We start from the raw sequence: 57,463 nt of genomic DNA, 5'->3' as shown, positions 1-57,463 counted from the left end.
TAGAATGAATTCTCGTCAGCAAGGCGAAGCAGCATTAGAGTTTGCTTTTGCATTAAGAACTGAGCGCTTAAAGCTTTGTGATTCGGACATAGAAAGACTAAAGGAAGAGGTCAAAAGCTTGAGTAATGAAAGTGAAGAAGAATATGTAGTTCTTTTAAAAAATCTCATAGATATGAGCTCTTCTGAAGTATCTGAAAAGAGTATTTAGATTTTGTACTGCATATCATTCATTGCATCTACATAATAAATTTGAGTAAGTTATTCTGTTTTGAGGATGGTGCTTTTGATGGATGCAATCAGCTACACAGCAGCACTCGCTAACTTAGGCAAAACAATGGAACGGGTTTGCAACGATCATGCACCTGTGATTATTACCCGGAAAAAGGGAGCGTCGGTTGTTCTGATCTCACTCGAAGATTATCAAGCGCTGGAAGAAACCTTGTATTTGCTCAGCTCGCCTGCAAACGCTCGGCGACTATTGGATTCCATTGCCGAATTGGAAGCTGGAAAAGGCGCTGCGCAATAACGGATCGAGAAAATTGAACGACATCCAACAACTCACCGAAATCTTGCGGCAATTCCGCGATGAGCGCGATTGGGCGCAATTTCATAATGCGAAAGACTTGGCAATGGCGTTGAATATCGAGGCGGCTGAGTTGCTCGAGGTTTTTTTGTGGAAAGCGCCGGAGCAGGCAGATATCGATAGTGTCAAAGAAGAGCTGGCTGATGTGATCGCGTTTGCTTTGCTGCTGGCCGACAAATACGATCTGGACGTGAAGCAGATCGTGCTGGAGAAAATCGAGAAAAACGCGCTCAAATATCCGGTGGAGAAATCCAAAGGCAGTGCGAAAAAGTACACCGAGTTGTAGCAATTCCCCGGCTATTTTACGGCCAGCCGCCATAATGACGTCAATTCCGCCGCCCGGGCGGCGTGCAGCGGATCACTGGTGTCTGAAACACGTGGATGGTGCGGTTTAATATCGGTGCGTCCCAGCACTTTCAAATTCGCAGCGTCGATCATTTGCAGCAATTCTTCCCGCGTGCGCAATCCCAAATGCTCAGCAAAATCCGACAAGATCAGCCAGCCTTCGCCATCTGCGAGCAGGTGATCGCGCAAACCGTGCAGAAATCCGCGCAGCATGCGGCTTTCCGGGTCGAAAATGGCATGTTCCAGCGGCGAGCTGGGACGTGCCGGGATCCACGGCGGGTTGCAAACGATCAGGGCGGCTTGTCCTGCGGGAAAGAGATCGGCTTGCACCAGCTCTACCTGGTTGATCAAGTTCAACCGCGTTAAGTTGTCGTGCGCACAGGCTAGCGCGCGCGCATCCTGGTCGGTTGCGACGATGTGCTGGATGCCGCGCGATGCCAATGCCGCAGCCAATACGCCGGTGCCGGTGCCGATGTCGAATGCAATGGATTGTGTTGCCAGCAGTTGGGGCAGCGGCGCCTGTGCGATCAGCTTTACATACTCGCTGCGGATCGGTGCAAACACGCCGTAATGCGGGTGTATCGTCATACCCAGCGCGGCAATTTCAATCCCTTTCTTGCGCCATTCGTAAGCGCCGATCAATCCCAGCAACTCGCGCAGCGAGGCAATATACGCTCCGGTGCAAGCCCCATAGGCTTCCAGGCACGCGGCGTGCACATCCGGTGCGCGGCGCAGCGGGATTGTGTGATCGGGATTGAATGGAATCAGCAGCTTCTCCAGCGTGCGAGCACGCTGCGATTGCGCCAGACGGTGACGGTGAAATGCCTCAGCGGGCGTGAAAACCGGCTGCTGGCGGGGGTTTTTCTCCGGTTTCTTTTTATCCACCCGTCGCGCCATTGCTTGCAACAGTTGGCGTGCATTTTGGAAATCACCGCGCCACAATAATGCTGTCCCTTCACAAGCCAGACGATAAGCGGTATCGGCTGGCATGCGGTCGTCAATGACTTGCACCCGTTTGGGTGGTGGCAATCCTTTTTCACAACGCCAGCGGGCGGATTTTTCTTCGTTATCCTCGCTCCAGCAAATGACGGGATCATTCATCACGATGCTGGCAGACGGATCGGCGCCGCAGATTTGCATTCTTTTTTCCTTTCATTTTCAATCTTCATATTTCATCGCTAGTACGGATAACTGACTGATCTTTAGTGATATTTAGACTCAATTTATCAAAAAATAAGATGAGTGATGGATAATCCGCTCATGCGCGTGACAAAACTCACAGAACTTTTTCTCTCTACCGCCAATAATGCGCCCCCAAGCAAACTATCAAAGAGTAGAGGAAATAGGCATGTTAACAATCATCAAAATCAGGCAAATTGCTGTGCCTGGGTTATTGGCTTTTATTCTTGCATTCATTATCGCTGTATTACCGCAACCCGTCAGCTCAGCCGAGCTTGACGATGATGACGATGACCCTCCTCAAGATCTTATTCTGCGCGGCGACGGTAAGTGCACGGCGTGCCATGACGAAAACAGTGACAATCCCATTCTCGCTATCGGGAAAACCAAGCATGGTACCACTGCCGATCATAGAACCCCAACATGCACCAGCTGCCACGGTGAGGGCGGAAGTCATGAAGACTCACCGGACAAAGCGCTCATGCCGCAACGGACATTCGGGAAAAAATCCGTCAATTCCATTGAGGACAGGAATAACGCCTGCTTAGCATGCCATCAAGGCGGCAAGCGCATGCATTGGCCTGGCAGCACCCACGCGAATCGCGATGTCGCATGCACGTCCTGCCACACCATTCATACCGAACAGGACAAAGTGCGCAACCGCAACACGCAGCCTGAGGTTTGCTTTAACTGCCATAAGGAGATGCGCCAGCTGATTAACCGTCCGTACCGCCACCCCATCCGTGAAGGCAAGGTTATTTGTTCGGATTGCCACAATCCGCATGGTTCAGCCGGTCCAAGCAAAATGGTGCGGGATAGCGTCAACGATACTTGCTATACCTGCCACATGGAAAAGCGCGGCCCCTTTGTCTACAACCATCCGCCGGTACAGGAAAATTGCGCGATTTGCCACAATCCACATGGCACCACAGCGCCTAATTTATTGCGCACCCGTTCCCCATTCCTATGCCAGCAATGCCACGAGCCGAACACGCACCAAGGCAGCTCCGGCACGCTCACGGGCGCTTATGCCAGAAACACGCTTGCGCGTGGATGCGCCAATTGCCACACCCAGGTTCACGGCAGCAACATGCCTGAAAACATTCGCAATGAAAGCGTATTTCAGCGCTAAGAATGGAGACAAATATCATGTTCATTAACACGCTTAACCGCAAAAAATTTTCACCTGCAATGGTGTTTTTCACATGCGTCGTGACGGCAGTTCCGGCCTATTCATCCGGAGCGGATGCCGATCCTTTAAAAGAACTTTCCAAGCCGAGAAGCGTGGTGAATATCGGTGCCGGTCAATTGTTCAATGATAACGCGCGATTCGGCCAGTATACCGGTTTGCGCAATGAAGGACCTTATGGAATCTTTAATGTCGATATTGCCAAACGCTACGACGATACCGGAACATGGTTCAAATTGCTGGGACGAAATTTAGGATTCCAAAACCGGGATGTGCGTTTTGAGCACAGCAAACAAGGCAAGTGGGGCTATGTTATCGATTACAGCCAAACACCGCGCTACGAGCCGTTTACGGTCAATACTGCGGTTACCGGCATCGGCACTACCGATCCTCACGTACCGGATACGCGAACACCGGGTAATCCTGCTCAATTAAGTACCGAGCGCCAATCGATCGGATTCAGTTTTAACCAATTCCTGCCTGGCAATCTCGAGTTTAACCTTCATTTCCGTAATGAAGAAAAAGATGGGGATCGTATTTTTGGGCGCGGAAACCGGCTGGGCGAGCCTCGGCTCAGTGGTTTCGATGGCAGACCCAGCCCGAGAGCAGTCGGCGGTTATGAATTTATTCCGGAACCGATCAACTCAACCATCCGGATTTTTGGCGCTTCACTGGATTATGTGGGAAAAGATCTGCAATTATCGGGCGGCTATTACGGTACGATGTATAACAACAAAAATGCATTATTGACACCTACCGGCGGCAGCACCGTCGGGGGTATTTTTTCACCCAGCCAATATGCACCGATCGCACTTGCGCCGGATAACGAATCGCATCAGGGTTTTCTATCCGGTGGATATAGCTTTACCCCAGCAACCCGCGGCACGTTCAAAGTTGCTTATACGCGAGCGACCCAAACCGATTCATTTTCCCCGGGACTGCTAACCGCACCCGGTATTGGCGCCAATTTGGGCGGGCGTATCGATACCGTACTGGCGCAAACCGGATTGACAGCGCGTCCGCTGCAAAAGTTATCGATCAATACCAACTTCCGTTTCGAGGATCGCGACGACAAAACACCGGTACGATTCTATAACCCTATGGCCACTTTGCACGATTTGAACGGCAATACATGGAATGGTCTGAATAATCCGCGTTCATTCCGCACGATAACCAGTAAATTTGAAGCAAACTATTCGCTGCCGCACAATTTTCGTTTGATCGGCGGTATTGATTATGAACACCGGGATCGCACCGGAACGGCGACCAATACCGGTCACCGCTTTAGAACCGATGAGCTTTTCTATCGCGCGGAATTGCGCCGCTCGTTATCCGACACGATTACCGGTACGATTTCATATATACACAGCGATCGTTTCGGTTCAAGTTTTCTCACCAATACGACCGATTCGGGTGCTCCGTTCTTCAATCTCATCGCACCGTCCAATCTTGCCGATCGCAGCCGGGATAAAGTCCGCTTTCTAGCTAATTGGGATCCGATCGATTCATTGTCCATACAAGTTGCAATCGATGAGTCGATTGATGATTACGGCCAGCGGCCAGGGTCCGGTTTAGGCTTGCGCAAAGGCTCCGCAAGAAATTATTCACTCGATGCCACGTATATATTTTCCGAGCGGCTGCAAGCAACCGCATGGTTCTCACGTAACGAAACCCATATCGATCAGGCTTCTAGAAACGCGATTACCGATAACGGAATTCGTGAAATTTGGGGAAGCAATCTGCATAACATAGGAACTTCCGTGGGTATGGAAGTCACCGCCAAACCAACCGATAAGCTTGAAACCGGCGCCAATTTCATGTTCTCGGATTACACCGATAAATTCAATCAGAAAGTCACGCTTGAGCCGCAAGTCAATATCGTTCCGAATATTTCAACGCAATACTCCAGCCTGCGGCTATTTGCTCGATACGATATTCGTAAGAACCTGGGTGTGCGCCTGGATTACATTCTGGATCACTTTAAAACCAACGAATGGACGTGGACGGGATGGCGCTATACCGATGGCACTACATTGACGCAAAACAACAATCAAATGGTCAACTTCGCCTTTCTTTCGGTGCTTTATAGCTGGCAATAAAGGAAGTCATGGTTTCGTTCACCGCACGATTGACTCGCGGTGAACGAAACTACTGCGCATGTTGAAATCGCAAGAGCTTTTATCAGCACTTGGACTGATTGATTTACTTACCCTGGCCGGTGTCTTCAGGATTTTCAGGATGATTAACCGCATTTTCCTGCGAACTCACTGCAATGGCCTGCGGTGTTTTCCGGCGTTTCATTTTTCCGATCACGACAAAGAACAACGGTACGAAGAAAATCGCCAGGAAGGTGGCCGCCAGCATGCCGCCGAATACCCCGGTGCCGATCGAATGACGGCTCGCTGCACCCGCGCCGGAGGCGATCACCAATGGAAACACGCCGAGTATGAAGGCTAACGACGTCATGATGATCGGCCGGAAGCGCAGTCGGGCGGCATCCAGCGCCGCATCGGTGAGGGTTTCCCCGGCGGCGTGGCGCTGATTGGCGAACTCGACAATCAAAATGGCGTTTTTCGCCGCCAAGCCGATCAAAGTCACCAGGCCGATCTGGAAATAAATATCATTGCTCAAGTCGCGCATCCATATCGCTAGCAGCGCGCCGAGTATGCCGAAAGGAATCGCCAGAATCACCGCCATCGGAATCGACCAGCTTTCGTACAGAGCGGCCAGTACCAGAAACACCATCAGTAGCGCAAATGCAAACACCATGACCGATTGTCCGCCCGCTTTGCGTTCTTGCAGCGAAATGCCGCTCCAATCGAGGGTGTAGCCGCGTGGCAGCAGAATTTCATCGGCGGCTTGCTCCAGTGCGGCCAGCGCCTGCCCTGAGCTGTAGCCCGGCGCGGCGCCGCCCAGCACCAGCGCGGAATTGGCGCCGTTGAAGTGCGTTACCGGATCGGGGCCGCTGTTGAATGTGGTATTGACGACCGAATCCAGCGGAATCATGGTCGATGTTGCACCGCTCTGCGCGCGCACATAAATTTTGCTGATATCGTCGGGATTGGAGCGGTATTCCGGTAATGCTTCGGTTTGCACCCGGTAAATGCGGCCGAATTTGACGAAATCGTTGATATAAAAATTGCCGAAATAGGCCTGCATGGTATCGAAAATTTCCGAAATCGGCACCCCCAGCGCCTTGGCGCGCTCACGATCCACCGTTGCATACAGTCTTGGCGCGCTGACGCGGAAGTTGGTGCTGGCCACGGCAATCGCCGGATTTTCCATGGCCTTGGCGGTGAACTCCTGCGCTACTGCGGCAAACTCGGCGAAATCGCCGCCGCTGGGATCTTGTATCTGCACCGAGAATCCACCGGTCGATCCCAAGCCGCTGATCGAAGGCGCGTTGAAAGCCAGAATCAGCGCCTCGGGAATCTTGGCAAATTCCTGAAAAGCCGCGCCGATCAAGCCATGCACTTTTTGTTCGGGGTTCTGGCGTGTATCCCAGTGATTCAGTGGAACGAACATGGTGGCCTGATTGGCGCCGCGCGTGCTGAACACAAAGTTCTGGCCCGCCAGCACGTCGGTGGAATGTACTGCCGGATTGGCCTGAAAATAGTTTTCGATTTTGCTCAGCACTTCCCGCGTGCGGGTCATCGAAGCGCCGTCCGGCAGTTGCACCACGGTGATGAAGTAGCCTTGATCTTCTTCCGGCAAAAAGCTGCCCGGCAGAATTTTGAACAAACCGATGATACCGGCAATCATTACCGCAAAAAGCGTCAGCGCAATCACCGAACGCCGCATGATCGTTGCCACGGCGCCGGTATAGCGGGTCTGCATCCAATCGAATGAGCGGTTAAACAGCTGCCAGAACCCTTGTGGCGCTTGATGCGCAGGTTTGAGCACCAGCGCGCATAAAGCGGGACTCAAGGTCAGCGCGACGAAACCGGATATGGCGACTGACAACGCAATGGTGATGGCAAATTGCTTATACAATTCGCCGGTAATACCACCAAGGAAAGCTACCGGCAAAAACACCGCAGCCAGCACCAGCACGATCGCGATTACCGGCCCAGACACTTCCTCCATGGCGCGCTTCGCCGCATCCCTGGGGGACAAACCGCCTTGGTTCATGTGCCGCTCGACGTTCTCCACCACCACAATGGCATCGTCGACGACGATACCGATCGCCAGCACCATGCCGAACAGTGTCAGTGTATTGATGGAAAATCCCAGCGCTTCCATGCCGGCCAGCGTGCCGATCAAGGAAACCGGAACGGCCACGGCGGGAATCAAGGTGGCGCGCCAGCTTTGCAAAAAGACAAAAACTACCAGAATCACCAGCAGTGTCGCTTCCGCCAGCGTTATCAACACTTCTTTGATGGAAACATCGATGAACGTGGTCGTGTCGTAGGGAATGTCGTACGACACCCCAGCCGGGAAGCTTTTGCCTAAGCGCTGCATTTCCGCGCGGATACCCCGCACGGTTTCAAGTGCATTGGCGCCGGGTGCCAGAAAAGTCAGCAAGAAAGTATTTGGCTGGCCGTTCCAGCGTCCCTCCAAGTCGTACGATTGCGCTCCCAGTTCGATACGTGCCACATCGCGCAGCCGTACCATCGAACCATCGGGATAGGCACGCACGATCATATCCTCGAATTCCTTCACTTCGCTCATGCGCCCGTGGGTAATCACCGGAATGGTCATTTCCGTGCCTTCCGGCGTGGGCTCACGTCCGATTCGTCCCGCCGGAAAATCGCGGTTTTGTTCCCGTACCACGGCGGCGATTTCGCTGGGCGTTACATTGAGTTGCGCCATGCGCACAGGATCGAGAATGAGCCGCATGGAATAATTCTGGCCGCCGAAAATAATGGCGTCGCCTACGCCGGGAAGGCGTTTGACATTATCGAGTATGCGCAGCAACGCGTAATTCGACAGGAAAACGTTATCATGTTTGGGATCGGTGGAGCTCAGAATGACCACGGCGAGCAAATCCGGCGATGTTTTTTTCACAGTCACGCCCTGGCGCACCACTTCATCCGGCAGCTGCGGCTCAGCCAAGCGTTGCCGGTTCTGCGTCTGTACCTGCGCGATATCGACATCGGTGCCGATCTCAAAGGTCAAGCGCAGCATCATGTGGCCGTCGTTGGTACTGACCGATTCGTAATACAGCAGATTATCGATACCGGGTAACTGCACTTCGATCGGGCGCGCCACCGCTTCGGCAACGACTTCCGCGCTGGCGCCGGGATAATCCGCGTCGATCTGCACCATCGGTGGTGTGATTTGCGGAAATTGCGCCACCGGCAATTTCTGCAACGCCACTAAACCCAGCACGACGATGATGATCGACAATACCGATGCGAAAATAGGCCGGTCGATGAAAAAATGTGACTTCATGGCGCGACCTGCTGAGCCGGTTGATCGGATGTCTGAACGGCGGCACTTTCCTGCGGTTGTTGCTGCTGTTCAATCGCGTGCACTTTTACCCCTGGCAGGATGCGGAAAAATCCCTCCACCACCACGCGCTCCCCCGGCTGCAAACCGCTCTCGATCAACCAATCCTTGCCGCGCCAAGCGCTGGCTTGCACCGGACGCAGTTGCGCGATTTCCTCAGCGTCGATCACATACACGAATGAGCCGTTGGGACCTTGCTGTACCGCGCGCTGCGGAATCAGCATGGCGTTATTGCGGATATAACCCTTGATACGGACTCTGACGAACTGACCGGGATAAAAATAGGAATCTCCCGGCGCCATGCCGCCTTCCGGATTGGGAAATTTGAAACGTCCCTGCAACGATCCGCTTTGCGGCCGTATCGAGACATCGGCGAAATCTAGTATGCCTTCGTGCGGGTACACGCTGCCATCGGAAAACGTCATGACGCCGCGTAGCTGGAAAATGTCGGGCCGTTCCACCTTATGCGCAGCCAATTCGCGGCGGCGGCGCAGCAGATAGCTTTCCGGCACACTGACATTGACATACATCGGATCGAGCTGATCGATCGTGGCGAGTAGCGATTCCTGCGCGGAAACCAACCGCCCTTCGTAAAACTGGCTGCGGCCGATACGGCCGTTGACCGGCGCGGTGATCAGCGTGTTATCGAGATCGAATTTCGCCTTGATCAGATCGTTTTGCGCGGCTTCCAGCGTCGCGCGGGCTGCCAGCATTCCGGCCTCGGCGTCATCGACGTCTTTCTTGCTAACGGCTTGCTTTTCCAGCAGCGGTTTGACACGCGCCAGATCTTGCTTGGCTTGGGTCAGGCGTGCTTGGGATTGTGCAACTTTTGCTTTGTTGCTGAGGTAAATGGCCTTAAAGGGCACCGGATCGATCAGGTATAGCTTGTCGCCTTGTTTGACGTTCCGCCCTTCGGTGAAATGAATTTTTTTGATAATACCGCTGACTTGCGGACGGATCTCAACCGGCCGGAAAGCCTCGGTCTGCCCAATGAACTCCGGCTGATCGTCAACCGTTTGCGGCGCTATGGTAATGACCTCGACCTGCGGCGGTGGTGGCGCCGGATTTTCCGGCGGCTGGCCCGAACAAGCTGTTAACAGCACGAGCAACAAAACCGTCAAACGATAAGCTGAGGTGAAACTGCTTCGAGTTTCACGGGCATTGATCCATTGAAATATTTTCTGCATAGCGTCGACTCTGGGTTATTTTGATTATTTAATGGAAAAGCCGGTCAGGAAAAATGTACTTAAATCGCTGCCAGACTTCTAAAATTTTATGTGTCAACCGGCGTGCGCGATAAGTTCCAGCCGTTTACGGGCTCGCCCGCTTCAAACCGGTGCTTACAGCAACATCCAGCCGCCGCCCAGCGCTTTGTAAAGTTGCACGATCGATACCAAATGCAGGCGGTGAGTTGCCATCAGGGCAAATTCGGCATCGAACAGATTGCGCTTAGCCAGCAGCACGTCGACATAACTGGTGATCCCGCCTTGGTAGCGTAGATCGGCTATCTGTAATGCGGAGCGCAGCGCTTCGACCTGCGACTGCTGCGCTTTGCGCTGATCATTGGCGGTGCGTACCGCGATCAACGCATCGTCAACTTCCCTGAACGCCACCAGAATGGTTTGCTCGTATTGCGCCAAGGCTTGCCGCGCTTGCGCCTCCGCTGCGCGCTGTTCGAATCCCAGGCTCTGCGCGTTCAGCAGAGGAACCGCCAAACCAAGCCCGCCCGTGCCGAATTCACTGCCGGACATCAGTAAGTTAGATAGCGCCGGACTGGCCACACCGAGAAAACCGGTAATTGAGATCTTGGGAAACCGCGAGGCCTTGGCGACGCCGATTTTGGCGGTTGCCGCTGCCAGCAATTGTTCCGAGCGCAGAATGTCGGGACGCCGTTGCAGCAATTCCGACGGCAAACCGGCGGGTACTTCCGGCGGCATCGATTGCTCCGTCAGCGTATGGCCGCGTGCAATCGGCGCCGGGTTTTTCCCCAGCAGCACGCTGAGCTCGTTTTCCTTTTGCCGCATTTGCCGTTCCAGCTCGGCAACCCGGGATGCGGCATTGGCACGCTCAGCTTCGAACTGATCGAAATCGAGACGGGAAATGACACCGCCCTGCAACTGCGCCTGCGAAATGGCTACCGATTCTTCCCATGAAGCCAGTGCGCGCTGCGCGATATCGCGCTGCATGTCCAATTGCAGCAGATCGAAGTAAGACTGCGCCACCGCGCTGACCAGCGTCAGAATGATGGCATGGCGGTTTTCCTCCTGCGCCAGCAAATCGGCGCGCGCCGCTTCATTGGAACGGCGGATCTTGCCCCAGATATCCAGCTCCCAATTCAGCGTGGTCTGGCCGTAGTAATTGAACGGCGTGGCAAAGCCCGGACGCAAGAAGCCACCAAGCGTGCCGAAAGCCGGTGCGTTGGCATCGGCATTAAAGTTCGGAATAAACCCCATGCGCGTGGTATATAAACGCGCCTGAAACTCTTCAACCGTCGCCACCGCTTGCTTGAGATTTTTGTTTTCCTGCAAAGCCTGCCGGATCAGCTGCTGTAATGTCTCATCGTGTAACAACTCCCACCAGCGCAAATTGGCGACCGATTCACCCTCCATCGGCTCCATACGGAATTTCTCCGCGATATCGACCTGCGGGCGGATATAGTCCGGCCCCATCGCGCATGCGGTCAGCAGCAGGATGGGCAGGATGGATAAGGTACGAAGCCAGTTTTGCGTTTGTTTCATTTCGGGACTGGAGATTACAGCCTTTTATGTATTGCTGAGATTGATCATTGTTTGATTATAGACTATAGACAACATCTGGACATATTGATTGCATGGACTACCCGTTAAGCATGAAATGCAGCTATTATTAATAGTGGTAACATCGCGGAAATCAATAAGAAGGCAGTCATCGCCATGGACAAAAAAGAAGGGGCTGTAGTAGATCAGGTTAAATATGAGTCCAAGATTTCAAAATTTTTAACTGTTGTTTAGGAGTTCCATAATTGAATCTGAATTCACATTCCTTGAGAAACAATGGAAATGATCCTTTAGGAATACCATTGTATTTTCTTAAGACGCGTTTGGCCTGATTCCAAAAGTTTTCAATGCCGTTGATGTGATTCTTACCTTGTGCAAATAGTGTGGAATGGTTGATACGCTTATGGTAAAAATGATTCACGTCGAGCGCATTATAACTACGATAGCAGTCTGTATAAACTATGCTGTCAGGCGCTATCTTTCTAGTAATTAGCGGCATCAACGTTTCTGTCTTAGTATCTCCAACAACCCTCGTATAAACCTTGCCACCGCGCTTCAATATGCCAAAAACAGCAACCTTACCCGCAGCGCCGCGACCACGCTTGCCCTTACGAATACCACCAAAGTAGCTTTCATCTAATTCCACTACACCATGAAAAATTTCGTGAGATTCTTGCTCTAGATGATAAACAATCACTTCCCGTATTTTGCGATAAAACAGTGCTGCACTATTAGGTTGAATTCCCAATATATCGGCTGCTGATCGCGCTGTAACTTCCAACACAAAATATTCCAACAACCTTGATTGCGTTTTCTTTAATAATCTACAATGACTTATCTTCATTAAATTAGCTTATCAGTTAAGCTAATCTACTACAGCCCCAAAAAGAATTAATAGCAGAAGCAGTGAAATTAACCCCAGCCGAGCGTTTTTCAGTGATCGATGAACTTCTGCATAGTCTTGATCGGCTGGATCCTGAGTTGGATCGCATTTGGATCGAAGAAGCTGAGCGTCGTCTGCAAGCTTATCGCGAAGGTAAAGTTAAAGGTATTCCGGCCAGTGATGTCATTGGTGAATTCTGATGCATGTCGAGTTCTCACTCGAAGCCAAGGCGGAATTTGAAGACGGTGAACGTTACTACGAATGCCAGGTGCAGGGATTGGGCGCTCAATTCCGCACGGATGTCAGGAATGCGTTGATTCGTATACGCAACCCCAAATCTGCATAACATTTGGACCGGTCGCCGTACCTGCTAGCTTATACCTTCATCGAACGTGTTATATTGAAAATTAGTCGACGTATTGCGTCAATTCGTACGTCTAACTCTAGTTAGTCCTTTCAACAGGAGAACAGATGACAATCGAAGACACAATCAAGAAACGGATCGAGGAATTGCTAAGTGAAACCGCTTGGCTTACACAAAGTGACGATGAAGGTGCCACTATCAGTGATCAACAGCGCCATGAGTGTTCCGCTTGGCTGGTGTCAGCCCAACACATCATTTATCTTATTTGCGCTGAGATAAAAACGCCATACCTTGCTCGTGCGAATAACATCGCCGAGAAGGATCATGGGTGGCTTATCAATCTGGGTGTCGGCGAGATGGCGGCGCTCCTAAGAACGCTACTAGCGGATGCAAACGCCGGATTGCTTTCTTCAATTGCGGATCGCGCACGTGCCGAAACTTTTGATGACTTTCTCGACCATGCTGACAAGTACCTTGCAGACCAAAGGAAAAACGAATCTGGCGTAATCGCTGGTGTTGTATTTGAAGACACACTCCGTCGCATTTGCCGTAGATTGAATATCATCGAGAAGGGAGTCAAGCTTGATGCATTAATCTCTGAACTATCTAGCCACGGTGAGCTTTCAGCCATTAAAGCGAAACGTGCCCGTGTGGCGGCTCACGTCAGAACAAAGGCGAGTCATGCGCAATGGGAAGAATTTGAATCCTCAGATGTTCAAGCAACAATCGAATTCACCCGGGAGTTAGTCAGCTCGAAACTAGATGGCTAGAACTAACACATCATTTAACACGGACTGGTGTGATAATGCCTCGTCAGTTAGTTAATTCAGACTTTGGCAATATGATCATCTTCGATATGGAATAAAAGAAATGATACGCTCATTAAGATCTACTATTGTTACCTTGGTATTTTCAGCGGTTATGTCACATAGTTTTAACGTATATGCTGGGGGGAAAGCTACTGAAAACGATAAGCAATTGGATGCAAGATTATCTTTTTTTCTGCCACCGGCTGGAGGCCACATATCTGATCTAGTTGAAGACAAGACGAAGCTTAAAGCATGCAAGTGCAGCTACGAAAAGAGATTTACTTTTCTTAATACTGACCGCTCTGAATTAGATAAATTATCAAATGAAATATATCCATACGCGATTATGTCTTCAAATGCATATGAAAATAAGCCTCAGATAAGTATACCGGGTTGGGAAAGAATAAATAGAGTTGAGAAAAAACAACATGGTTTTAGTGCTGATATATATCTTTCGGACGACAAAAAATCTGTAGTAATTGCTTTCAGAGGTACCGATGATAAAAAAGACTGGCGCAATGCTAACTTAGATACAAATATTGAAGGTCAGTACTCAGACGCTGACAGTTTATTCAGTATGGTATTGAAAGAGTATGGCGACAAGAAAATAACGACCACTGGTCATTCCCTAGGAGGGGGTCTTGCGCTTCACATTTCTTTAGTAAATCAGGGTGTTGATGCATTTGTGTTTGATACTACACCAAGAATATTTGCCGGTAATAATTATGGGAAATATGAGAATCGTAGAGTGTTAGTTTATGATTCGGGTGAAGTATTAGAGTTACTTAGAGATTTTTTTTCAACACTGAAAAAATTTAATTTGGAAAAATATAGATATAATTTTCTAGGCGGAAATCTTGTTCACGAGCACAGCATCGAAGATTTTTCGCGATGTATGTATGCATCCATAAAAATTCAAGATAGTAAATATGCTGATAATTGTAAAGACAATACTTTCTGGGATTGAATAACTATGTATGGCAGATTAGCATTATCTAGAATTGTTGGTTATTTTTGCAACTGAATAATCCAATAAGCGCCGGAATAGGTTGCAAATCCTAGATAGGCAATGTATTTCCGGCACTGCGTTTCTTGTTGTTTAATGTTGCGTTTTCATTGTATTGTAGTCGTACTACGATCACAGCCTAACGATCAGTATTAGCTTGCTCTTGAACTTTTGAACCACTTGTAATTACCCGCGAAAATTTCACCTTTTTAGCTTACAATGCACAACATGGTTTCACGTGAAACCAATCGATTAAATCTTCTTGTACCACCTGAGTTACCAATCATCATAACACTATGAGCAATCACACGGATTTTGACATTATTGTTGTCGGCGGCGGACATGCCGGAACGGAAGCTGCACTGGCGGCGGCGCGCATGGGGTGCAAGACGTTGTTGCTGACGCACAATATCGAAACCATCGGGCAGATGTCGTGCAACCCGTCGATTGGCGGTATCGGCAAGAGCCATTTGGTGAAGGAAATCGATGCGCTCGGCGGTGCGATGGGGTTGGCGGCGGATGAGGCGGGGATTCAGTTCCGGGTGTTGAATTCGAGCAAAGGTCCGGCGGTCAGGGCGACGCGTGCACAGGCCGACCGGGTATTGTATAAGCAAGCGATTCGCAGCCGGGTTGAGAACCAGCCGAATTTGCGGGTAATGCAGCAGGCGGTGGACGATTTGATCATCGAGCAGGATCGCGTGGTTGGCGTGGTGACGCAGTTGCAGATTAGATTCCGCGCGCGCGCGGTGATTTTGACGGTCGGCACGTTTCTGGCCGGGTTGGCGCATATCGGCAAAACCCATTTTAAAGCAGGCCGCGCAGGCGATCCGCCAGCGCTGACATTGGCGCAGCGGTTACGGGAAATGGAATTTCCCGCAGGGCGATTGAAAACCGGCACGCCGCCGCGCATCGATGGCCGCAGCATGGATTATTCCAAACTGCTGGAGCAACCGGGTGATCAACCGGTGCCGTTTTTTTCCCTGATCGATACCGGCATCGAACATCCGCGCCAGATTTCGTGCTGGATTACGCATACTAATAGCGATACGCACGATATTATTCGCGACGGCTTGGTCGATTCGCCACTGTTTACCGGAAAAATCGAAGGCGTCGGGCCGCGCTATTGTCCGTCGATCGAAGACAAAGTGGTGCGTTTTTCCGCGCGCGAATCGCATCAGATTTTTCTCGAACCGGAAGGTCTGGGTACGCATGAAATCTACCCGAACGGTATTTCCACCAGCTTATCGTTCGAGGTGCAAACGCAATTGATTCATTCCATCGCCGGATTGGAAAACGCACACATCACGCGCCCCGGTTATGCTATCGAATACGATTATTTCGATCCGCGCAATTTGAAGCATACGCTCGAAACCAAAACCATCGCGAGTCTGTTTTTTGCCGGACAAATCAACGGCACCACCGGCTATGAAGAAGCCGCCGCGCAAGGGCTGCTGGCCGGGATCAATGCCGCACTGCAAGTGCAGGGACGGGATGCCTGGTCGCCGCAACGCCATGAAGCGTACTTGGGCGTGCTGGTTGACGATCTGATCACTTCCGGTGTCACCGAGCCTTACCGGATGTTCACCAGCCGCGCCGAATACCGCTTGCAATTGCGCGAAGACAATGCCGATTTGCGCTTGACCGAAACTGGCAGGAAATTGGGTTTGATTGACGATCAGCGCTGGGAAGCGTTTTCCAATAAACAGGAAGCGATCATCAAGGAGCAGCAGCGGCTCGATTCGATTCGCGTATTGCCCGGTACATTGCCGGAACAGGATGCTCTTCGTGTGCTCGGTAAAGGCATTGAGCGCGAATACACGTTGACCGAATTGCTAAAGCGCCCCGATGTGACGTATGAGACATTGATGACCCTGCCGGGCGCGGGTGAGCCGGTAGCGAGCGCGCAAGTCGCCGAACAAGTTGAAATCCAAGCCAAATATCACGGTTATATCCAGCGCCAGCAGGAAGAAGTGTCGCGCCAGGCGCAGTATGAAAACACCTTGCTGCCGAAGGAAATCGATTATTGCGTAGTGAAAGGATTGTCGAACGAAGTGCAGCAAAAACTCAATCAGCACAAACCGGAAACCATCGGCCAGGCATCGCGTATTTCCGGCGTGACACCGGCGGCGATATCGTTGTTGCTGGTGCATTTGAAACGCGGCTTTGCGGTCAATGACAAAAAACAAAGCGCATGAGCTTGCTGCCGCAGATTACGCGCAGCTTGCAAGCGCTGGATATAGACGTTATTGCCGCGCCGGAGCAGCTGGCTAAAAGCATCGAGCATTATCTATTACTGATCGAAAAATGGAACAAAGTCCATAACTTGACCGCGATCCGCAATCCGCATGACATGCTGGTGCAGCATGTGCTGGATAGCTTGGCGGTGTTGCCGCATATTCATGGACCGAACATTGTCGATGTTGGCACCGGCGCAGGCTTGCCGGGCATTCCGGTCGCACTGGCAAGGCCGGATTGGCAAGTGACTTTGGTGGAAAGCAATCAGAAGAAAAGCGCTTTTTTACAGCAGGCAAAAATTGAAATGGGGTTGCAGAATGTTGAGATCATGACGCAGCGTATCGAGGATGTCCTTCCCGATGAAAAGGTGAATACCGTCATTTCGCGCGCATTTTCCGAGCTCGGCGAATTCATCGCGTTAACGCAACATTTGGCCGGAGAAAATGCTGCCAGCTGCCGCTGGGTTGCGATGAAAGCCAATTGCACGGAACAAGAACGCCAGCAAATACGTGCGCCATTTGCGATTGAAAAGACGATCACGCTGCATGTGCCTGGATTGGATGCCGCCCGGCAACTGATTATCATCCAACAGAACAGCTTTGATTCCGCGTCATGAATACAGGAGCTAAGCCCGTGACCAAAATTCTAGCCATTACCAATCAAAAAGGCGGTGTCGGCAAAACCACCACCAGCGTGAATCTGGCTGCAAGCTTGGCGGCCGCTGATAAATGCGTGCTGCTGATCGATCTCGATCCGCAAGGGAACGCCACGATGGGCAGCGGCACCAACAAGCAAATGCTGAAAACCACGATCTATCATGTGTTGCTCGGTCATACAGGAATACAGCAAGCGTTGGTGAGCAGTGCGCAAGGAAAATACGATTTGATTCCCGCTAACCGAGATCTGGCGGGCGCGGAAGTCGAAATGGTCGACTTTCCGCAGCGCGAAGCGCGGTTAAAGACCGCACTGGAAGAGATTCAGGACGAATACGATTATATTTTGATCGATTGCCCGCCCGCGTTGAACTTGTTGACTCTAAACGGTTTATGCGCGGCGCACGCGGTGATGATTCCGATGCAGTGCGAATATTATGCGTTGGAAGGCTTGAGCGATCTGGTCAATACCATCAAACGGGTGCGCAGCAGCTTCAATCCCGTGTTGCGCATCGAAGGGTTGCTGCGCACCATGTTCGATCCGCGCAATATATTGGCGCAGCAGGTTTCCGATCAGTTGCAGAAGCATTTCGGCGATAAGGTTTACCGCACCGTGATCCCGCGCAATGTGCGTTTGGCCGAAGCGCCCGGTTTTGGCTTGCCGGTGTTGTATCACGATGGGCAATCCAAAGGTGCGCAGGCCTACCTCGATTTAGCCAAGGAAATTCTGGCGGGTAATCCTGCTTGAAGGAAATGAGGAAACATGAAATGACAAAACAAAAAGGATTAGGGCGCGGATTGGATGCTTTGTTGTCGGGCGATGGCAATGCGGCGCTGGCGGAAGATTCGTTGCAGAATATCGAGATCGCCAAATTGCAACCTGGCAAATATCAGCCCAGAACCAATATGGATCAGGTGGCTTTGGCCGAGCTGGCGGAATCGATCAAAGCGCAGGGCGTGATGCAGCCGATTCTGGTGCGGCCCATCAGTGATGACCGCTTCGAAATCATCGCCGGGGAGCGCCGCTGGCGCGCCGCGCAATTGGCCGGACTGACCGAGGTGCCTGCGCTGATCCGCAAAGTCGCCGATGAATCGGCGCTGGCCATGTCGCTGATCGAAAATATTCAACGGGAAAACCTGAATCCGCTGGAGGAAGCCATGGGGATTCAGCGTCTTATCAATGAATTCGGCATGACGCATCAAACGGCGGGCGAAGCGCTGGGCAATTCGCGCAGCACGATTTCCAACTTGCTGCGCCTGCTTAATTTGTCCGCGCCGGTACAGGAATTGATGATGCAGGGTAAAATCGATATGGGGCATGGACGCGCCCTGTTACCGCTGGCACCGGTACAGCAGATTAAAATCGCCAATGTGATCGTGCAAAAACAGCTATCGGTGCGCGAAACGGAAAGAATCGTCAATCAGATCGAGCACCCAGTGCCGAAAAAAGTGCAGAAGCCCGACCGCGACCTATTACGGTTGCAAGAGAATGTCTCCGAGCGCCTCGGCGCGCAGGTGGCGATCAAGCCGAAAAAGAACGGCCAGGGCAATATCGTGATCCACTATACCAGCTTGGATCAATTGGATGATATTCTCAGCAAATTCTAGAAAGAACGAATAAGGAAAATTATGGACGCAAGGTTATTGGATATTTTGGTGTGCCCGTTGTGCAAAGGGCCGCTGCTCTACAAAAAAGACGATAAGGAATTGATCTGCAAGCCGGATCGGCTGGCATTCCAGATCAAGGACGGCATCCCGGTGATGCTGGAGGACGAAGCGCGCCGGATACCGGACGAAGTTGAAATAAAATAATAACGATGAATTCGAGTATCAAGCTTGAGCCGCGTGTGGCGGCTATTCTGGGGGCCTTGGTTGCTGATGCCGCGTCGTTGGGGTTGCATTGGCTCTATGATCCCGCGCGCATCGCGCAGATCGAAAAAAGCAAAGGGCTGGTTTTTCTGCAACCGGATGCCAGCGATTACGCCGGTGTCAGCGGCTACTTCGCGCATGGCAGGAAGCAAGCGGGCGATTCATCGGCTTATGGTGAATTGTGTTTGCTGATGCTGCGGCATATCGCACGGCACGGCGGTTTTTACCGCACGGATTATCAAGCCGAGTACCGCAGCTATTTCGGACCCGGGGGCGGGTATCACGGCTATATCGATTCTCCCACGCGGTTAACTCTGCAAACGTTGTTGCCGCTCAAGCCGGAAGATTTTCCGCTGCAATCTGGCGCGGACGACGATCAGTTTGCCGCATTGGCGGCATTACCGGCAATCGTGGCGGCCCATAATGAATCGCAAGATGCGCTCAAAGCTACAATCGAACAGGTGGTGCGGCTGACCAATAACAATGACACCGCCGTTGCGGCGGCGCAGTACGCAGGCTGTGCGCTGCTGGCCATTTTGCAAGGTCAATCCGCCGGTCAAGCGCTGAGCGGCGCTTTGCCGCACGCAGGTGAAAAACTCGCGCCGCTGGTGGAAGAAGCATTACAAACGGGAATGCTCGACAGTGCCGCAGCAGCCAAACGTTTCGGTTCGGCCTGCCATGTGCTGGAGGGTCTGCCGGTGATTGCGCATATCGCACGTTATGCACCCGATTACCGCACAGCGATTGAAGAAAATATCCGCATCGGCGGCGATAGCTGCGGCCGTTCCATCATGCTCGGTGCGATCATGGCGGCTTATACCGCACAGCAAAACGGTCAGGTAGCGTCGATTCCGCTTGAATGGGCTGCGCGCTATCATAAGCTGTCTATTGCGGCGGATGCTTGCGTTCAACTCCGGCATCAGTAGATAAATTCCCGCGGAATGGATATAATTTGCTGAATAATTAGTCTTTACAACAAAAAGCAGAAAACACTCTATCCATTCATCTCTTCACGATTGCCTGCGTTGTTAAATCACGAACCACAGTCTGTCTTAAATCCATTGCTGCCATTGCGCGCAGTTCAGATGAAATGACACTAAGAAACCCAATAATGCATTCGGCCTATTCGTCTTATTAGCCTTATCGATTACTTACAAATTTATTAAATTCTGGAGGAAAAATGAGTCACACGCTTTATGAAACCACCGTTCAGCGGGTACAACGCTGTGAATTGGCCGTTCCAGGTTCCAGCCCGGGTATGTTTGAGAAGGCGCTGAATAGTGGCGTGGATTTCGTTTTTCTCGATCTCGAAGATGCCGTTGCGCCGGACGATAAAATTCAGGCGCGCAAGAACATCATCCAAGCGCTCAACGATTTGGATTGGAAAGGACACGGCATTACCGTTTCCGTGCGCATCAACGGCCTTGATACACAATACATGGTGCGTGACGTGGTGGATTTGGTCGAGCAAGCCGGGAGCAAGATCGACACGCTGCTGATTCCCAAGGCCGGTGTGTATGGGGATATCTACATGGTACAAGCCATGGTCACCCAGCTCGAAATGCAACAAGGGTTGAAAAACCGTATCGGTCTGGAAGCATTGATTGAAACCGCGCTCGGCATGGCCAACGTGGAAGACATCGCGCGTAACGGCGCAGCCGGACGATTGGAAGCCTTGCACTTCGGCGTAGCCGATTACGCCGCCAGCAACCGTGCCAGAACCACCAACATCGGCGGTTTGAATCCCGATTATCCCGGCGATCAATGGCATTTCGCCATCAGTCGCATGATCGTGGCTTGCCGCGCGTACGGCTTGCGTCCGATCGACGGGCCGTTCGGCGATATCAAGGATCCCGATGGTTATGTGCTGGCAGCCAAACGCGCCGCCGCGCTGGGTTGCGAAGGCAAATGGGCGATTCATCCGACGCAGATTCCGCTGGCTAACGATGTATTCACACCGCCCGAGCGGGAAATTGAAAAAGCCAAACGTATTCTGGCCGCGCTCAAGGAAGCCGCTGCGCAAGGCAAAGGCGCCGCTGCGCTGGACGGCCGTTTGATCGACGCGGCTTCGGAAAGAATGGCCAATAATGTGGTGAAAGTCGCTGAAGCGATTGCAGCAAAAAACGGTTAATGCATAAAGGCCGCTCAATGCGGCCTTTGTCTTTAGGGCCGGATGGTTTGAAACGATAAAAATTAACGTATTAATGCGATTGTTGAGGAAATTGAAGTGAATATTCACGAATATCAAGCAAAAGAAATACTGGCGGAGTACGGCGTCAAGATCGTGGAAGGCGGTCTGGCTTACACCGTCGAAGAAGCGGTGCAACGCGCCCGCGAAATCGAAGGTAATGTCTGGGTCGTCAAAGCGCAGATCCATTCCGGCGCGCGCGGTAAGGCGGGCGGTATCAAAGTCTGTAAAACGCACGCGGAAGTCGAACAAGCCGCCGAAGCGCTGCTCGGCAAAAAACTGGTGACGCACCAAACCGGTCCGGCGGGAAAAGTCTGTACCCGCTTGTACGTCGAAGCCGGAACGCAAATCGCCAAGGAAATCTATCTGTCGTTCATGATCGACCGAACCAGTGAACGCGTGATCATGATCGGCTCGGCGCAGGGCGGCATGGAAATCGAAAAACTCGCCGTGACCAATCCGGAAGCGATCATCAAGATCTATGTCGAACCTGCGGTCGGATTGCAGGACTTTCAAGCGCGCAAAATGGCGTTTGCGCTGGGTATCGATGCAGCGCAACTGAATCATGCGGTGAAAACCATCAAAGGCTGTTACCGCGCATTGCGCGACCTGGACGCCAATATTCTGGAAATTAACCCGCTGGTCGTCACCGCGAATAACGACATCATCGCGCTCGACGCCAAAATGGAATTTGATGAAAACGCCTTGTTCCGCCGCCATAAAATCGCCGAACTGCGCGACAACACGCAAGTCGATCACCGCGAAGTCGCAGCGGCTGAAGCCGGTTTGAGTTACGTCGGCCTGGATGGCGACATCGGCTGTATGATCAACGGCGCCGGTCTGGCGATGGCGACGATGGACATGATCAAACTGGCCGGTGGCGAACCTGCCAACTTCCTCGATGTCGGCGGCGGCGCATCCGCCGAGCGCACCGAGAAAGCATTCCGTCTGGTGCTTGCCGATGCCAACGTCAAAGCGATGCTGGTGAATATTTTCGCCGGGATTAACCGCTGTGACTGGATCGCCGAAGGTGTGGTGCAAGCCGTCAGAAACATCAATATGAAAATCCCGCTGGTGGTCCGCTTGTCCGGCACCAACGTAGAAGAAGGCCGCCGCATCATTGCGAACAGCGGCCTGCCGATCATCACCGCCGAAACGTTAGCGGAAGCCGCGGAAAAAGTCGTCCGCGCCCGCAACGAAGTCGCCGCAAAAGCCTAGGAGTATAAAGTGGCCATATTAATCAACGAAAAAACACGCATCATCGTGCAAGGTTTTACCGGCAGAATCGGTACTTTTCATGCGCAGGAAATGATCGACTACGGCTCCAACGTGGTCGGCGGCGTCACACCCGGTAAAGGCGGACAAACGCATCTGGGATTGCCGGTATTCAATACGGTTAAGGAAGCGGTCGAGCAAGCCGGTGCGGAAGCCAGCATTGTGTTTGTGCCGCCCGCGTTTGCCGCAGATTCGATCATGGAAGCCGCCGACGCCGGAATCAGATACTGCGTCTCGATCACCGACGGTATTCCGACGCAAGACATGATGACGGTGAAGAATTTCATGCGCCGTTTTCCGAAAGGAGACCGCATGCTGCTGACCGGCCCGAACTGTGCCGGAACCATCAGCCCCGGCCGCGCCATGCTCGGCATCATGCCCGGCCATATTTACATTCGCGGCAATATCGGCGTGGTTGGCCGCTCCGGCACCTTGGGCTATGAAGCTGCCGACCAGATGCGCGCACTCGGCATCGGCATCTCCACTTCGGTCGGCATCGGCGGCGACCCGATCCCCGGCAGCTCGCACCGCGACATTTTGGAGCGGCTCGAACAAGACCCGGAAACCAAAGTCGCATTGATGATCGGCGAAATCGGCGGCCCGCAAGAAGTCGAAGCCGGTCGATTTGCCAAGGAAAACATGAGTAAACCGCTGGTTGCTTACATCGCCGGACTCACCGCCCCCGAAGGCCGTCGCATGGGCCACGCCGGTGCGATCATCTCCTCCGCTGGTGAAAGCGCCGCCGAAAAAGTTGCGATGCTGAAAGAACTCGGCGTTACCATCTGCCCTACTCCATCGCTGATGGGACAAACGGTCGCGGAAGTGCTGGCGAAGCTGTAATTCTGTAATTGTAGTTGTTGTTAAAATAAAAACCCGGGGCTGGTGCTTACGGGTTTTTTTGTTTAGTCGAATGAAGATTCCGGTGTAAATTACCAGTCATACTAAATTTTGTACTTAATACAAGATATTCATCATTTTGGGTATCTGATTTTTATTTGGTATCACAATTCGCTACGGAGGTCCCACGCCTATGACTTCTTCACTTTCCACAGATGAACAGGAGAGGCTGAACAGATCGATAAACTCATTTGCGACACAGTCATTCCGTGATCAGGCCGATAGGGATTACATTGCAGCCCGCCTTGCATGGAAGGCTGAGCTGTTCCCTCAGTTCCTATGGTCTTCTCAGCAGGCGATTGAGAAGTACCTCAAAGCAATTCTCCTCTACAACAGAATCAAAGCTCGAAATATTGGGCACGACATTGCTGCGGCGATGTCACTTACAACCAATCTTACCTTCGCCATTGAGTTGTCCTCACGAAGCAGAGATTTTATTAAGTACATAGACGATTGCGGCAAGTGTCGATACATCAACATTCCGTACTACGTCGTAGGCTATCCACTGGTTGATTTGGACTTAACCGTATGGGAGCTAAGGCGATACTGCCAAGTTCTGAATGTCTTCGGGATGATCCTGCCGCCTGATGAAGAGACCCTACTTTCACGGGCTCAGGAAGAGCTCTCACAAAGTTCGAACAACCCTCATCACAAGTTTCGCTTACATGGTGGCTTTCTCGAAAAGGTTCTGGGCGACCGCAAGCATCCAAGTCGTTCTGCACTCTTATGGCAGAACGCTGCATATGGCGTGAGAAAGCGACCAACTGTACGATTGAAGCATCATTTTCATGCTCAGAATCCAATGCTTTACTTGTATCCGGAGATGCTCGACGAGTTGCAGAAGCTTGTACATATCTCAGACAAGCCGGCTGAGCCCGGTAGGATGTGCCGACTGCAAGGAGGCGCATCAATCAAGAAACGTTTGAGAACAGGAAAGTAAACGTAATGACAGAATACCGGCGTGCCTATGTCCCTGGAGGCTCCTGGTTTTTTACGGTCAATCTTGCCGAGCGCAAGGACAACCGGCTATTGGTCGAAAAAATCGATTTACTGCGTAGCGCATTTGAATATACCAAACAGCGCCACCCTTTTCGTATGGATGCCGTGGTTATTTTGCCGGACCACTTGCATTGTATCTGGACGCTGCCGCAGGACGATGCGGATTTTTCAACCCGGTGGAATCTGTTGAAAGGCTATTTTTCCCGTCGCATTGCAACAGGAGAAAGAATTTCTGCCAGCCGGAAATCCCGCCGGGAAAGAGGGTTATGGCAACGACGGTTCTGGGAGCATCTTTTACGTGACCAAAATGATTTTAACCGGCACGTCGATTATATTCATTGGAATCCTGTGAAACATGGCTGGGCGAAAAACGTCAATGGTTGGCCTTATTCCAGTTTTCATCGTTATGTTGAACAAGGCATTTATCCCGAGAATTGGGGAAATCACGAAGGTTATGATATCGAAGGGCTTGAATGATTTATCCGATGCGCCTCCTTGCGGTCGGCACATCCTACATAGTTGAATGAAAATTTCAGCGTCACATCAGAGCACGTTGGAATCGCCCCATGCTTACCGTCAATTTCTCATTTCGTTAAATAATCTGTTCCAACGTCCAAGCAAGTAAAACCGGTTACCTGATTTGCAGTTCCAGGCTATTGAAATTTATGACTTGCAACACCAAATTCCCAGTGTAATTTTTATAAAAAAGCCGAATTTTTTTAACCGCTGCTATGCTATTCTTGCGGCATTTTATTCACGCTATTGGAAGATATGGAACAAAAAGATAAACCTCGAAACACGCCGTCGCAGAGAATTCCCGTCATTGCGCATTTTCTTTTTTTCACCCGCTGGTTGCAGTTGCCTTTGTATCTTGGGCTGGTGTTGGCGCAGTGCGTATATGTGTTTCACTTTTGGGTTGAGTTAACTGATCTGATTGGCGCGGTGATGGGAAACAAAAATGCGCTGGAGCATATCCTCGATACCGTTACGATCAAGGGTGCGGACAGACCGGCCAAGTTGACCGAAACGGCCATTATGCTCGTCGTGCTGGGATTGATCGACGTGGTGATGATTTCGAATCTGCTGATCATGGTCATTATCGGCGGGTATGAGACTTTCGTTTCGCGCATGAATCTGGAAGGACATCCGGATCAGCCGGAATGGCTGTCGCATGTCAACGCTTCGGTGTTGAAAGTCAAATTGGCCACGGCGATCATTGGGATTTCGTCGATTCATCTGCTGAAAACGTTTATCAATGCCAGCGCATACGACGAAAAAACGCTGTTGGCGCAAACCGGTATCCATATGGCGTTCTTGTTTTCCGCCATTGCCATTGCCTACTGCGACCGCATTATTACGCAAACCAGTATGCAGTCCGGCGAACACTGATTTCGATCGTTTGTCGTTTCAAGCTATGGCTGCTGCATCGTTCAACATGGTCAGTACGCCTTGCAACGCGGTAGCCACCGCCTGGCGCCGGATGGTTTCGCGGTCGCCCTTAAAGTAATGGGTTTCTTGTTGCACCGAACCATCCTGGGTTGCCCACGCAAAACACACCATGCCGACCGGTTTGGTGGCCGTGCCGCCGTCCGGTCCGGCGATTCCGGTAATCGATACACTGATGTGCGCATGACTGCGGTTGAGCGCGCCGATGGCCATCTCCTGCGCGGTTTGCGGGGAAACGGCGCCATGCTGATCCAAAGTAGCTTGTTGTATGCCGAGCATTTCGCATTTGGCGGTATTGCTATAGGTGATGTATCCGCGCTCGTACCAGCCTGAGCTGCCGGATACCGCCGTGACAGCCTGACCCACCCAGCCGCCGGTGCAGGATTCCGCCGTCACCAGCATCCAGCCACGCTGAGCGAGGCATTTCCCAACGGTTATTGCCAAATCGAGTGCATTTTGATTTGTATCAGGAATTTTATGACTCCAATGATTAAGATAATCTTGATGCAGTAAGGTGTTTTGTTGTTTCACTCGCTATGCGCGATATGCCGCTTATGTCATTATATTGGAATCTATTTTTACTTTTCTCACTGTTTCATTTGTAAAAGACTGGCAAATGCAAGCTGATCATCGTGCAAGAATGCCTTTTATGGATGCCTTAAAAGCGATCTGCTGTTTGTTGATCGTCGCGCATCACTTAGCCCTTTACGGCCCCATGCCGGATTTTGCTTATCCGTTGATGCCAGGACTACTCGATTGGTTGCGTGAGGATGGGAGAATCGCGGTGCAACTATTTTTTGTCATCGCGGGTTTTTTTGCTGCTGCAAAACTTGCGCCGCAGGGCTTATCACTGGTCTCCAATCCAATCGAGCTTATCCAGCAACGCTATGTGCGCTTGATCACGCCTTATCTGGCGGCATTAACACTAGCGATTGGCGCGGCCGCCTTGGCCAGAATCTGGATGCAGCATGAATCGATACCCGGTACACCCAATTTATTTCAATTGCTCGCGCATATTTTTTTGCTGCAGGATCTGCTCAATCAGGAAGTTTTGTCGGCCGGGGTCTGGTATGTTGCCATTGATTTCCAATTATTTGCGCTGACCATTTTAGTGTTCTGGATTGCCAATCAAATGCAGCATCGATACTCAGGTCTGCAAACGCTCGGCTTGTTTCTAATCTTCATCTTGACCACTGTCTCTTTGTTCTTTTTTAACCGCGATCGTTACTGGGACGAAACGGCTTTATATTTTTTTGGCGCTTATGGTCTGGGTATTCTGATTTATTGGGCATCAGTCAGCAAACGCCCGGTGCTCTGGCTTGCCGTGCTGATTGCGGTGATTATTGCCGCGCTGCTGTTGGATTTCCGTGCGCGCATTGCCGTCGCAGGCGTTGTCGCTTTGCTGCTGGGGCTGGCGCAGTATTTTGATGTGTTACAGAGCAGACACATCCCCGGCTACCTCGCTTATCTTGGGCGCGCTTCATATTCCATCTTTCTCATTCATTTCCCGGTACTGCTGATCATCAATGCCGCATTTTTCAGATTTATGCCGCATCAACCTGAAATTCAATTATGCGGTCTGTTATTGGCGATGTGTGCCAGTATCGGCGCCGGTATGCTACTTTTTAACTGGCTGGAAGCCCGGCCGGTATCCAAGCGGATGCATATCTTGCTGCCTGCAGGGTTCATGACCTGCGGCTTATTGGCTATGCTCTAAGCAGCTAGAAACTGCGGATTGGGAATCGTTGCAGGTTATTGCGTAAAGCGGGTGATACAAGCAAATCCGAGAATCGATTGTGCCTTGACGTTATTTTCCCAAACAGGGAAGATGCTAGCCAGAGTTCCGGGTTTATATGATCGATGTTTTTTGATACGTACAAAGGATTGAGCATGCGAAATTTTTTACTGGCAGTAATGATTTCAGTTATTCCGGTACCGGTATTGGCAAGTGATGTCGGGGTTACCATCAGCATCGGCCAGCCCGGGTTTTATGGCCAAATCACGTTGGGCAATCAGTATCCGGTGCCGCAGTTGATTTATCCGAATCCTGTTTTGGCCATTCCTCCCGCTGTCGCGGTTCAACAGCAGCCGGTTTATCTGTACGTGCCGCCCGGTCATGCCAAACGCTGGGACAAATACTGTCATCGTTACAACGCCTGCTATCAACCGGTTTATTTTGTGCGGCGGAACTGGTACAACGATGTTTATCTGCCGCATTATCAGAGCCAGCAGATGTATCCAAACAGACAATACGATAATCCGGGCCGCTATGATGAGGGGCGCGATTCGGATCGTTACCGCGACCGCTACGATGAATCACGCCGCTATCCGCAAGAAAATTCTCAAGGCCGGCACGGTGACCGCGATCACCCGGGCCGAGGAGATCACAAGAATCGCGATAAGGACGATCACGGAAATCGCGGCAAGAAAGATCATGATCGCGGGAATCAAAGGGATTAATGATGCGATGAGCATTGACCCTAGCGTAAATGTTCATCCATAAAAGCGCCCAAGGTTCTTTTCCACGCCGGTTGCATAAAAATGAAGCCGGTATTGTGACTGCCTTCCAGCGGTAAAAATTGCTTCGGTTCCGGTGCCGCCTGAAACAGCCGCTCGCCATGATGAAATGGAACGATGTCATCCTGCGGGCTGTGCGCGATGAAAACCGGGCAAGATACCGACTGTAGCGATGCCAGTGTGTTGTATGCAAAGCGGCTGATCCACCGTACCGGAAGGAACGGGTAAATTTCTCCGGCTAGTTCGGGAACGGAGGTAAAGGTTGAAGCCAACACCAGCAAACCGGGTCTCTCCCGTGCTGCCAGCCACGCTGCCACCGCGCCGCCGAGCGATTCGCCGAACAGGATAATCCGCTCAGGCGCAATTCCTTTAGTTGCAGTCAAATAATGCCAAGCTGCTTGCGCATCCAGATACGTGCCGGATTCCGACGGCGTGCCGCTGCTCTGGCCATAGCCGCGATAATCGAACAATAACGTGTCATACCCCAGCCGTTTGAACATGGTCAGGTAATTGATGCGATGGGAAATATTGCCGGCATTGCCATGAAAGAACAATACCGTGCCTTTGGCATCCGGTACGGGCATCCACCAGCCATGCAATGTTTCGCCGTCGCTGGTTGGGATGCTGACGGCGCTATAATCCAGCCCGACTGCGCCGGGGGTATTACTGAGCTGTTTTTCCGGGAAATAAACCAGGCGGGATTGACCAAAATACACCAGCTGAACAATCACTACATACGCGACAACCAGCGCGATCAGCAGATTGAGCAGCATACGCAGCATGACACGCGCATTAAGGCTGCTGCAGCTTGATCACGATATCCGCGCCGAGCTTGCCGGTGGTAAATGCGGAATCGCTGAATCTGGGAAAACCGGCAGGTTGTTCAGGATTGTTCGATAGGCCAAAAGGTTCGAGCGGTAACAGATTCCAGTTCTTTTTTAATTTCCGGTCACCGTCCAAGTCCTGATAAACCGCCACGGCATAAGTGCCAGCTCGTTCAAGATTGATGCAAGCGGTTTGCTGCCCCGCGGCTGCCGGAATGCGCACTTTGCGTTTGCGCCCTTTTTTGGAGAGAAAATGGTCCGGATCATCATACAACTCGATGTTTAAAGCACCACCGGCCGTCACATTTTTTACCGTCACCCTGACCTGAGCCGTGCGCTTATTGCAGGCGTCAGGCGCATCTTGCGGATTGATGTTGAGTGTTCCGGCCGACTGGGATGGTGTTGCGATCAAAAAGCCCAGCGCGAGGATGAGCAATGGACGAGCCAATTTTGCAAAAAATAGCGTGGTCAGGTTTTTCATTGGGTCAGAATAAGTGAGGGTTATCGAAGCGGGTTAATCGGATGCGGTTGTATGGACATTGCGCGAACGCTTATTTCAATGAAAACTCAGCCTTGCTGCCTTTCTTTTCAGAACCCTCGCCGGTTTCGTGGATACCGACGACAAAAATGCGTTCGCTGGAAATCCCGCCAGTCTCGACCAGCCAGTTACGCGCAGCGGTGGCGCGGTTCTCGGCCAGCGCTTGCAAATCGCTATCGGTAACGGTGAGATGGGTCAGAATGAGTTGTTCCATTTCAGCGCTGGGAAGGCTCTTGGCCAATCCGATGGCGTTCTTGGGTTTGTCGAAAGATTCTTTTTTGTAGGCAATTTCAAGATATTTGCTGTATTCCTGCGGAGTCAATTTGATATCCGTGATGGCGCCGCTGGCGATGCCTTTTTTGGTATCTTCGGCTAATTTCTGCGCTTTGACTTTGGTTTGCAACATGGCCAGCTTGAGCCCTTCGTGATCCGCATCCGGATCGACATGACCGGAAATTTCCAGTTGCAGCGATGAGCGGTCTTTTAAAACCCCGGCCAAGGTTTCCAGGCGCTGCGCGGATTCGGTCTCGATATCGGCAAAACCGGGTGTAAAGGAAATCTCGGATAATTCTTCACCGCCTTCAAACACCGAGCCAAGCAATGCGAACGGCGAGGTGATCGCCTTGGAGATCATATTGATAAACGCTGAAAAGACAATGTCGCCGAGATTGAAATCCGGATCGTCGATGGAGCCCTTGAGCGGCAGATGAAGATTGATTTCACCGCGGCGATTCTTAAGCAGCGAGATGGCCAGATCGAGCGGAAGCGATACCGCATTTTCACTCTCGACCTTCTCACCGAGAGTGAATTGATCGAGAAAGATCTTGTTATCCGCTGTTAATGCGCCATTTTCGATCTGGTAATTGACGTCAGCCGACAGTTTTCCCTTCTCAATTTCATAACCGATATATTTTCCCGAATAAGGGCTGAATGGCGGCAGATCGATACCTTTAACCTGCGCAACGATATCCAGCAGCAATTCGGCGCTGAACGGATCGACGGTTCCTTGGATATGCAAAGGCGCGGTTTTGCTGACCATGCCGCGGATATCGACTTTTCCCGATTTGCCCGGATAGAGCGGACCAACCTGGCCGGTAAGCGCGGTCAGCTTGGCGCGGTAATTCGGTTTAATAAACCGGTCATTGAAATCGATATTGCCTTGTTGCAGGTAAATCTTGCCGATATGCACCGGTGTTTCGCTTTTTGGCACGGTTGCGCTAAGATCCTTGGATGCCGCTGCGGTAATCGAGGCGACCGGTTCCGACGGTTTTCCGGTTTGAATGATTTGTTTCAGATTGAGCGTGCCATCCGGCTGGATGATCATGCGCGCAAAGAAATCGCTCAAATAAAGTGTGTTGATATCCACCAGCAGGGGATCATTGGTGTAGTTGAGGCGGCCGATTTCCAGTTTTTTCCAGCGCAGCAAATCATAGGCATTTTTGCTATCGAAGATATTGAAATTGCCCAGTTTTCCTTCGCCGCTCAATTGAATCTTTAACGGATCGCCGCTGGCTTTGAAATTTCCCGCGAAAGAAATATCGCCGCTGGTGAGCAGCGCGGTGAGTTTATCGCCCAGCCAGCCTTGCAGCGATACCAGATCAACCGCATTGAGGTTCAGCAGCAAGTCCGCTGACAGCGGCGACCAGGCCAGCGCGCCGCTGGCTTTGATGCTGCCGTGTTGATTGACTTGTCCTTGTAACGTGAGTTGCAGCGGTTCTATGCCGTCGAGATCGATGTCTTCCAGCGCCAAATCGAGCGAATCGATAACCATCGGGGTGATTTTTGTCAGCGATAGATCTTCATAGCGCAGCTTGGCCGATTTGAATTGGATGCTTTTGATGTGCGGTACCCAAGGTTTAGCGGCAGAGGATTTTTTCCCGCTGCTGCCGCTATCCACGCGCGCGAGTTTCTGCTGCTGCGGTTCTTTTCCGGCTGTTTGGACTGTATTGGCAGGATATGCGGGTTTTCTGCCCGGGATCGGAATCATCACCCGCTCTACCGGTGCGCTTGCAGAAGACTTGAATGATTTGGATGACTCAGAAGATCCGGAAGACTCAAACAGACGGGAAAGATCGAGATTTCCCTGCGCATCGCGGCGTAATGTCGTGTTAAATCCGTCCAGTGTAATGGTGCCCAAGGCAATTTTTTGTGCCGCGGTATTGACGGTGATATCAGGAATGGCCAATTTGGCCAGTGATAGCGCCGGTTCTTTATCGCCATCGCGCGTCAGTGCGGCTTGGTCGATATGGAGTTTTATCCGTGACGGTTGCTTTCCGGTCGGGTCGGCTTTGGTCAACGCGATATTCAAATGTTTCAATTGCGCTTGATAAGGGGCGGCTACGGCACTGTTCTTAAGGGTGAGCTGCCGCAGCGAAGTGGCGCCGGTCACTTCTATTTGCGGTTCTTTACCCGTTTCCTGGGTGAAAGAGAGATTCAGGTTACTGTCGTAAAAGCCGGAAAGCAGACGAATGCCTTCCGGCAAAGTGACGTAGCGGTCAAAGCGGGTTAAATCTGCATTATCCAGCTTAAAAGTCAGCGTCGCTTCCTGAGCGGCGGCAAAAGGACGCAATTTACCGTCGAGTGACAGAAGCGCGCCGTTAATTTTCGCGCTGAAATGCGGCGCTATCCAGTCATTTTCCGTGCCGCCGGTATTGGCGACGATTGGGATGCCGAAGTTAATTTCACTGATGCTGTGCTCGGCATTTTCGTGCTGATCGATAAATTCAACATGTCCGCCTTGAATAGCGATATTGCTGATTGAAAAAGGAATAGCGGTTTTATTTTCAGTATCCTCCTGCTCTGCCGGTTGATTGAACCGTTCCAGCAAATCGGAGATATTCAATTGGTCTTCGCTTTTCCGCACCAGACGCAGTTGCGGTTCTGTCAGGGTGATGGACGAAACCACAGCGGCGCGTTGCTTGAGCGATTCCAAACTGAGACCGATGTGCAGCGTGTTGAAGGAAAAAAGCGCTGCGTTCGCTTCAGCGCTATCCACTTTCTCGCCGATGCGGAAACCCTGTATGTTCAGCTCGAGCGTGCGTGGTTTTAGTTCAATTGCCGCAACCGTTACCGGGCGTTGCAGAATTTCTGACAGGCGGATTTCGAGTTGGGATTTGGCATAACCGGGCAGCCAGTAGGTGCCAAGTGCAGCTAATGCGGCAATCAGAATCGCAATCACGCCGAGGCTGATGCCCAGCCGTTTGTATCGAATAACACGTTGCTGCGAGGTCGGAGTCATAGCGATGCCCTGTCAATTTCTACAGCGGGTTAGCGAAGTTTCAAAACATTTTAAATGGATAGGATGTTGATGATATAAGTTTCTAACCGGGGGCAAATTGAGCTGCTCAGAAACTGTTGCGGAGTCAGTCTGATCGCTCAATTTACGGAATTTACCGGAACCGGATAAGCGGCTTATGTTAATGATGCGCGCCTGCTTTCAGGCTGATGAGTTCGACGTCGAATATCAAGGTTGCATCCGGAGGAATAACGTTCCCAGCACCGCGTGAGCCATAAGCCATGGAAGGTGGAATAATGAGCGTGCGTTGCCCGCCGACTTTCATGCCTTGAACGCCCTGATCCCAGCCTTTGATCACACGCCCTGCGCCGAGCATGAAAGAAAAATATTCCTTACGATCATAGGAGCTATCGAATTTCTTGCCTTTTTTGTCGGGCGCGTTTTCATCGAAGAGCCAGCCGGTATAATGTACGCTGACGGTTTTTCCAATTTCCGCTTCTTCGCCGGAGCCTACTTTGGTATCGATTTTTTGAAGTGCGGGACCATCGGCCGAAGCCGTGTTCTTATTAGCGAAAACAGTCTGGGGCAGCAGTGTCAGTGCCAGCAGAACGAAACTTAAGTGAAACAGTGTTTTGATAGTACGCATGGTTTCCTCGAGAATAAATAAAATCCGGTTAATTTTAGCAATTAACGCATGCATATTATAACTGGTAACATCAATTCTTTTTATCACTGGCTGCTTGAATGGATCGTTTTTGCCAGGGTTTGATCAAATCACCTAGTGTGCAGTATTTTTACAGATAACATTTTTTCTTTATGACATCCAATATGCACTTACCCGAACAACGTGAAACCGGCCGCAATGAGCCGCCACTAGCGGAGCAACAAGCGGCCGATTTATTATGTCTGCATGATTCGCCGGTGGTGCGCGCCATGTATCTGGGCGCTGGCTTTGTGGCGTTATTTTTGGCCGTATTAGGGGCAATTTTGCCGGTATTACCAACGACGCCGTTTGTGTTATTGGCGGCGGCCTGTTTCGCACGCGGCTCCGAGCACTTTCATCGTAAATTGCTGGAAAATCGGATTGCCGGACCGATCATTCGTGAATGGACCCTCTATCGCAGCATTCCCCAGCGTGTTAAACGCTGGGTGTATTTTTTGATGACATTGTCATTTGGCAGTTCAATTCTGATTGTGCCTGAACTATGGCAGAAAATAATGCTGGTTGTAATCGGCAGCATACTGGCCTTTTATATTTGGCGGATTCCGGTCAGAAAAGTCTGAATTGCAATGACGGATTTCTGAATTTAAGATTTCATTTAAGCATTAAATGCTTACCATCAATTTCCTCATCATGGGCGAATTTTCCTACGTTGTTTAATCATTATTAGCACGATTAAGATTTCCTTAAATCAAAATATTCAGCGACGCTCACCGGTGATATAAATAAATCTCAATGAAATGATTATGGTTTGTTAGTTCTTTGTTAAATATGAACTTTTCCGGCCTTGGCTGATATTACAAATTGAGCTAAAGCTATATCAATTATTTCCGTAAGAAGACTCTTACTTATTTTAATGAGTGGATGCTATGAGAATTAATGAACCCGTTACCCAACGTGATATGGGAATGAATAATGATTGTGAAATAATTTCTACGACTAACTTAAAGGGAGCGCTCACGTCGGCTAATGAAGACTTTGTCCGGATGAGCGGTTATACGTGGGAAGAACTCGAACATAAGAATCATAATATCATCCGCCATCCCGACGTGCCGCCGGAAGCGTATGCGATGTTATGGGAGTCGTTGAAAGGCGGTAATCCCTGGATGGGCATGGTTAAGAACCGTAACAAAAATGGCGATCACTATTGGGTGGACGCCTTTGCCAGCCCGCTCTATGAGGGAGGTAATATTGTCGGTTATCAGTCAGTCAGGGTAAAACCTGAGAAAGCTTGGGTTGATCGCGCGGAAGCTTTGTACGCAAGTATTATGGCAAAAAAATCGCCCGATGATAAACGACGCTCTAAACTTGATAAAGTAAAACTTACACGATTTCCTATCAGCTTCACTGGAAAGATGGCACTATTCGTATCGAGCATTTTTGCTTTTGTTTTTAGCGGTTTAGCACTGGCGGAACAAATTTCATTACTTTCCGCTTTGTCCGGTTTTCTTGCCGGTAGTTTGGTTAGCACGGCTGTCATCTATCAAATGTTAAGTGTATTGCGCAACCTGGCAGAAAAATCCGAGAAAGTTGCGAATGATCCACTGGCACGCTATGTGTATACCGGAAGAAGTGACGAATTCGGTCAGCTTGAATATGTGCAGATATTTCTGAATGCAAAACTTCGTACCGCGATTGGCCGGGTTAAAGAATCAACTACCGTTCTGGAAGATGTTGCAGATGAATTAACCAGCAGTAGCGTTGATTTATCAAGCCGCACCGAAAACCAAGCATCCAGTCTTGAAGAAACGGCATCCAGCATGGAAGAAATCACTTCTACCGTGCAGCAAAATGCAAGCAACGCTAAACAAGCCAATATTCTGGTGCAGGAAGCGCGCAAACAAGCTGAGAAAAGTGGTTCTGTGGTTTCAAGCACGATGCAAGCGATGTCGCAAATTAACGAAAGCAGCAAGAAAATTGCCGACATTACCAATGTGATTGACGAAATTGCATTCCAAACCAATTTGCTGGCGCTGAATGCGGCAGTGGAAGCTGCCCGTGCCGGGGAACAAGGGCGTGGTTTTGCGGTAGTCGCTAACGAAGTGCGCAGTCTGGCTGGCCGTAGTGCTGAGTCAGCAAAGCAAATCAAAGAGCTTATTAACGATAGTGTTACCAAAGTGGAAAATGGTACACAGCTGGTAAACCAATCGGCCGATTCGTTAAAAATGATCACTGAGAGTGTCAGAAAAATTTCCGATATCGTCGGTGAAATTTCTCAGTCATCCGAAGAGCAATCGAACGGAATAGAGCAAGTTAATCAAGCGATTATGCAAATTGATCAAGTAACCCAGCAAAATGGGCAGCTGGTAGAGAAATTGACATCGTCCACTGGCGCCATGTCGCAAAAAGTCAAAATGCTTGCCGTTCTGGCAAATCAATTCAAAATCGAAAGTAAGTAGATTGTCACTACCCCAAAAAGCCGGAATTGATGCACAGCTGATTCCGGCTTTTTTATTGATTACAGGAAAATAACTCCGCGTGGGATTTGACTGAGCGCTATAGCTCCTGAATCCAAATTTTTCGTAGCATCAGGATATAATTGGATCAGAGCGTGAAACAATGCATTGTAGTTGCCACAATTTGCATTGGTTGTCAGCACATCGCTCATCCGCTCTGATATCAAAGTGCTAAAATATTTTCATGGATGAAAAAGAAAAAATACCGGATTTTGATTTTGACCAGTGGTCCAGGATTGCTCGCGAGGAACCCGAGAGGTTTGAAGCAATGCGCCAGGACATGATCAATCAATTAATTGCGCAGGCACCGGATCATCTCAAACCGCGCATGACCGGCCTGCAATGGCAAGTCGATCAAATTCGCAAGCAAGCTGGCAACCCGATGGCCGCCTGTTTACAGATTTCGCAGAAAATGTGGGCCAATGTGCTTGGAGAAACGGGTTTATTCAAAGCGCTTCAGGAGCCTAAAAAAATACTGCATACTTTGGAACAAGCTCCCGCCGGTAAAGTCTTGTCGTTTGAACGGCCTAAATCCGGCAAGTAAATCCGCTCTAAGCTTCTTCAATAGGGGAATTCAATGCGTACAACACGCCGCGCTTTTTATCCTGTGCTGTTCATTGCAAGCGGCATTCTATCGTTCGGTCAGGTTACGGTCATGGCTGGTGCTGACGAACGGCTGAGTACGCTGAGCGATCAGAAAGCGGTGGCAGTAACGATCTATAACAGTGACTTAGCGTTGATAAAAGATGTGCGCAACGTTTCCTTGATCAACGGCGATTTTAATCTGGCCTGGCGTGATGTCAGCGCGCTAATGCGGCCTGAAACGGCATTGCTAAGGAGTGTCACCAATCCGGGTAGCATTACAATTGCCGAGCAAAACTTCAATTTCGATTTGCTCACGCCGCAAAGTCTGCTGAGTAAATACGTCGGTCAAACAGTGTCGATCGTTAAAATCAATCCGGCTACCGGCGTTGAAAGCAAAGAGAGCGCATTGGTGCTGGCGGCTACCGAGGGTGTGGTGCTCAAGATGGCCGATCGCATTGAAACTGGATTGCCGGGCCGCATCACCTTTGAGAATGTGCCCGGCAACTTGCGTGATCGCCCTACGCTGGTGATCGAGGGAATTCATCATGGCCACACAGCGCAAGCGTTGGAACTGAGTTATTTGACCGGCGGTCTGGCTTGGAAAGCGGATTATGTCGCTGAACTGAATGATGCGGATGATCAACTGGATTTGTCCGGCTGGGTGACGTTGACGAACACCAGTGGTACCCGGTATGTCAATGCAAAGCTGCAATTGGTGGCCGGTGATATCAACCGGGTGCAGCAAGAATTCGCTGCACCAGTAGCGATGAGAGCCAAAATGGCGGCGGATAACGCTGTCGAGCCGATGCGCCAGGAATCGCTCATGGAATATCATCTCTATAACCTGGATCGGTTAACGACGATTGCCGAGAACCAAACTAAGCAAGTCGCGCTACTGAATGCCTCCGGCGTGCCAGCCCGTAAAGAGCTGGTGCTGGCGGGCAGCGATTATTATTATGCTTCCGGTTATGGTGATCTGGGACAGAAACTGAAAGTGAGTGTGTTCATGCAGTTTGATAATAAAGAATCGGCCCGGTTAGGCATACCGCTGCCCAAAGGTATTTTACGCGCCTACAAACGCGATAAAGCCGGAAACGCCCAGTTCGTCGGTGAAGATCGCATCGATCACACACCGAAGAACGAGATCGTGCGGGTAAAGCTGGGGCAGTCTTTTGATGTCACAGCGGATAAGAAACAAACCGATTTCAAGCAATTAAGCACCGGGAACAATAGCGTTAACCGTTTTGAAAGCGCTTACGAAATCACGCTCAAAAATGCCAAAAAGGAAATGGCCACGGTCACTGTGCAAGAACCCATACCGGGTGACTGGAAAATAATCGAAGAAAGCCAGCCGCACCATAAACCAGCCAGTAACACAGCCGTATGGCAAGTGACTGTCCCTGCGGAAAGCGCAGTTACGCTGAAGTATCGCGTCCAAGTCAGGTTCTGACGACAGTTTTTAATGGCTAAAAATTCTTCAGCGTTCAAAAATCATTTGGCAGCGGCTGTGTTTTCATGTTGATTTGAAATAAAAGCCCTGATCAAAATCATACCGGCCACTCCTCCGGCCGCATCAATAAAGAAATCGTTCAAAAGCGCAGTTCGCCCTTCAATATATAACTGTACGATTTCTGTGCCGCCAGCCAGCAGAAGAATAATCGTGACCGTTTGCAGGATCGATTCTCTTTTCATCATGACGCTGAGGATTAGGCCAAGCAAGAAAAAGAAGCCGAGATGCCAAACTTTGGATAAATCCCAAGGAATGATCGTTTTAAAAGATTCGCTGTCGGCATCGATTTGAACTTTGACTTCGCTGGAGACCTGGTTTTTCATGTCACCTGGCAGGGTTGTCCCGGCAATGATGGCGATAAAGGCGGAAACCAGCAGGAAGCGGACGACGATGTTTTTCTTGTCCATGAACAGGAATGAACCGGTAAACAGCAGGAAATATGCGCTCCAAGCCAACAGAATGATGTCGCGAACCGACTTATAATCCGGATTTTCGTAAACCGGATAAACCCGCATATTTTTAATCTGCAACGACCCGGTGGATTGGCTCAATTGTACGATCAGCTGGATGTTCTGGATTCCGGGTGCAATCGTGAAAGCCTTGCGGTAATTTTTCCAGTCATGGGTTCCTGTCAGGGCAACCGCCGCGTGGGGCAGATCCCAGCGGTCTTTCTTGCCATCATTTTGCGCTAATAGAAGCCGGGCGGAGTTCCAGGGTTTTATGCCCGCGATCACATTCGCGCACCGCATATCAGCGGATACTAATAAGACAGTGCCGGGTTTTACCATTGGAAGATGACGGAGCGCGCTGGCGCCGGTTTTGGCATCGCTGGAAAAAAGGCTCAAGCCATTTTCCGTGACCTCGACCCGGCTGCTTTCCGTGGTCCGGAACTGCCAATCGGCGGTCTGAAGCTCCGGACCAATTTGCACATACTGTTCAAATCTGGCGTGCGATATCAGGGTGGCAATCGCCAGCAGTATGAATAAAAAGCAATTTGTTTTGAACAAAGGCATACGTCAGCCCGCTGTGCGCAGCCGGATAGAAAGATCCAGTCCGCTTCCGTATTCAGGAAAAGAGATCAAACACTTGTTCCTTCGCCGTATCGACGGATCATTCTGCGCGGGCTTTGTTTCGCATCGCATGCCTTAAGATCAGGCGGTTTTCGCCATCAATCGCTATGGATTCTAAAAATACTGAACCATCAAGCTAACGTATCCAGCGGCAAAAATAACGAGGACAATGACAATGAGTTTTTTCATCGCGTTAATTCCTTTCAGTCGAATAGTGATTAATCATTTTTGTTCCGTGCTACCAGTGCATAAGTAAAACGCATCCCGGGCTTCGCCGTCAAGCGTCTGCTTTATTTTTGGCGTGGGATGGCAGGAACGCAATGCTGAGCCAATCGTTTCGTGCCAGATTCCGCATTTATCCTCGAATGATAAACGGGCATTGGCGGGGCTGGTGGAAGGCAGCCGTGAGAGTTTGAGCAAACCCACATTTTGTGCAGGCATTACATACCGTTTAAAACAAGCTTCCGCTGTTCCGCCGTTAAAAAATACCTGCGCGATGGCGCGGTGCCGGGAAAAAAAAGACTGGAAGTCATTGCTGATCTGCGTGCCGGTTTCAATCATCGAATCCAGGCTACCGCTGCGCTTGCACGATTTGAGCACATCCCACAGCGCGATCGGCGATGATCGCAGCGCGGCAATTTTTTCCTGATACGAAGCTTCCGAATCGATGTGCAGCAATTGCGCCATGATCGGCCAGAAGGCATTGCGGCGGTGGGCGTAATATTGTTTGGCGGCTAATGACGCTTCACCCGGCATGCTGCCGAGGATCAGAATTTTCGCCTGGCTGCCGGCGATGGGAGGAAAACTATAAACAGTCGGCATACCCTGTTGCGGTAGATTAGTCGACGTAATAATGCCGCACGGCGTGACCATGCTGATCCAGTTCGTAAACCAGCGGCCGGCCGGTAGCCAATCGTGTTTTCATGACTTGTGCGGAGGTGAGCTGATCCAACAGCATCGTGACTACGCGCAAGGTATTGCGATGGGAAACTATCAGGACACGTTTTCCGTGCTGAATTTCCGGCCGGATGGTTTCTTCCCAATAGGGTTTTACCCGTGCCAGGGTGTTTTGCATGCTTTCTCCCAGCGGCAGCTCATTTTTATCGATACCGGCGTAACCGGGGAGATTGCCGGGAAAGCGGGGATCGTGCGCATCCAGATACGGCGGTGTTGCATCAAATTTGATCTGGCAGCCCAGAATGGGCCAGATACCGAACTTCTTGATGGCTGGCCAGCGTTCCATGCCTTCCAGCGCGCCGTAATGGCGCTCGTTCAAGCGCCAGCTTTCATGCACCGGTATATCCAGTTGCATGGCGGAGAGCACGATGCGCGCGGTGGTTTTGGCGCGCTGCAAGGAAGAGGTAAAACATAGATCGAAGGTTAGACCGGCCTGCTTTAGCAAATAAGCGGCTTGTTTTGCTTCCTGCTCGCCCTTGGCGCTCAAGGGAATATCGCTCCAGCCGGTGAATTTCTTGTCGCGATTCCAGATGCTCTGGCCGTGCCGCAGCAAGACAAGCTGGGTGATGTGCTGCTGCGAGTTTTCTACCGTTGGAATGGCTTTGAGCATTAGCCGTTTTGTTGCGGTGATGTTTTGGCGGCTTCGGAGGATTCGTGCCAGATTTGTTTGAGCGCGGGCCATAAACCGCTGCGGATGGTTTTGATGTATTGCGAATTATCGGTCAAGTTATTGACCAGGCGGCGCTGGGCTTTACCGAGGTTGTGATACGGCATGCTCATGAACAAGTGGTGCGTGGCGTGAAAACGCAAGCCGACTGGCGCCCATAGCGGCGTGATCAGAACATTACCGGGAATATTGACCGAATCCAGGTATTGTTCGGCTAATGTCATTTTGCGGTCGCCAGGATTGCGGTAGGCATGCGCCGCCAATGTGCGCAGCGAATTGAGAATGAACACAGCTACTGCGGTGAGGTACCATAACACCAGCACCGAATAAGGCAGCACACCCAACGCAACCAGTGCAATGACGCTCGCGCCGAATAGGAAAGCGCCCAGCTCCTGCTGGCGCCAATTGAGATCGTTGCGGATCGCATCCGGCGCGCGCCGGTAGGCGGGGTCAATCGTCAACGACGATGCGCGTTCCCACACAATTCTCCGCAACGGTGGAATCAAATAGGAAACCGGCGTCAGCAGCACAAACCGCGCGGCCAGTGCAATTGGAATCAAAAACGATAGCAACACATAAACTATCATTTCCGCCGGTTTGCGTGTGGCAAACGGCAGGTACTCGCCATCCGCGCTGGTGCCGTACACATCCGGTTTGTGATGGTCGTTATGCACGCCATCGTAAGTGAAAGACGGGATCATGAACGGGATGCCGCAAATGATGTTCCACACTAGGCGGAAATTCTTGAATGTGCCTTTTTTTAAATGCGCCAGTTCGTGCACGAAAATCGCCGAACGATACAACGCCAGCACGGCAACTACAAATCCGCCCAATTGCCACAACGAAAATGCGGGTGATAACAACGCGGTGAGAAACGCCGCCCAGCCCAGCGTGATGTGAAACAGAAAATCCGTCCAGTAAATCCACGGATTCGGCGTCATCAGGTCACGTACCAGATGATGTGCTTCGCGTAGCGGAAATTCTTTGACGTAAGGGGCTTTTTCTTCGGTCACGTGTCGTCTCGCCTTGTTTTGCTTAAGACCAGCAGGATTGAAGGTGATTCATAATGTGCTGATTGATCGCCGCATCGGTGGTATTGACTTGCCCCAAGCTCGGCATGGCGGGCCAGCCCGCGTCGATAAATTCCATCCCGGCAAACGGCTTGGGCTGTGCATAACGTGGAATCACATGAAAATGCACATCGGGATCGACCATCATCAGCATCAAATAATTGATTTTGTCATAGTGGAAGGCTTTTGCCAGTGCCGATTCAATTTGTCCGGTGACGGTGTGTAGTTCCGCGAAACTGGCCGGGCTCAGTTGCGAAAATGCCTGTGCCGGTTCATGTGCGGCCAGAACCAGCGCACCCAGTGTCGCCTGGGCTGGGCGTAGCATGACCGACCAGTATTGAAACGACCGGATAATCGTTTGCGGCGCGCCAAACTTGCGCATGGTGGCATTGAAATCGGATGGAATCGAATATTGCATTATGCGAATTTATTGACTGAAAATGATGCCTGCGCGGGATAGATCCTCGATAAAATCGATTTCACACCAGCGCAATCCGTTGATCGAGCAGGAATTGACCAGATGCTGCTTAGCCAGCCGGTCGATAATCGACAAATACCACGATTTCAGCTCCGCCGGATGACGCAACGCTTCTTCCACGGCTTGCCGGAATGTTTGCACACCGTTGCCGCGAAAATAGATCAGCCCGATGGATTCCGCGTTGACTTGATGCGGCGGCACGATTTTACTCACTTGTTGCACCCAGCCATCGGCGTTCAATTGCACTTTCATATCGTCGGCGTCGTAGCTATCCTTAAAATCCACACTCAGTGTAATGGGCGCGGATTCTGAATTCAAGACTTTGTCCAACAGCGCGGTTTCGATCACGGTATCGCCATTTAGTATCAAAAAATCGCTATCCATTTCGGTACGCGCAATCCAGCAGCTCGCCAGATTATCCGCCACCTCGTAAAAAGGATTGAATAGGATTCTAATCTTGGGATGATGGGCGTACCGTTGTTGCAGCAATTCCTCAATTTGCGCCACCTGGAAACCCGTGATAATGGTGACCTCTTCGACACCGGCCGCGAGCAAGGCGTCGATTTGCCAAGCCAGCACGGGTTTACCGGCAACCGGCAACAGGCATTTCGGGGTGTTCTCGGTCAGTGGCAGTAAGCGCCGCCCCTGCCCTGCGCTCAGGATGATGGCTTTGACCGGCTGTGTGGTTTGATTCGTCATAAATGAATGGATTTTAGGCAGCTTTGTATACAAAGCAATAATAGCGACGCTGCATTGTAACCAAGTTTGGATTTAGCGCGGTATTTTTAGAACGAGAGACTGTTGATCTGGCGCAATTCTGCAACAATGCGTTGCGTGGCGCGCAAAAAATCGTCCACTTGTTGAAGTGTGTTGTCACGGCCTAGACTGACACGCACCGCGCAGCGCGCGAGCATCGGATCGACTTGCATCGCCGCCAGCACATGGCTTTGCCCCGGATTCACACTGGAGCACGCTGCCCCGGCGGCAACGGCAAAACCGGCTTTGTCCAATTTAACCACTAGCGTATCGCCCTCGATATCCGGCAGCGCGAAATAACAGGTATTCGGAATGCGCGCCGCCTGTCCGCCGAAAATCGCCGCGCCCATGCCGGTCAACCCGGTTTCCAGCCGATCACGCAACTTAGCAACGTGCTGCGCGGTTTCCGCCAAGCGCGCGACGGCCAATTCGCACGCCACACCAAATCCCACAATTGCAGGCACATTCTCGGTGCCGGAACGCAAGCCATTTTCATGGCCACCCCCGTAAATCAATGGTTTCAACAGCAAGCGCTTATCGACGATCAACGCCGCCGCGCCTTTCGGGCCATAAACCTTGTGCGCCGACAACGTCATCGCATGCACTTTCAGCGCGGCAAAATCCACCGGAATTTTGCCCAATCCCTGAATCGCATCGGTGTGAACGTAAGCGCCATGCGAGCGCGCCAATTCGGCAATCGCAGCGACATCCTGGATCACGCCGGTTTCGTTATTCGCCAGCATGACCGACACCAGTCCCGGTTTATTCGCCTGCATCGCCGCAGTGGCGGCAGCGACATCGGCTTGCCCGTCCGCATTGACCGCCAATTGCTGCAACGGCCAAGGATCGCAACCACGCCGCGCAATCGCCTGCGCCGGTTTCAGCACACATGGATGCTCGATCGCGCTGATGAACAGATTCCCCGGTTTTAAACTATCCACCGCGCCGCGCACAAACAAATTGTTCGCTTCCGAACCGCCGCTGGTGAAAACCACCTGCACCGGCTGCACCCCAACCGCCTCCGCCACCTGCTTGCGCGCCTTATCGATCGCCCGCCGGGCATTGATCCCATAACTGTGACGGCTCGACGCATTACCGAATTCCTGCTGGAAATATGGCAGCATGGCTTCTAAAACCGCGTCATCAAGGCGGGTGGTGGCGTTGTGGTCGAAGTAGGTTGGTTCCATGAATTTCGCGGACGGTTAATTGGTAAAAACCGAATGATAAACCTTAAAGGAGTGTTACGACGAATGTGCGTTGACCAAAATCACATGCGCTTGCTGAATATTGTCGCGAAACTGTTCCGGGATTTCATCCCAGACGAATAAATCGACCCGGAACGGCAGCTGACTTTCTTCCAACGCTTCTTTCAACGCGGCGACTGCCCGCTTCTGCTCCACGGATGTAAAAACCGCCAAATCCAAATCGGATTGCGGACGCGCCGTTCCTTTGATGCGTGAACCGTAAACCCAGACCTTCACGTCCGGCAGATAGTCATTCAGCAGATCGATCAGGATTTTGCGCTGATCCGGCGTAATATCGATATCCTGCATTACTGCCCTGTTTGCTTGCTGAGTAATTGGTAGAGCGCAGTAGCATCGCGAATAAAATCGCCCATCAGCGACAAACACGCTTTGGCTTTTTCGCCGCTGTAATCGTGTGTGGTGTGGGTACGCGCTTCGGCGTAATCCAGCCATCGTTCAACAGCGGAAGGCAGCAAATTGTTTTCTGCAGCCAACCGGAAAATCGGCTTCGGACTGTTCGGCACTTCCGGAATACCCAATACTTCAACCAGGTAGCGTTTCAGTACTTTCCACAGGCAGTCATAACATACCTCAAAACGCTGAATCACCGACTCCGCGACCGCCTCCTGCATCAACTTAGGTAATGCAGGATCCAGCGATTGGTAATTCAGAAATTGCGCTTGCAAGTGATTGAGTGATTTCTGAAAGTATTGGTAGTCGATCATGGGTTACAAGCCAGACGGGATTTGGGGATTATAAACGAATACCCCGAGGAAAGAAGATGATGGCGGTAAAGGAGTGGATTCAATAAAACAAGAGGAAAGCCAACAACAGGAACATCTATCATTACAAAATGCTTGCTCTTCTACATACTACAATTGAGTTAATAAGTTCAAGATTAAAGTGGTGGTGGTTGTAGCTCTATCCCTACAGCTTTGAGTTTAGCTAGAGTATCACCGGTTTCATATACCCACTTTTTTGGCATAGTTTGTTTGTACTCAGAGTCAAGTCGTTTTTGTTCCTCTTGGGTTATACGTGCCACGCGCCAGTGCTTCTGCAGTAAGAGAGCTATTTCAGCCTTAGACAGTTTCCCATTTGCGAGAAGACGCTGTGTTTCATTGTAGAGAACTATGCATGGAACCAAATGCTCCAGCCGCGATGGCTCGTCTGCAATTGTCCCTGCTGAGCAGCCTTCAAGAATAAATTTCTCTTCAGGGTGTAATACATGCGAGAACACTCTTGAATGGAAACCGTATCCAGTTGGATTGGATTTGATGTTCAAGAAGTGATCAACCAACAGGAGGCATGTGGCGGTGATAAATTGAGTCATAAATGGAGCGCCTAACTAAATAGATAGAATCAGCTAAATAGCTAAGAATATCTGTATCAATTCGTTAACAAAGATACTCATATGTAATAGACAACTTTTTAACCGAACCCCTTCAGCACATCATCGGTAGAGAAATCGAATCAAGATCATCTACTGACCTCAGAAGCGATCTATTGATCCGATGCCGATGCTGCCGTTGCGTGAAGTTTGATGCCCAGCGCATGGATAACCTTCAAAATCGTATCAAAACTCGGGTTGCGATCGCCTGAAAGCGCTTTATACAGACTTTCGCGCGACAGACCGGAATCGCGCGCTATTTGCGACATGCCTTGGGCGCGCGCGATGTTACCCAGTGCCCGGGCGATGAAGGCGGCGTCGTCACCGGCCTCTTCAAAGCATGCTTCGAGATAAGCGGCCATTTCCTCAGGGGTTCTCAGATGTTCGGCAACATCGAATGGTGTCGTATGTAGTTTGCTATCGGTCATTTGTTTTCCTGTAAGTCATGTATCAAGCGCAGAGCGGTTTTGATGTCGTCCGATTGGCTGCGTTTATCGCCGCCCGCCAGTAAAATAATCAATTTATTTCCAAAAGACTTGAAATACACCCGGTAGCCTGGGCCATAGTCAATTCGCATTTCGGAAACGCCTTCGCCAACCGGTTTTACATCGCCGGGATTGCCCATTGCCAGACGTTCAATCCGAACCAAGATACGCGATCTGGCGCGAATATCGTGCAAGCCGTTCAGCCAATCAACAAATACCTTGGTTTTTCTTATTTCCAGCATCGGTCAAGTGTAGCTATCTGGCTACAGTCCGTCAACACAATAAAAAACTCAAAATATCAAGGTATCAATACGCCACCGGCAGCGGATCCAAACTGCGCCATAAATACCACGTGGCGACCGAGCGCCACGGCTCCCAGGGCTTGGCGAGTTCGAGCATGGTTTTTTTGTCGACCGGTTGTTTATCAAGGTAGTGCAGGCTTATTGCGCGTTGCAGGCCGATGTCGTCGAGCGGCAGCACATCCGGGCGATGCAGATGGAAGATCAGGAACATTTCCGCGGTCCAGCGTCCAATCCCTTTGACCTGAATCAGTTGTTTGATGATGCTTTCATCGTCCAAATCTTCCCACGCCGTTTCATTCAAATCCCCTTCGCGGAAGTGCCGCGATAAATCGTGCAGGTAGATGACCTTTCTTGCGGACAATCCGCACGATCTGAGTAATTCCTGCTCGGCTGCGGCGATGGTGTGCGGCGTGATGTCCGGGATCGCACCGATCACTTTTTGCCAGACGCTTTCGGCGGCTTTGACGGAAATTTGCTGACCGACGATGGAACGTGCGAGTGTTGTGAACGCGCAGCCGCGTGAGATTAATGTGGCATCGGGAAACTGCTCGATCAATTGTTGCATGACGGGATCGCATGTCGCCAATTCTTGTGTGGCTTGTGTCCAGTATTGGGGTGTCATTGCAATGTCAAAGTGGGAAATTAAAGCCGTGCAGTGTGCAGTTTTTTGCCGGTGTAAACAAGCCTGCCTGAATTCATTTCTTCAGCAAAATTGACAGTTCACATTTCATTTTTCTTCTATCTATCTTATTTATTTGAACATTTTACTGCCCATTTGATGGCAATCCGCACCACGTTTAAGTCTTTGTCGTATAACTATAAAAACCCAATTACTTGCTTGACTAACAGGGATTTTTTGATTAAAGTGGGAAGTGGTGGGGAAATGTGGGAAAATTTGGTGAGCCTTGATGAATTTTTCCTTAATTTGAGGAGACAGCATGTTTCGTGGCGTCACGCAACTTAGTCTTGATGCAAAAGGTAGGCTTGCGATACCCGCAAGATACCGTGGCGAGCTGATGTCTACCTGCTCAGGGCATTTGATCGTCACTGTCGATCCTTCAAAATGTTTATTGATTTATCCTCAGCCAGCCTGGGAACCGATAGAGCAAAAACTCAATAATCTTTCTAGTTTTGATTCGAAGACCCGCAATTTGCAGCGGCTGCTGGTAGGTAATGCCAGCGATGTCGAAATGGATGCTGCTGGCCGCATTTTGCTGCCGCCGCCGCTGCGCCTTTTTGCCGGTTTATCCAAGGATGTGGTTTTGGTTGGCCAGGGGGCTAAGTTTGAATTGTGGGATGAAGTGCAATGGAATGTACAAATTGAAGAAGCGCTGGCTTTTAAAGATGGCGATATGCCGCCTGAGCTGGAAGGCTTCTCGCTGTAATTGAAGCGGTAGCAGCGATTCATGCACATTTCGGTGTTGTTGCACGAGGCGGTCGATGCATTGGCCATCAAACCGGATGGTGTGTATGTAGATGCGACGTTCGGGCGCGGCGGGCATAGCCGCTTGATTTTGTCTCGACTGGGGGAGCATGGCCGGTTAATCGCCTTGGATAGAGATCCGGTTGCGGTGATGTCGGGCGAGGCCATTGAGGACAAACGGTTTTGTATCCGGCACGGCAGTTTCTCGCAATTGCGGCAGATCATGCAAGAGTTGGGAATCACCAGAATAAACGGTGTTTTGCTCGATTTGGGCGTGTCGTCGCCGCAGCTGGAGGAAATTTCGCGCGGTTTCAGCTTCCGTGCCGATGGTCCGCTCGACATGCGCATGGATACAACGAAGGGTCAAACGGCGGCGGAGTGGCTGGCGACAGTCGCAGAAGATCAACTGGGATGGGTGATCAAGGAATATGGCGAAGAACGGTTTGCTCGGCAGGTTGCAAGAGCGGTTATTGTGGCAAGAGCGCGGCAGCCTATTGTTACCACATCACAACTTGCCGAGATTGTCGCAACGGTTTTGCGTTCGCGGCAACGCCAGCGGGAAATTGTGCGGCATCCGGCGACGCGCACTTTTCAGGCGATACGGATCTATCTCAACCAGGAGCTTGAGGAATTGTCGCTCGTTTTGCCGCAGTGTGTGGAGTTGTTGAATCCGGGCGGACGGTTGGTGGTGATCAGTTTTCACTCTTTGGAGGATCGCATGGTCAAACTATTTATGCGCAAAGCTGCCAGCATGGACGAACTGCCTCGCGGCGTCCCGCTGCAAGAAAAGGATCTGCTGCGTTTCAGCAATCAAACGTTACGCGTGATCGGCCGGGCGGTGCGTCCGGGGGAGCAGGAAGTGGCGGAAAATGCGCGCGCCAGAAGTGCGGTGATGCGTGTGGCTGAAAGAGTAACCATAAACGGGTAACAGAATGTTCAAACTGAACATTTTTCTGGTTTTTATATTGATCGCGAGTGCGCTGGGCGTGGTGACCTCGCAGCACATGGTGCGCAAACTGTTTATGGCGCTAGAAAATGAAAAAGGAATCGAGCGCAAGCTGGATGTGGAATGGGGAAGATTGCAACTGGAACAAAGCACATTAATCATGCACGGGCGGATTGAGCAGATTGCGAAAGAGCGGTTGAGTATGACCGTACCCGCCGCTTCCAGCATACAAATCATATCCATTAACGATGCAGAAAACCGCTTGAACACGGAAGGGTTAAAACCATGATTAAACCCGAAGTACGGCAAATCAAATTATCGGGGTGGCGCTCCTTGCTGCTGTTCGGTTTGCTGGTGCTCGGTTTGATCAGCTTGGCGGGACGTGCGGCCTATTTGCAGGGAATGCACCATGATTTTCTCCAAGAAAAAGGAGAATCGCGCTATAGCCGTGTTGTGGAAATGAACGCCGATCGCGGCATGATTACCGACCGCAATGGCCATATTCTGGCAATCAGTTCACCGGTCGCCTCCGTTTACGTTGATCCGAAAATGATCGATATCAAGCCGGAGCAATTGAAGCAATTAGCCGGTTTGCTCGAGATGGATAGCGCCGAGATCGATGCCCGCATCCACCGGGAAAATAGCCGGTTTGTATACTTGAAGCGCCAAGTGGTGCCGGATATCGCCGATAAGATCATGAAGTTGAAGATCAAAGGCATCTATTTTGCCAGCGAATCCAAACGCTACTATCCGGAAAGCGAATTTGCCGCGCATGTACTCGGTTTTACCGATATCAACGACGAAGGCCAGGAAGGCGTAGAGCGCGGCTGGCAGGATAAACTCGCGGGCGAGCTGGGGCGCCGCCGTGTGCTTAAGGATAATAAAGGACAGATCATCGAGGATGTGGAAAACATCCGTCCGCCCAAGCCTGGCGAGGATTTGGTGTTGTCCATCGATAGAAGAATTCAGTATCGCGCCCATGCGGAATTAAAAGAAGCGGTGCTCGCCAATAACGCCAAGGCGGGCAGCATCGTTGTGCTGGATGCGCAAACCGGTGAGATCTTGGCTCTGACCAATTTACCGGCGTACAACCCGAACCGGCGATCATCGATTACCAATGAGCGGCTGCGTAACCGGGCGCTGATCGATACATTCGAGCCGGGCTCGACACTAAAGCCTTTCACCGTGGCGATTGCGATGGAAATCGGCAAAGTTAATGCCAATACGGTGCTGCAAACCGCGCCTGGAATGTGGCAGGTGGGCAGAAAAACCATCCGCGATGTCAGCAACAAAGGCGAACTGACCGTCGCGCAAATCATTCAGCAGTCGAGCAACGTCGGTACGGCAAAAATCGCGTTATCGCTCGAATCGCAAACGATGTGGGAGATGTTTAACCGCTCCGGGTTTGGCACGTTGACGAATTCGGGTTTTCCCGGAGAAGCCAGCGGAATTTTGCGCCCGTACAATAAATGGCGTCCGATTGAGCAAGCTACGATGTCGTACGGTCACGGCATATCTACCAGCCTGATGCAATTGGCGCGCGCTTACACGATTTTTGCCAGCGGCGGTGAATTGAAACCGATCTCGCTCTTGAAACAAAACATGCCGGTGATGGGGCAACGCGTCATCTCGCGCGATACCGCACAAGCGATGAACCGTATGCTGGAGATGGCGACCAAACCCGGCGGCACGGCGCCGCTGGCGCAGATCAGCGGTTACCGCGTGGCTGGCAAAACGGGAACAGCGCATAAATTGATCGATGGTCAATACGCCAATAAGCGTTATATTTCAACGTTTGTCGGCTATGCACCGGCATCGAATCCGCGCCTGATCATCGCCGTGATGATCGATGAGCCTTCCGCCGGAAAATATTTCGGCGGTGCCGTAGCAGCGCCGGTGTTCAGTAATGTCATGTCCGGTGCTTTGCGCATCTTGAATATTCCGCCGGATGCACCGGCTAATAATGTCGTTACCTTTACCGCAACCCCTGAAATGGGTGATGAAGGATGACTGCGATGACGATCAAGAAAAAAACATTCCGGTTGTTTGATTATCATCGGTTGGATGAGCTGGGTGTCCCGGTTATAAATCTGGTTACGGATAGCCGCCAGATACAGCCCGGCGATACATTCCTGGCCTATGCCGGTGATATCACCGATGGGCGCAAATTTATTCCGCAAGCCATTGCTGCGGGTGCCAATGCGGTTTTGTGGGATCCGCAGAATTTCAAGTGGAACCCCGAATGGCGGATTCCGGCGTTGGCAATCGATGAGTTGAAGGCTAAAGCGGGATTGATTGCCAGCCATGTTTATGATCAGCCATCGGAGAAATTATGGATGATCGGGATTACCGGTACCAACGGCAAGACATCGTGCAGCCACTGGTATGCGCAAGCTATGACCAGCCTGGGTAAAAAAACAGCGGTGCTGGGAACACTGGGAAATGGTTTTTGCGGTGCATTGGAAGCGGCGGAAAATACAACGCCCGATGCCGCGGTGCTGCAACGTTCGCTGGCGCGATTTGTTGAACAGGGCGCGCATGGCGTGGCGATGGAAGTATCTTCGCACGGCCTGGTGCAGGGGCGGGTTAACGGCACCACATTCGCGATTGCCGTGCTGACCAATGTGTCGCGCGATCATCTGGATTATCACCCGGATATGGATGCTTATGCCGCAGCCAAGGCGCGTTTGTTTTTCTGGCCCGGATTACAGTACGCGGTTGTCAATATGGACGACGTGCTGGGTGTGGAGTTATCGCGGCAATTTACCAATAAACGCACGAAATTAATTGGTTATGGATTTCATTGTCCGGAAGAGTTGCATGCAAGCCAGTTGAGAATGGTATATGGATCCAATTTGAAAGTTGATCTTCAAGGTCTGGAGTTTGATGTTGAATTTGAGGATAATCGCGAACATTTGAGAATCGGTTTGCTGGGTAAATTTAACGCATCGAACTTGCTGGCTGTCGTGGCGGCAATGCTGGCAAGCGGAATCCGATTGCCGGACGCAGTCCGGGCGCTGCACAGTGTGCAATCCATTCCGGGCCGGATGGAAAAATACGAAGGGATTGACCAGCCGATTGTTATCGTCGATTACGCCCATACTCCCGATGCCCTGGAAAAAGTGCTGTGCACGTCACGCGAGCTTTTGCGCAGCGCACAATCGAAAAAGCGGACATCCGGACGGAATGCGCGGCTGTTTTGCGTGATCGGTTGCGGCGGTGACCGGGATAAAGGCAAACGTGCGATGGTGGGCGAGGTTGCCACGCGCTTGGCGGATGAAGTCATTTTTACCAGCGATAATCCGCGTACGGAAGATCCCTTGAGCATTATTAAAGACATCACAGCAGGAGCAGGCGCGGACAATTACCAGATTGAGAGCGACCGGGCGCTGGCCATTTATCAGGCCATCGCCAATGCGCAGCACAACGACATCGTGTTGATCGCAGGCAAAGGTCATGAAAAGTATCAGGAAATACAAGGACGGAAAATTCCTTTCAGTGATGCCGACATTGTGCAGCAGGTGCTGAAAGATTTGGCCCGGAAAGTGCGGGTGCAATCATGATGACGATCCGGGAAGCGGCGCAAGTATTGCAGGCCGGATGGAACGGGCAAGACGGGCTATTTACCGGAGTGAGCACGGACAGCCGCACGCTCAAGCCGGGCGATTTATTTGTGGCGTTAACCGGCGAAAGATTCGATGGCAGTGAATTTGTCGCAAGCGCCAAGGAAAAAGGCGCCGCCGCTGCGCTGGTTCCGCAATCGGTTAGTGAAAATGCTTTATCCGCCGGGGTTCCATTGCTGCGCGTGCAAGATACGCGCTTAAGCCTGGGGCAATTGGCCGCGTATTGGCGCAACCGCTTTACGCTGCCGCTCATCGCCGTAACCGGCAGCAACGGCAAGACCACGGTCAAGGAAATGATTGCTGCGATATTGCGTCAAGCGACCGCAGGCGATGAAGTCACCATGGCTGCGCCTGCGGAGCAAATTTTGGCCACCGAAGGGAATCTGAATAACGATATCGGCGTGCCGCTGATGTTGCTGCGTTTACGGCCACAGCATCGTTATGCGGTAATCGAGATGGGCATGAATCATGTGGGCGAGATCGGTTACCTGGCTCAGCTGGCAAAACCGGGTGTTGCCGTCATTACCAATGCGGGTGCTGCGCATATCGAAGGATTGGGTTCCGTTGAAACGGTTGCCCGCGCCAAGGCGGAGATATTTGCCGGATTGGATCAACAGGGAACGGCGGTGATCAATGCGGATGATCGCTTTGCTGCTTTGTGGCGGGAATGCGCCGGTGCACGCAAGATTGCCGATTTTGGTTTGCGCGAGAAAGCGCTGGTGAGTGCCAAGTATCAAGCAGACCGGCTGAGCAACAGGATTCAGCTGAAATTGCCGGATGGCATTGTGGAAGTGAAGTTACAGGCTCCCGGGGTGCATAACGTCTATAACGCATTGGCAGCGGCGGCAGCGGCTATCGCAGCGGGTATCGGGAAAGCGTCGATTGCCGCTGGACTCGAATCGTTTCAGGGTGTGAAGGGGCGGTTGCAGAAAAAATCCGGTTTGCACCATGCGCTGCTGATTGATGATACCTACAACGCCAATCCGGAATCCGTGCGCGCCGCTCTTGCGGTGCTGGCTGCCACGACGGGGAAAAAAATACTGGTGCTCGGCGATATGGGCGAATTGGGTAAGTCCGCCATCGATCTGCATCGTACGATCGGGCGCGATGCGCGCAATGCCGGATTAGATCAATTATTCACGCTGGGCGAGCTGAGCGCTTATGCCACCGAAGCATTCGGCAAGGGCGCGCGGCATTTCAATGATATCGACGAATTGCTGCATGCGACGGAAAGCTTGCTGGCGGATGATGTGACTTTGCTGGTAAAAGGGTCGCGCTTTATGCGCATGGAGCGGGTGGTGCGGCAACTGGAGCAACCGAGGGAGCCGTCATGCTGCTGACACTTTCACAATGGCTGGCGCAGGACATTCGTGCATTCAATGTATTCAGTTATATTACGCTCCGCACGGTGATGGCTACGCTGACCGCCCTGGTCATTTCCTTCATCATCGGCCCGATGATGATCCGTAAACTGACGGCTTACAAAATCGGACAATCGGTGCGTGACGACGGCCCGCAAACGCATCTGGTCAAAGTCGGCACACCCACGATGGGCGGCGCTTTGATTCTCATGGCGATCGTATTGACGACTCTCTTATGGTCGGACCTGAGCAATCGCTATGTTTGGGTAGTGCTCGCTACTACGCTGGGATTCGGTGTGATCGGCTGGGTCGATGATTACCGCAAAGTGGTTTACCGCAATCCGAAAGGATTGTCTGCGCGCGCTAAATTTTTCTGGCAATCGCTGATCGCGCTGGCGGTTGCGCTGTATCTGGCGTCGATCGCGGAAATTCCGGCGCAAACCGATATGATTGTGCCTTTCTTCAAGGAAGTGGCGGTTCCATTGGGTGTCACCGGCTTTGTCATACTGACTTATTTTGTCATTGTCGGCACCAGCAATGCGGTCAATCTCACCGATGGCCTGGATGGTCTGGCCATCATGCCGACGGTCATGATCAGCAGCGCGCTGGCGGTTTTTGCTTACGCCGCCGGGCACGTGGTATTTGCCAAGTATCTGGGCATTCCTTATATCCCCAATGCGGGGGAATTGGCTATATTCTGCGGCGCCATGGCTGGTGCCGGACTTGCCTTTTTGTGGTTTAACGCTTATCCCGCCGAAGTTTTCATGGGTGACGTCGGCGCCTTGGCGCTGGGTGCGGCATTGGGAATCGTCACCGTCATCGTGCGGCAAGAGATTGTGCTGGTGATTATGGGCGGCGTTTTTGTCGTGGAAGCGCTGTCTGTGATGCTGCAGGTGGCCTCGTTTAAGCTGCTGGGCAAGCGGGTATTCCGCATGGCGCCATTGCATCATCATTTTGAATTAAAAGGCTGGAAAGAAAATCAGGTGGTGGTCCGGTTTTGGATCATCACCTTTATTTTAGTATTGGTTGGATTGTCGACATTAAAATTACGATGAATGTGCAAGATAAAACAGTTCTAGTGCTGGGGATGGGTGAAACCGGCTTGTCCATGGTGAAATGGTTGCTACGTCAGGGTGCCGCGGTGCGCGCTGCGGATAGCCGTTCCGAGCCGCCCAATTGGCAGCAAATCAGCGCGGGATTTCCGTCCGTGCAGCTGCATAAAGGCAAATTCACGACATCCATTTTTAATGATATCGATATGATCGCCATCAGCCCCGGTGTTCCGATGGCCGATCCGTGCGTGCAGCAAGCGGTGCAACGCGGCGTGCCGGTCATTGGCGATATGGTGCTTTTTTCCTGGGCGCTGGAGCAAAGCAACCGGCCCAAACCGAAAGTTGTCGCCATTACCGGGTCGAATGGAAAAACCACGGTGACGGCAATGACCGGCGCAATGTTGAAGAAATCCGGCTGGAATGTGGAAGTGGCGGGAAATATCGGTCCCGCCGTACTGAATGCGTTGATGCAGCGGATCGATGCGGGCGATTGGCCGCAGGCTTGGGTGCTGGAAACATCCAGCTTTCAATTGGAAACGACGCACAATTTGAATGCGGATGTAGCGACTGTGCTGAATTTGAGCGAAGACCATTTGGATCGCTATACCGGCATGCGCGATTACGCAACCGCCAAAGCCAGAGTGTTTCTGCATGAGAAGGCCGGTAAAGGCATACAGGTGTTAAATCGCAACGATCCCGGTGTCTGCGCGATGGCACTGCCGGACAGAAAACAAATTACTTTTGGCGTCGATGAACCGCCCAGCCATACCGATTTCGGTCTCATGCACGACGGCGACGATTTGTGGCTGATGGAAGGCGATGTGCAATTAATGAAAACTTCCGAGCTGGTTGTCAACGGCTTGCATAACGCGGTCAATGCGCTGGCGGCATTGGCCATGTGCCGCGCCTTGGGTGTGGCCATCGATCCGCTGTTGACCGCGTTGCGCGAATTTCGCGGCCTGCCGCATCGCATGGAAAAAGTCGCTGCGTTTAACGGCGTTACTTTCTTTGATGACTCCAAAAGCACCAATGTCGGTGCCACTGTAGCTGCATTAAGCGGCATGAAGCAGAACGTCATATTAATCGCAGGTGGCGACGGCAAGGGACAGGATTTCTCGTATCTGAGGGAAGCGGTTGCCAATAATGCCCGTGCCGTGGTGCTGATTGGACGGGATGCAAACATGATTGCGAATGAATTGAAAGACTGCGGTGTGCCATTGCATTTTGCCGTGACCATGGAAGAAGCCATGCAAAAGAGTTTCTTGTTGGCGCAATCCGGTGATGTGGTGTTGCTTTCGCCGGCCTGTGCCAGTTTTGACATGTTTAGAAATTATATCCACCGCGCGGAAGTGTTCGTTGCAGCGGTCAAGGATATGGAAAACAAATTTTTCAGTTTCGGACAGAAAAAACATTAACCGATGATTTATCAGGCAACCCAACAGAAACCAAGAGTCATGGCCGATTTCGATCAGGCGCTGGTGTGGTCGGCTTTGCTGCTGTTGAGTATTGGTTTGGTCATGATTTATTCCGCTTCGATTGCCATTGCCGAAGCGCAATTCGGCGCTGATCGCGCCGGTCATTATTTGTTGCGGCATAGCGCATACCTGGGTGTCGGATTGTTGTTGGGATTGATCGCCTTTCAAGTACCGATGCAGATGTGGCAAAAATATGTGACTTATCTGCTCATGCTGAGCATTTCGTTGCTGATACTGGTGTTGATTCCGGGCATTGGCCATGAAGTGAACGGCAGTCAGCGCTGGATTTCGTTGTATGTGGTGAATATTCAGCCGTCCGAATTTATGAAGTTTTGCATGGTGCTGTACGCTGCGGACTATGTTAATCGTAAGGCAGCTGATCTGAATTCTTTCTTCAAAGGATTTTTGCCCATAACGGCAGTGTTATCCATTGTCGGTGCTTTGCTGCTGCTGGAACCGGATTTCGGCGCATTCTTTGTGGTGACGGCACTGGCGATGTCGATTTTGTTCCTCGGCGGCGTCAGCTTGAAAATATTCATCAGCCTGATTGCTATCCTGGCATTCGGTTTGTATGAATTGATTTTAAGCTCGCCGTACCGGCTAAATCGCGTGATTGCTTTTATGGATCCATGGGCCGATCCCTACGGCAAAGGC

59 protein-coding genes (2 of these 59 only partly in view) are annotated in these 57,463 nt (G+C 51.3%); 36 read left to right on the top strand and 23 right to left on the bottom strand.

Annotated elements, in window-relative coordinates:
* The 3 genes from R2083_RS14980 to R2083_RS14970 form a co-directional block, all read left to right on the top strand.
* On the top strand, window positions 1–208 hold the 3' end of the coding sequence (locus R2083_RS14980; RefSeq protein WP_317538940.1) for a hypothetical protein. The gene continues 2,024 nt to the left of window position 1, outside the view; the window shows 208 of its 2,232 coding nt (coding positions 2,025–2,232); the start codon falls outside the window, past its left edge; it ends in the stop codon at window positions 206–208.
* 78 nt (window positions 209–286) lie between these two features.
* Window positions 287–526 (top strand): type II toxin-antitoxin system prevent-host-death family antitoxin, encoded by a 240-nt coding sequence (locus R2083_RS14975; protein WP_317538939.1) that lies wholly within the window; start codon window positions 287–289, stop codon window positions 524–526.
* Window positions 527–539: 13 nt separating this feature from the next.
* Window positions 540–869 (top strand): nucleotide pyrophosphohydrolase, encoded by a 330-nt coding sequence (locus R2083_RS14970; protein ID WP_411172549.1) that lies wholly within the window; start codon window positions 540–542, stop codon window positions 867–869.
* A gap of 11 nt (window positions 870–880) precedes the next feature.
* Here R2083_RS14970 and R2083_RS14965 read toward each other — a convergent pair whose 3' ends face one another.
* Entirely contained in the window at window positions 881–2,029 is a 1,149-nt protein-coding gene (locus R2083_RS14965; RefSeq protein WP_317539012.1) for a class I SAM-dependent methyltransferase, read from the bottom strand.
* A gap of 247 nt (window positions 2,030–2,276) precedes the next feature.
* Between R2083_RS14965 and R2083_RS14960 the strand changes: the two genes are divergently transcribed.
* Together R2083_RS14960 and R2083_RS14955 are read left to right on the top strand one after the other, a co-directional pair.
* Window positions 2,277–3,239 (top strand): DmsE family decaheme c-type cytochrome, encoded by a 963-nt coding sequence (locus R2083_RS14960; RefSeq protein WP_317532008.1) that lies wholly within the window; start codon window positions 2,277–2,279, stop codon window positions 3,237–3,239.
* Between the two features lie 17 nt (window positions 3,240–3,256).
* The gene (locus R2083_RS14955; protein WP_317538937.1) at window positions 3,257–5,395 is read left to right on the top strand and encodes an MtrB/PioB family decaheme-associated outer membrane protein; all 2,139 of its coding nucleotides are present in this window, start codon (window positions 3,257–3,259) and stop codon (window positions 5,393–5,395) included.
* Window positions 5,396–5,498: 103 nt separating this feature from the next.
* On the opposite strand, the gene R2083_RS14950 is transcribed toward R2083_RS14955, so the two are convergent.
* The 4 genes from R2083_RS14950 to R2083_RS14935 form a co-directional block, all read right to left on the bottom strand.
* Entirely contained in the window at window positions 5,499–8,690 is a 3,192-nt protein-coding gene (locus R2083_RS14950; protein WP_317538936.1) for a multidrug efflux RND transporter permease subunit, read from the bottom strand.
* Window positions 8,687–9,934: an efflux RND transporter periplasmic adaptor subunit gene (locus R2083_RS14945; protein ID WP_317538935.1), complete on the bottom strand. Its 1,248-nt coding sequence runs from the start codon at window positions 9,932–9,934 to the stop codon at window positions 8,687–8,689. The genes R2083_RS14950 and R2083_RS14945 overlap by 4 nt, the downstream gene beginning before the upstream one ends.
* A gap of 153 nt (window positions 9,935–10,087) precedes the next feature.
* Window positions 10,088–11,485 carry an efflux transporter outer membrane subunit gene (locus R2083_RS14940; protein WP_317538934.1) on the bottom strand — a complete coding sequence of 466 codons (1,398 nt, stop codon included), beginning with the start codon at window positions 11,483–11,485 and terminating at the stop codon, window positions 10,088–10,090.
* 208 nt (window positions 11,486–11,693) lie between these two features.
* Window positions 11,694–12,347 carry an IS1595 family transposase gene (locus R2083_RS14935; RefSeq protein WP_317537191.1) on the bottom strand — a complete coding sequence of 218 codons (654 nt, stop codon included), beginning with the start codon at window positions 12,345–12,347 and terminating at the stop codon, window positions 11,694–11,696.
* A gap of 62 nt (window positions 12,348–12,409) precedes the next feature.
* Between R2083_RS14935 and R2083_RS14930 the strand changes: the two genes are divergently transcribed.
* The 16 genes from R2083_RS14930 to R2083_RS14855 all read left to right on the top strand — a co-directional run bounded on the left by R2083_RS14930 (window position 12,410) and on the right by R2083_RS14855 (window position 26,070).
* Window positions 12,410–12,586, top strand: coding sequence for an addiction module protein (locus R2083_RS14930; protein WP_317538933.1), 177 nt, complete (start codon window positions 12,410–12,412; stop codon window positions 12,584–12,586).
* Complete coding sequence (locus tag R2083_RS14925; RefSeq protein WP_317538932.1) at window positions 12,586–12,732, top strand: hypothetical protein; 147 nt, start codon at window positions 12,586–12,588, stop codon at window positions 12,730–12,732. The genes R2083_RS14930 and R2083_RS14925 overlap by 1 nt, the downstream gene beginning before the upstream one ends.
* Before the next feature lie 125 nt (window positions 12,733–12,857).
* Window positions 12,858–13,520, top strand: a complete 663-nt coding sequence (locus R2083_RS14920; protein WP_317538931.1) for a hypothetical protein — start codon at window positions 12,858–12,860, stop codon at window positions 13,518–13,520.
* Between the two features lie 100 nt (window positions 13,521–13,620).
* The gene (locus R2083_RS14915; protein ID WP_317538930.1) at window positions 13,621–14,526 is read left to right on the top strand and encodes an Mbeg1-like protein; all 906 of its coding nucleotides are present in this window, start codon (window positions 13,621–13,623) and stop codon (window positions 14,524–14,526) included.
* Between the two features lie 335 nt (window positions 14,527–14,861).
* Entirely contained in the window at window positions 14,862–16,760 is a 1,899-nt protein-coding gene (gene mnmG / locus R2083_RS14910) for a tRNA uridine-5-carboxymethylaminomethyl(34) synthesis enzyme MnmG (RefSeq protein WP_317532000.1), read from the top strand.
* Window positions 16,757–17,416, top strand: coding sequence for a 16S rRNA (guanine(527)-N(7))-methyltransferase RsmG (gene rsmG / locus R2083_RS14905; protein WP_317531999.1), 660 nt, complete (start codon window positions 16,757–16,759; stop codon window positions 17,414–17,416). The genes mnmG and rsmG overlap by 4 nt, the downstream gene beginning before the upstream one ends.
* Before the next feature lie 17 nt (window positions 17,417–17,433).
* Complete coding sequence (locus R2083_RS14900) at window positions 17,434–18,201, top strand: ParA family protein (protein WP_317531998.1); 768 nt, start codon at window positions 17,434–17,436, stop codon at window positions 18,199–18,201.
* A 20-nt stretch (window positions 18,202–18,221) separates the two neighbouring features.
* Window positions 18,222–19,061, top strand: a complete 840-nt coding sequence (locus tag R2083_RS14895; RefSeq protein ID WP_317538929.1) for a ParB/RepB/Spo0J family partition protein — start codon at window positions 18,222–18,224, stop codon at window positions 19,059–19,061.
* 21 nt (window positions 19,062–19,082) lie between these two features.
* Complete coding sequence (locus tag R2083_RS14890; protein WP_090314933.1) at window positions 19,083–19,265, top strand: Trm112 family protein; 183 nt, start codon at window positions 19,083–19,085, stop codon at window positions 19,263–19,265.
* 5 nt (window positions 19,266–19,270) lie between these two features.
* On the top strand, window positions 19,271–20,248 hold the full coding sequence (locus R2083_RS14885) for an ADP-ribosylglycohydrolase family protein (protein WP_317538928.1): 978 nt from the start codon (window positions 19,271–19,273) through the stop codon (window positions 20,246–20,248).
* Window positions 20,249–20,502: 254 nt separating this feature from the next.
* Complete coding sequence (locus R2083_RS14880; protein WP_317531995.1) at window positions 20,503–21,453, top strand: CoA ester lyase; 951 nt, start codon at window positions 20,503–20,505, stop codon at window positions 21,451–21,453.
* 96 nt (window positions 21,454–21,549) lie between these two features.
* A complete protein-coding gene (locus R2083_RS14875) occupies window positions 21,550–22,728 on the top strand; it encodes a malate--CoA ligase subunit beta (protein ID WP_317538927.1) in 1,179 nt (392 codons plus the stop codon).
* 9 nt (window positions 22,729–22,737) lie between these two features.
* Entirely contained in the window at window positions 22,738–23,625 is an 888-nt protein-coding gene (sucD, locus tag R2083_RS14870) for a succinate--CoA ligase subunit alpha (RefSeq protein ID WP_317538926.1), read from the top strand.
* A gap of 190 nt (window positions 23,626–23,815) precedes the next feature.
* A complete protein-coding gene (locus R2083_RS14865; RefSeq protein WP_317531992.1) occupies window positions 23,816–24,622 on the top strand; it encodes a HEPN domain-containing protein in 807 nt (268 codons plus the stop codon).
* Window positions 24,623–24,627: 5 nt separating this feature from the next.
* Complete coding sequence (locus tag R2083_RS14860; protein ID WP_317531991.1) at window positions 24,628–25,158, top strand: REP-associated tyrosine transposase; 531 nt, start codon at window positions 24,628–24,630, stop codon at window positions 25,156–25,158.
* A 294-nt stretch (window positions 25,159–25,452) separates the two neighbouring features.
* Window positions 25,453–26,070 carry a YqhA family protein gene (locus R2083_RS14855; RefSeq protein WP_317531990.1) on the top strand — a complete coding sequence of 206 codons (618 nt, stop codon included), beginning with the start codon at window positions 25,453–25,455 and terminating at the stop codon, window positions 26,068–26,070.
* An 18-nt stretch (window positions 26,071–26,088) separates the two neighbouring features.
* On the opposite strand, the gene R2083_RS14850 is transcribed toward R2083_RS14855, so the two are convergent.
* A complete protein-coding gene (locus R2083_RS14850; RefSeq protein ID WP_317531989.1) occupies window positions 26,089–26,571 on the bottom strand; it encodes a CinA family protein in 483 nt (160 codons plus the stop codon).
* Between the two features lie 172 nt (window positions 26,572–26,743).
* Here R2083_RS14850 and R2083_RS14845 point away from each other — a divergent pair, with 172 nt between their 5' ends.
* The gene (locus R2083_RS14845) at window positions 26,744–27,844 is read left to right on the top strand and encodes an acyltransferase (RefSeq protein WP_317531988.1); all 1,101 of its coding nucleotides are present in this window, start codon (window positions 26,744–26,746) and stop codon (window positions 27,842–27,844) included.
* Window positions 27,845–28,017: 173 nt separating this feature from the next.
* On the top strand, window positions 28,018–28,587 hold the full coding sequence (locus tag R2083_RS14840; RefSeq protein ID WP_317538925.1) for a hypothetical protein: 570 nt from the start codon (window positions 28,018–28,020) through the stop codon (window positions 28,585–28,587).
* 20 nt (window positions 28,588–28,607) lie between these two features.
* Here the strand turns inward: R2083_RS14840 and R2083_RS14835 are convergent, their stop codons facing one another.
* From R2083_RS14835 to R2083_RS14820, 4 genes are all read right to left on the bottom strand, one after another.
* Entirely contained in the window at window positions 28,608–29,426 is an 819-nt protein-coding gene (locus R2083_RS14835) for an alpha/beta hydrolase (RefSeq protein ID WP_317538924.1), read from the bottom strand.
* A 10-nt stretch (window positions 29,427–29,436) separates the two neighbouring features.
* On the bottom strand, window positions 29,437–29,949 hold the full coding sequence (locus R2083_RS14830) for a DUF2141 domain-containing protein (RefSeq protein ID WP_317538923.1): 513 nt from the start codon (window positions 29,947–29,949) through the stop codon (window positions 29,437–29,439).
* Between the two features lie 70 nt (window positions 29,950–30,019).
* A complete protein-coding gene (locus R2083_RS14825) occupies window positions 30,020–33,244 on the bottom strand; it encodes a DUF748 domain-containing protein (RefSeq protein ID WP_317538922.1) in 3,225 nt (1,074 codons plus the stop codon).
* Between the two features lie 178 nt (window positions 33,245–33,422).
* Window positions 33,423–33,887, bottom strand: a complete 465-nt coding sequence (locus R2083_RS14820; protein WP_317538921.1) for an FKBP-type peptidyl-prolyl cis-trans isomerase — start codon at window positions 33,885–33,887, stop codon at window positions 33,423–33,425.
* A gap of 182 nt (window positions 33,888–34,069) precedes the next feature.
* Between R2083_RS14820 and R2083_RS14815 the strand changes: the two genes are divergently transcribed.
* The 4 genes from R2083_RS14815 to R2083_RS14800 all read left to right on the top strand — a co-directional run bounded on the left by R2083_RS14815 (window position 34,070) and on the right by R2083_RS14800 (window position 38,453).
* The gene (locus tag R2083_RS14815; protein WP_317538920.1) at window positions 34,070–34,525 is read left to right on the top strand and encodes a YbaN family protein; all 456 of its coding nucleotides are present in this window, start codon (window positions 34,070–34,072) and stop codon (window positions 34,523–34,525) included.
* A 306-nt stretch (window positions 34,526–34,831) separates the two neighbouring features.
* Window positions 34,832–36,361, top strand: a complete 1,530-nt coding sequence (locus tag R2083_RS14810; RefSeq protein ID WP_317538919.1) for a PAS domain-containing methyl-accepting chemotaxis protein — start codon at window positions 34,832–34,834, stop codon at window positions 36,359–36,361.
* A gap of 241 nt (window positions 36,362–36,602) precedes the next feature.
* Entirely contained in the window at window positions 36,603–36,962 is a 360-nt protein-coding gene (locus tag R2083_RS14805) for a DUF3135 domain-containing protein (protein WP_317538918.1), read from the top strand.
* A gap of 111 nt (window positions 36,963–37,073) precedes the next feature.
* Window positions 37,074–38,453, top strand: a complete 1,380-nt coding sequence (locus R2083_RS14800) for a DUF4139 domain-containing protein (protein ID WP_317539011.1) — start codon at window positions 37,074–37,076, stop codon at window positions 38,451–38,453.
* Window positions 38,454–38,494: 41 nt separating this feature from the next.
* Here R2083_RS14800 and R2083_RS14795 read toward each other — a convergent pair whose 3' ends face one another.
* The 13 genes from R2083_RS14795 to R2083_RS14735 all read right to left on the bottom strand — a co-directional run bounded on the left by R2083_RS14795 (window position 38,495) and on the right by R2083_RS14735 (window position 47,551).
* Complete coding sequence (locus R2083_RS14795) at window positions 38,495–39,526, bottom strand: VanZ family protein (protein WP_317538917.1); 1,032 nt, start codon at window positions 39,524–39,526, stop codon at window positions 38,495–38,497.
* A gap of 279 nt (window positions 39,527–39,805) precedes the next feature.
* The gene (locus R2083_RS14790; protein ID WP_317538916.1) at window positions 39,806–40,405 is read right to left on the bottom strand and encodes a DNA-deoxyinosine glycosylase; all 600 of its coding nucleotides are present in this window, start codon (window positions 40,403–40,405) and stop codon (window positions 39,806–39,808) included.
* Between the two features lie 16 nt (window positions 40,406–40,421).
* Window positions 40,422–41,150: a 2,3-bisphosphoglycerate-dependent phosphoglycerate mutase gene (locus tag R2083_RS14785; RefSeq protein WP_317538915.1), complete on the bottom strand. Its 729-nt coding sequence runs from the start codon at window positions 41,148–41,150 to the stop codon at window positions 40,422–40,424.
* Entirely contained in the window at window positions 41,150–42,220 is a 1,071-nt protein-coding gene (locus R2083_RS14780; protein ID WP_317538914.1) for a fatty acid desaturase, read from the bottom strand. Before R2083_RS14780 ends, R2083_RS14785 begins: the two co-directional genes overlap by 1 nt.
* Before the next feature lie 22 nt (window positions 42,221–42,242).
* Window positions 42,243–42,695 carry an HIT family protein gene (locus tag R2083_RS14775; protein WP_317538913.1) on the bottom strand — a complete coding sequence of 151 codons (453 nt, stop codon included), beginning with the start codon at window positions 42,693–42,695 and terminating at the stop codon, window positions 42,243–42,245.
* 9 nt (window positions 42,696–42,704) lie between these two features.
* On the bottom strand, window positions 42,705–43,454 hold the full coding sequence (locus tag R2083_RS14770; protein WP_317538912.1) for a phosphocholine cytidylyltransferase family protein: 750 nt from the start codon (window positions 43,452–43,454) through the stop codon (window positions 42,705–42,707).
* A gap of 86 nt (window positions 43,455–43,540) precedes the next feature.
* A complete protein-coding gene (locus tag R2083_RS14765; RefSeq protein ID WP_317538911.1) occupies window positions 43,541–44,698 on the bottom strand; it encodes a cysteine desulfurase family protein in 1,158 nt (385 codons plus the stop codon).
* A 54-nt stretch (window positions 44,699–44,752) separates the two neighbouring features.
* On the bottom strand, window positions 44,753–45,064 hold the full coding sequence (locus R2083_RS14760; RefSeq protein WP_317538910.1) for a nucleotidyltransferase domain-containing protein: 312 nt from the start codon (window positions 45,062–45,064) through the stop codon (window positions 44,753–44,755).
* Window positions 45,064–45,480, bottom strand: a complete 417-nt coding sequence (locus R2083_RS14755) for a nucleotidyltransferase substrate binding protein (RefSeq protein ID WP_317531970.1) — start codon at window positions 45,478–45,480, stop codon at window positions 45,064–45,066. Before R2083_RS14755 ends, R2083_RS14760 begins: the two co-directional genes overlap by 1 nt.
* Before the next feature lie 173 nt (window positions 45,481–45,653).
* Window positions 45,654–46,085, bottom strand: coding sequence for a hypothetical protein (locus tag R2083_RS14750; protein WP_317538909.1), 432 nt, complete (start codon window positions 46,083–46,085; stop codon window positions 45,654–45,656).
* A gap of 170 nt (window positions 46,086–46,255) precedes the next feature.
* On the bottom strand, window positions 46,256–46,570 hold the full coding sequence (locus tag R2083_RS14745) for an addiction module antidote protein (protein WP_317538908.1): 315 nt from the start codon (window positions 46,568–46,570) through the stop codon (window positions 46,256–46,258).
* Window positions 46,567–46,869, bottom strand: a complete 303-nt coding sequence (locus R2083_RS14740) for a type II toxin-antitoxin system RelE/ParE family toxin (RefSeq protein ID WP_317538907.1) — start codon at window positions 46,867–46,869, stop codon at window positions 46,567–46,569. Before R2083_RS14740 ends, R2083_RS14745 begins: the two co-directional genes overlap by 4 nt.
* A gap of 64 nt (window positions 46,870–46,933) precedes the next feature.
* A complete protein-coding gene (locus tag R2083_RS14735) occupies window positions 46,934–47,551 on the bottom strand; it encodes a DNA-3-methyladenine glycosylase (RefSeq protein WP_317538906.1) in 618 nt (205 codons plus the stop codon).
* Window positions 47,552–47,867: 316 nt separating this feature from the next.
* Between R2083_RS14735 and mraZ the strand changes: the two genes are divergently transcribed.
* The 9 genes in view from mraZ to ftsW are tightly spaced (at most 21 nt apart) and all read left to right on the top strand, a layout consistent with a single transcriptional unit that may run on beyond the window.
* The gene (gene mraZ / locus R2083_RS14730) at window positions 47,868–48,314 is read left to right on the top strand and encodes a division/cell wall cluster transcriptional repressor MraZ (protein ID WP_317538905.1); all 447 of its coding nucleotides are present in this window, start codon (window positions 47,868–47,870) and stop codon (window positions 48,312–48,314) included.
* A 21-nt stretch (window positions 48,315–48,335) separates the two neighbouring features.
* A complete protein-coding gene (rsmH, locus tag R2083_RS14725; RefSeq protein WP_317538904.1) occupies window positions 48,336–49,280 on the top strand; it encodes a 16S rRNA (cytosine(1402)-N(4))-methyltransferase RsmH in 945 nt (314 codons plus the stop codon).
* Window positions 49,281–49,284: 4 nt separating this feature from the next.
* Complete coding sequence (gene ftsL, locus R2083_RS14720; protein ID WP_317531963.1) at window positions 49,285–49,587, top strand: cell division protein FtsL; 303 nt, start codon at window positions 49,285–49,287, stop codon at window positions 49,585–49,587.
* Window positions 49,584–51,308: a peptidoglycan D,D-transpeptidase FtsI family protein gene (locus tag R2083_RS14715; RefSeq protein WP_317531962.1), complete on the top strand. Its 1,725-nt coding sequence runs from the start codon at window positions 49,584–49,586 to the stop codon at window positions 51,306–51,308. The genes ftsL and R2083_RS14715 overlap by 4 nt, the downstream gene beginning before the upstream one ends.
* Window positions 51,309–51,313: 5 nt before the next feature.
* On the top strand, window positions 51,314–52,861 hold the full coding sequence (locus tag R2083_RS14710) for a UDP-N-acetylmuramoyl-L-alanyl-D-glutamate--2,6-diaminopimelate ligase (protein ID WP_317538903.1): 1,548 nt from the start codon (window positions 51,314–51,316) through the stop codon (window positions 52,859–52,861).
* Window positions 52,858–54,261 carry a UDP-N-acetylmuramoyl-tripeptide--D-alanyl-D-alanine ligase gene (locus R2083_RS14705; protein WP_317538902.1) on the top strand — a complete coding sequence of 468 codons (1,404 nt, stop codon included), beginning with the start codon at window positions 52,858–52,860 and terminating at the stop codon, window positions 54,259–54,261. The genes R2083_RS14710 and R2083_RS14705 overlap by 4 nt, the downstream gene beginning before the upstream one ends.
* Window positions 54,252–55,337, top strand: coding sequence for a phospho-N-acetylmuramoyl-pentapeptide-transferase (gene mraY, locus R2083_RS14700; RefSeq protein ID WP_317538901.1), 1,086 nt, complete (start codon window positions 54,252–54,254; stop codon window positions 55,335–55,337). Before R2083_RS14705 ends, mraY begins: the two co-directional genes overlap by 10 nt.
* The gene (murD, locus tag R2083_RS14695; RefSeq protein ID WP_317539010.1) at window positions 55,334–56,749 is read left to right on the top strand and encodes a UDP-N-acetylmuramoyl-L-alanine--D-glutamate ligase; all 1,416 of its coding nucleotides are present in this window, start codon (window positions 55,334–55,336) and stop codon (window positions 56,747–56,749) included. Before mraY ends, murD begins: the two co-directional genes overlap by 4 nt.
* 3 nt (window positions 56,750–56,752) lie before the next feature.
* Window positions 56,753–57,463 carry the 5' portion of a putative lipid II flippase FtsW gene (gene ftsW, locus R2083_RS14690; protein WP_317531958.1) on the top strand. The gene runs 450 nt beyond the window's last position, so only the first 711 of its 1,161 coding nucleotides appear in the window; it begins with the start codon at window positions 56,753–56,755; the stop codon falls past the right edge of the window.

The organism is Nitrosomonas sp. Is35 (genome assembly GCF_033063295.1).
Taxonomy (GTDB): domain Bacteria; phylum Pseudomonadota; class Gammaproteobacteria; order Burkholderiales; family Nitrosomonadaceae; genus Nitrosomonas.
Note: the sequence above shows the minus strand (reverse complement) of the source record. Positions and strands in the feature narration are given on the sequence as shown.

Bases quoted from the DNA above. Each gene is read 5' to 3' on its own strand.
- R2083_RS14845 (WP_317531988.1), top strand. From the start codon at position 26,744: ATGCAAGCTGATCATCGTGCAAGAATGCCTTTTATGGATGCCTTAAAA.
- R2083_RS14975 (WP_317538939.1), top strand. From the start codon at position 287: ATGGATGCAATCAGCTACACAGCAGCACTCGCTAACTTAGGCAAAACA.
- R2083_RS14775 (WP_317538913.1), bottom strand. From the start codon at position 42,695: ATGCAATATTCGATTCCATCCGATTTCAATGCCACCATGCGCAAGTTT.
- R2083_RS14920 (WP_317538931.1), top strand. From the start codon at position 12,858: ATGACAATCGAAGACACAATCAAGAAACGGATCGAGGAATTGCTAAGT.
- R2083_RS14825 (WP_317538922.1), bottom strand. From the start codon at position 33,244: ATGACTCCGACCTCGCAGCAACGTGTTATTCGATACAAACGGCTGGGC.
- R2083_RS14890 (WP_090314933.1), top strand. From the start codon at position 19,083: ATGGACGCAAGGTTATTGGATATTTTGGTGTGCCCGTTGTGCAAAGGG.
- R2083_RS14815 (WP_317538920.1), top strand. From the start codon at position 34,070: ATGCACTTACCCGAACAACGTGAAACCGGCCGCAATGAGCCGCCACTA.
- ftsL (WP_317531963.1), top strand. From the start codon at position 49,285: ATGTTCAAACTGAACATTTTTCTGGTTTTTATATTGATCGCGAGTGCG.
- R2083_RS14765 (WP_317538911.1), bottom strand. From the start codon at position 44,698: ATGGAACCAACCTACTTCGACCACAACGCCACCACCCGCCTTGATGAC.
- R2083_RS14795 (WP_317538917.1), bottom strand. From the start codon at position 39,526: ATGCCTTTGTTCAAAACAAATTGCTTTTTATTCATACTGCTGGCGATT.
- R2083_RS14750 (WP_317538909.1), bottom strand. From the start codon at position 46,085: ATGACTCAATTTATCACCGCCACATGCCTCCTGTTGGTTGATCACTTC.
- mraY (WP_317538901.1), top strand. From the start codon at position 54,252: ATGCTGCTGACACTTTCACAATGGCTGGCGCAGGACATTCGTGCATTC.
- R2083_RS14830 (WP_317538923.1), bottom strand. From the start codon at position 29,949: ATGAAAAACCTGACCACGCTATTTTTTGCAAAATTGGCTCGTCCATTG.
- R2083_RS14885 (WP_317538928.1), top strand. From the start codon at position 19,271: ATGAATTCGAGTATCAAGCTTGAGCCGCGTGTGGCGGCTATTCTGGGG.
- R2083_RS14880 (WP_317531995.1), top strand. From the start codon at position 20,503: ATGAGTCACACGCTTTATGAAACCACCGTTCAGCGGGTACAACGCTGT.
- R2083_RS14945 (WP_317538935.1), bottom strand. From the start codon at position 9,934: ATGCAGAAAATATTTCAATGGATCAATGCCCGTGAAACTCGAAGCAGT.
- mnmG (WP_317532000.1), top strand. From the start codon at position 14,862: ATGAGCAATCACACGGATTTTGACATTATTGTTGTCGGCGGCGGACAT.
- R2083_RS14960 (WP_317532008.1), top strand. From the start codon at position 2,277: ATGTTAACAATCATCAAAATCAGGCAAATTGCTGTGCCTGGGTTATTG.
- R2083_RS14770 (WP_317538912.1), bottom strand. From the start codon at position 43,454: ATGACGAATCAAACCACACAGCCGGTCAAAGCCATCATCCTGAGCGCA.
- R2083_RS14895 (WP_317538929.1), top strand. From the start codon at position 18,222: ATGACAAAACAAAAAGGATTAGGGCGCGGATTGGATGCTTTGTTGTCG.
- R2083_RS14865 (WP_317531992.1), top strand. From the start codon at position 23,816: ATGACTTCTTCACTTTCCACAGATGAACAGGAGAGGCTGAACAGATCG.
- R2083_RS14745 (WP_317538908.1), bottom strand. From the start codon at position 46,570: ATGACCGATAGCAAACTACATACGACACCATTCGATGTTGCCGAACAT.
- R2083_RS14855 (WP_317531990.1), top strand. From the start codon at position 25,453: ATGGAACAAAAAGATAAACCTCGAAACACGCCGTCGCAGAGAATTCCC.
- R2083_RS14955 (WP_317538937.1), top strand. From the start codon at position 3,257: ATGTTCATTAACACGCTTAACCGCAAAAAATTTTCACCTGCAATGGTG.
- R2083_RS14860 (WP_317531991.1), top strand. From the start codon at position 24,628: ATGACAGAATACCGGCGTGCCTATGTCCCTGGAGGCTCCTGGTTTTTT.
- R2083_RS14965 (WP_317539012.1), bottom strand. From the start codon at position 2,029: ATGAATGATCCCGTCATTTGCTGGAGCGAGGATAACGAAGAAAAATCC.
- R2083_RS14760 (WP_317538910.1), bottom strand. From the start codon at position 45,064: ATGCAGGATATCGATATTACGCCGGATCAGCGCAAAATCCTGATCGAT.
- R2083_RS14820 (WP_317538921.1), bottom strand. From the start codon at position 33,887: ATGCGTACTATCAAAACACTGTTTCACTTAAGTTTCGTTCTGCTGGCA.
- R2083_RS14835 (WP_317538924.1), bottom strand. From the start codon at position 29,426: ATGCTGCGTATGCTGCTCAATCTGCTGATCGCGCTGGTTGTCGCGTAT.
- R2083_RS14790 (WP_317538916.1), bottom strand. From the start codon at position 40,405: ATGCCGACTGTTTATAGTTTTCCTCCCATCGCCGGCAGCCAGGCGAAA.
- R2083_RS14735 (WP_317538906.1), bottom strand. From the start codon at position 47,551: ATGACACCCCAATACTGGACACAAGCCACACAAGAATTGGCGACATGC.
- rsmG (WP_317531999.1), top strand. From the start codon at position 16,757: ATGAGCTTGCTGCCGCAGATTACGCGCAGCTTGCAAGCGCTGGATATA.
- murD (WP_317539010.1), top strand. From the start codon at position 55,334: ATGAATGTGCAAGATAAAACAGTTCTAGTGCTGGGGATGGGTGAAACC.
- R2083_RS14785 (WP_317538915.1), bottom strand. From the start codon at position 41,150: ATGCTCAAAGCCATTCCAACGGTAGAAAACTCGCAGCAGCACATCACC.
- R2083_RS14915 (WP_317538930.1), top strand. From the start codon at position 13,621: ATGATACGCTCATTAAGATCTACTATTGTTACCTTGGTATTTTCAGCG.
- R2083_RS14805 (WP_317538918.1), top strand. From the start codon at position 36,603: ATGGATGAAAAAGAAAAAATACCGGATTTTGATTTTGACCAGTGGTCC.
- R2083_RS14755 (WP_317531970.1), bottom strand. From the start codon at position 45,480: ATGATCGACTACCAATACTTTCAGAAATCACTCAATCACTTGCAAGCG.
- rsmH (WP_317538904.1), top strand. From the start codon at position 48,336: ATGCACATTTCGGTGTTGTTGCACGAGGCGGTCGATGCATTGGCCATC.
- R2083_RS14940 (WP_317538934.1), bottom strand. From the start codon at position 11,485: ATGAAACAAACGCAAAACTGGCTTCGTACCTTATCCATCCTGCCCATC.
- R2083_RS14710 (WP_317538903.1), top strand. From the start codon at position 51,314: ATGACGATCAAGAAAAAAACATTCCGGTTGTTTGATTATCATCGGTTG.
- R2083_RS14810 (WP_317538919.1), top strand. From the start codon at position 34,832: ATGAGAATTAATGAACCCGTTACCCAACGTGATATGGGAATGAATAAT.
- R2083_RS14925 (WP_317538932.1), top strand. From the start codon at position 12,586: ATGCATGTCGAGTTCTCACTCGAAGCCAAGGCGGAATTTGAAGACGGT.
- R2083_RS14715 (WP_317531962.1), top strand. From the start codon at position 49,584: ATGATTAAACCCGAAGTACGGCAAATCAAATTATCGGGGTGGCGCTCC.
- mraZ (WP_317538905.1), top strand. From the start codon at position 47,868: ATGTTTCGTGGCGTCACGCAACTTAGTCTTGATGCAAAAGGTAGGCTT.
- R2083_RS14840 (WP_317538925.1), top strand. From the start codon at position 28,018: ATGCGAAATTTTTTACTGGCAGTAATGATTTCAGTTATTCCGGTACCG.
- R2083_RS14740 (WP_317538907.1), bottom strand. From the start codon at position 46,869: ATGCTGGAAATAAGAAAAACCAAGGTATTTGTTGATTGGCTGAACGGC.
- R2083_RS14935 (WP_317537191.1), bottom strand. From the start codon at position 12,347: ATGAAGATAAGTCATTGTAGATTATTAAAGAAAACGCAATCAAGGTTG.
- R2083_RS14950 (WP_317538936.1), bottom strand. From the start codon at position 8,690: ATGAAGTCACATTTTTTCATCGACCGGCCTATTTTCGCATCGGTATTG.
- R2083_RS14800 (WP_317539011.1), top strand. From the start codon at position 37,074: ATGGCTGGTGCTGACGAACGGCTGAGTACGCTGAGCGATCAGAAAGCG.
- R2083_RS14705 (WP_317538902.1), top strand. From the start codon at position 52,858: ATGATGACGATCCGGGAAGCGGCGCAAGTATTGCAGGCCGGATGGAAC.